Source organism: Streptomyces actuosus (genome assembly GCF_016921115.1).
Lineage (GTDB): Bacteria > Actinomycetota > Actinomycetes > Streptomycetales > Streptomycetaceae > Streptomyces > Streptomyces actuosus_A.
Genome location: NZ_JAFFZS010000010.1, coordinates 1 through 57671, shown reverse-complemented (window position 1 = coordinate 57671; position 57671 = coordinate 1). Strand labels below are relative to the sequence as shown.

Here is a 57671-nt window from a genome sequence, read left to right as displayed (position 1 = left end):
GTTGGCCAGCAGGTTGGCGGTGGCCTCGTAGGCCGCCATGAGCACCAGCCACAGGTGCTTGGTGACCTCGTCGTCGGTGAGCCCGGCGGGGTGGGCGATGAGGTGGCCTGCGAAGTCCTCGTCGGGCTGGTGCCGTCGGCGGGCGGTGAGCTCCTGCAGCTTCGCCAGGACGTAGGCCTGGCTGGCGATGGCGGTCTCGGTGCCCTTGAGCATGTCGCGGGCGGCCTGCACCATGCGGTCGTTGTATTCCTCCGGCAGGCCGAGGATCTCGCACATGACGGCCATCGGGAGGTGGTCGGCGTACTGCGAGACCAGTTCGGCACGGCCCTTCCCGCAGAAGCGGTTGACCAGCCGCTGGGTGTGGCGGTTGATGTACCGACGCAGGCTGCGGGGATCGATGGTGGCCATGGCACCGGTGACGGCGCCGCGCAGCCGCTGGTGCTCGTCCCCCTCGGCATGGGAGCAGATGGGCTCCCAGGCGATGTGCGGCATCAGCGGGTGGTCTGGTTTGACCATGCCCTCCTGCAGAGGGGTCCACAGGCGGCTGTCCCGGCAGAACTCCGCTGCCGAGCGCACCATGTGCAGGTTCTCGGCGTGGCCGAGGACGATCCAGATCGGCACGTCGTCATGGAGGAGGACGGGCGCCACGGGGCCGTGCTCGTCGCGCAGTTGCGCGTACAGTTCGCCCAGGTTCTCCGCACCGGGGCCGTAGAGGCGCTGCAGCCCGCCGGGGCCGCGGCTGTGGGCGGGGCAGCCGGGAGGCGGTGGGAGGGCGGGGTCGTCCGTGGTCGTGGCGTGGTGTTCAGGCGTCACGGGGATCGCTCCGGAACTGTGGTGGTGTCGGGGAGTTGCGGGGGGCGGCGAAAGGGGGTTCAGCCGGGGCTGCCGCTCGTCGTCATGGTGTGCAGGAAGCGCATCAGGGTCATCAGGACGTCGCGGCTGGAGGCCCGGCGGCGCGCGTCGCACTCGGTGATCGGGATCTCCGGTGTGAGGTCGAGGGCCTGTCGGAGGTCCTCGACGGGGTAGCGGGGCCCGTCGGGGAAGGTGTTGACGGCGACCACGAAGGGCACGCCGCGTTCCTCCAGCCGCCCCATGACCTCGTAGCTGACCTCCAGGCGGCGGGTGTCGACGAGGACGACGGCCCCGAGGGCGCCTTCGAACAGGCCGTTCCACAGGAACCAGAAGCGCTCCTGGCCCGGCGTGCCGAAGAGGTACAGCACGACCTGGTCGGAGATGCGGATGCGGCCGAAGTCCATCGCCACGGTGGTGGCGGTCTTCGAGGCGGAGCCGAAGTTGTCGTCGACGCCGATGCCGGCCTGCGTCATGGTCTCCTCGGTGGTCAGCGGTTTGATCTCGCTGACCGCGCCGACCATGGTCGTCTTGCCGACGCCGAAACCGCCCACGACGACGATCTTCGCGGCGGCCTCGGTGGTCTGCGGCAGCTGGTCCTCGGCCCGTGGGCCGGGGACGGTGTCAGAGCCTTTCAAGTGCGGTGCCTTTCACGTGCGGTGTCCTTCACGTGCGTTCGCTTCGCGTGCGGCGCCGGTCACGCCGTCAGAGCCGTTCGAGTCCATGCATCACCGCTTCGAGGAGGGACCGGTCCGGGAGCTGCTGGCGTACGATCGGGGCGCGCGCGTGCACGGTCTCGGCCGCCAGCATGTCGGTGAGGAGCACGGTCATCGCGCTGAACGGCAGCCGCAGGTAGGCCGACAGCTCGGCGACGGACAGCGGGTGGGCGCTCAGCCGCAGCACCGCCGTCTGCTCCGGCGTCGCGGACGACGGCGGATCGACGCACGCCACGATCAGCGTGACCAGGTCCAGCGGGGCGCGGTCCCCGTCCGTGCCGGTGATGGTGTAGAGCCGCTCCGGCTGCTTCTGCTCGCCCTCCTGCCCGTGACCGGCCGGCCGGGGCGGCGGCTCGGGCTCTCGCCGGCGCCTCTGGCGTTGCGGAGGCGTCATACGCTCTGCTCGTTGCGGCGGGGCGGGCTGGTCAGATGGGCGCCGATCCGGACGACGAGGTCGCGCATGTAGTGGCTCATCAGACCGGGCTCGCACACCATGTCGGACAGGACCGCGAGGTAGGCGTTGGCGCCGGCGGCCATCAGGTAGAAGTAGCCGCCGTTGAGTTCGACGAGGACGAGCTTCATCTCACCGTCGGTGGCCGGGATCTCCTCGGCGACCGCACTGACCAGGCTCTGCAGGCCCGCGCAGGCGGCGGCGACGCGGTCGGCGGCGTCGGGGTCGCCGCCGTAGCGGGCGATACGCAGGCCGTCGGCGGACAGCACCACGATCATCTCGATGCCGGGAGCGCTGTTGTAGAGCTCCTTGAGCATCCAGTCGAAGTTCTGTCGCTGCTGGATCACGTGAGATCCCCCTCGTCGTCGGCCTCGGGGTGGGCCGGGTCGTTGATCAGGTAGGTGAACTTCTCGGGGTGACGCGTGAATTCGGTGGGGTCGGCGCCCTCGGGCAGGCCCTTCCTCAGCCCCTGCCAGAACGACTCGACCCACAGGCCGGGCGGGCGGTCGTCCTTCTTGGGCTCGGGCTCGGCCTCGGGCCGGTGCTGGGACCAGATGGTCGGCCGGCCCTCGCGCTCGGCGCGCTCGATGGCGTACTGCTCGCTGATGCGCTGGCTGATGGGCGTCTTGACCTTGCTGCGGCGCTGAGGGAGCCCCTTCTCGGTCCACTCGGTGACCACCGGCACCTCGTCGTCGTCCAGGGACACGTCGGCCGGGACGCGCGGGTTGGTGGGGCGGCGCCGCTTGGGCGGGCGCTCGGGGCCCTCGACGCCGTCGGTGTCGGCCGTGGGCAGGGAGGTCGCGCCGATGCCGTGGGCGTAGCCGGGGGCGGGGTCGGAGGTGACCATCTCCCGCGGGACGACGAGGATCGCCCGGGTGCCGCCGTAGGCGGAGGGACGCAGCGAGATCTGCATGTTGAACGCGGTGCACAGACGTCCGACGACGGCGAGGCCCAGGCGCGGGGCCTCGCTGACGGCCTGCAGGTCCATGGCGCGCTTGGCCTGCTCCAACAGGCCCTCCAGACGCAGCCGGGCCTCCTCGGTGAGGCTGACGCCGGAGTCCTCGATCTCGATGGCGATGCCGGTCTGCACCTCGGTGGCGGTGACGTGCACCTTCGTGTGGGGCGGCGAGTAGCGGGTGGCGTTGTCGAGGAGTTCGGCGCAGGCGTGGATGACCGGCTCGACGGAGATGCCGCGGATGTTGACCTTGGCGATGTTGTCGAGGGAGATGCGCGGGTACTCCAGGATGCGCGACATCGCGCCGCGCAGCACGCTGTACAGCGGCACGGGCAGCGGCCACTGGCGGCCGGGCCGGCCGCCGCCGAGGACGGCCACGGAGTCGGCGAGCCGGCCGATCATCGCGGTGCCGTGGTCGATGCGCAGCAGGTCGTCGAAGACCTCGGGGTTGCGGCCGTGGTCCTCCTCCATCTCCCGGAGTTCCTTGGCCTGCTGGTGGACGATCGCCTGCACACGGCGGGCGACGCTGACGAAGGAGCGCTGCGAGGAGTCACGCAGGGCCTCCTCGTGGTCGACGATGCGCAGCAGCGTCTTGACCACTTCGAGCTGCCCCGGCGAGAGGGCGCGGAAGTGCGCATCCTCGAGCGAGAGTTGGCGCAGCACCTCCCTGGGCGAATTCCCCTTGTGCATCCGGTCCAGGGCCTGGGGCAGGTGCTCCAGGGCGAGGCGTTCGGTCTCCTCCTCCTGCGAGGCCACGCGCTGCTCCAGGTACGCGGTGCGGCGGGCCTGCTCCGCCGCGGCCGCCCGCAGCCGACGGCCGCGGCGCACCGCCTCGGCGGCGGTGGCGATGACCAGCAGCGTGGCGACACCGCCGCACAGGCCGACGGTGGTCCGGACCGGCTGCGCCACCAGGGCAGCGGCAGCTCCGGTCGCCGCGGCCATCGCCATGGCGGGCAGCAACAGCACGCGCGCGTAGGGGAGCTCGCGGCGACCAGGAGGGGATTGGACTCTCACCATGTGGACCCTCTGGAGTCTTCGGAAGATTTGGGAACAAGCGCACGAATACACCTCAACTCGGTGCGCTGCGGGCGAGCTTAGTCCGACCGGATCATCGCCGAGTCACATCCGGGAACCCCCTGAAATACCCCGCGCCACAGGAGTACGCTCGTGCCCATTTGCACGCAGGGGCTCCATGTGAACACGTTCCGTGACGGATCGCGGAGATACGAAAGGCCGGTCACCGGAAAGGGTGACCGGCCTCGCGGGACGAGCGCAGGGACCCGGCGCTCGCACGCCGGCGACGGGCCGTGCGGCCCCGCCCGAACGCCGGAGTGGTGGCGAGGCCCCCTCCCCGGGCGCCGGGCGTGGCGGGTGACGGACCCGTCCGGCCGCCGGAGGCGGGGTCAGCCGACCGACGAGTAGGCGACCACGCCGCGCAGCAGACCGTCGACCGCCTTGCGCGCGGCCTTCGGCACGGTCGACCCCTCGGACGCCGCCGCCTGGATCTGCCCGAGGACGTCGATGACCTGCTTGCACCAGCGCACGAAGTCACCGGCGGGCATCTCCGCCTCGCGCAGTACCTCGTCCAGCCCCTTGTCGGAGGCCCACATGTACGCGGCCCACGCGAATCCGAGGTCGGGCTCACGCTGGCCCACGCCCTCGGTCTGGTTGATGCGGAACTCCTCCTCCAGGGCGTCGAGCCGGCCCCAGATCCGCACCATCTCGCCGAGCGCCGCCTTCGCCTTGCCCGAGGGCAGCTTGGGCGCCATCGCGTCGTCGGCGACCCGCGCCTCGTACACCAGCGCCGAGACGCAGGCGGCGAGTTCGGCCGGGCCGAGCCCCTCCCAGACACCGGCCCGCAGGCACTCGCTGGCCAGCAGATCGAGTTCGCCGTACAGCCGGGCGAGCCGCTTGCCGTGCTCGGTGACCTCGTCGCCGCGCAGGTAGTCGAGCTCGGTCAGCAGCGCCACGATCCGGTCGAAGGTGCGCGCGATGGTGTTCGTACGGCCCTCGATCCGGCGCTCCAGCTGGCCGGTGTCACGCAGCAGCCGGTGGTGGCGCTCGGCCCAGCGGGCGTGGTCCTCACGATCGCTGCATCCGTGGCACGGGTGGGCGCGCAGGGCCTTGCGCAGGCGCGCGATCTCCCGGTCGTCGGCCGCCTCGGCGCGCCGCTTGCGGTGCCGCTCCGGCGCGATGTGGCCGGCCTTGGTGCGCAGCGCGGAGGCGAGGTCGCGGCGGGACTGCGGCGAGCGCGGGTTGAACGACTTGGGGATCCGCATCCGCTCCAGCGGCTCCACCGGAACCGGGAAGTCCATCGAGGCGAGCCGCTTGACCTGGCGTTCGGCGGTCAGGACCAGCGGGCGGGGCCCGTCGTGGTGGTCGAAGCCGCGGTGGCCGTTGGAACGCCCGGCCGGCAGGCCGGGGTCGAGCACCAGGGCGAGGCCGGCGTACTTGCCGGTGGGGACGTGGATGACGTCGCCCGGCTTGAGCCGCTCCAGCGCCACGGCCGCCTCGGCGCGCCGCTGGGCCACACCCTGCCGGGCCAGCTCCGTCTCGCGGTCCTTCAGCTCGCGGCGCAGCCGGGCGTACTCCTCGAAGTCGCCCAGGTGGCAGGTCATGGACTCCTTGTAGCCCGCCAGTCCCTCCTCGTTGCGCTGCACCTGCCGGGAGATGCCGACGACGGACCGGTCCGCCTGGAACTGCGCGAAGGAGGTCTCCAGCAGCTCCCGCGAGCGGTGCCGGCCGAACTGCTCGACCAGGTTGACCGCCATGTTGTACGACGGCTTGAAGCTGGAGCGCAGCGGATACGTCCGCGTGCCGGCGAGGCCCGCGAGGTGCTCGGGGCTCATGCCGCGCTGCCACAGCACCACGGCGTGGCCCTCGACGTCGATGCCGCGCCGGCCCGCGCGGCCGGTGAGCTGCGTGTACTCGCCGGGAGTGATGTCGGCGTGCTGCTCGCCGTTCCACTTGACGAGCTTCTCCAACACCACCGAGCGGGCGGGCATGTTGATGCCGAGGGCGAGGGTCTCGGTGGCGAAGACCGCCTTCACCAGGCCGCGGACGAACAACTCCTCCACGACCTCCTTGAAGGTCGGCAGCATGCCCGCATGGTGGGCGGCGATGCCGCGCTCCAGCCCCTCCAGCCACTCGTAGTAGCCGAGGACGTGCAGGTCCTCGGTGGGGATGCTGGCCGTGCGCTCCTCGACGAGGGCGCGGACCCGGTCCCGGGCCTCCTCGTCGTTCAGCCGGAGGCCCGCGTACAGGCACTGCTCGACGGCGGCCTGGCAGGCGGCGCGGCTGAAGATGAAGGTGATCGCGGGCAGCAGCCCCTCGGCGTCCAGCCGCTCGATGACCTCGGGGCGGCTCGGCGTCCAGATGCGCGAGCGCTGACGGCGCTCCCGCTCCCGGTCGGCCTCGCGCATGGCCCGGCCCCGTCTGCGGTCCTGATAGGAGGGGCGGCTCGCCTCCGTGCGGGCCAGCCGCGTCAGGTCGGGGTTGACGGCCTTGCGGTGGCCCTCGCCCTCCTCGAACAGGTCGTACATCCGCCGCCCGGCGAGCACGTGCTGGAACAGCGGCACCGGCCGGTGCTCGGAGACGATCACCTCGGTGTCGCCGCGGACGGTGTCCAGCCAGTCGCCGAACTCCTCGGCGTTGGAGACGGTCGCGGACAGTGACACGAGCGTGACGGACTCGGGGAGGTGGATGATCACTTCCTCCCAGACGGCGCCCCGGAAGCGGTCGGAGAGGTAGTGCACCTCGTCCATGACCACGTGGCCGAGGCCGAGCAGCGTCTGCGAGCCGGCGTAGAGCATGTTCCGCAGCACCTCGGTGGTCATCACGACCACCGGAGCGCCGGAGTTCACGCTGTTGTCGCCGGTGAGGAGGCCGACCTTCTCGGTGCCGTAGCGGCGGCACAGGTCGGCGTACTTCTGGTTCGACAGCGCCTTGATCGGTGTCGTGTAGAAGCACTTCTTGCCCTGCTGGAGGGCCAGGTGGACGGCGAACTCGCCCACGATCGTCTTGCCGGAGCCGGTGGGGGCCGCCACCAGCACGCCCTTGCCCGCCTCAAGTGCCTGGCAGGCCTCGATCTGGAAGGGGTCGAGGCCGAAGTCGTACATCTCGCGGAAGGACGCGAGCGCGGTGGCCTGCTCGGCAGCACGCCTGCGGGCTGCCGCGTACCGCTCGGCCGGTGAGAGGTCCTCTGTCATCGTGCTTTCGAGCGTACCGGGCTCCACTGACAACAGGACGATCATTATGCGGATCGGCCGCGCGAACGGCGACGGGGCGGGTGGCTGCCCACGCGCCCCGTTCGATCCGGCGGATCCGATCCCTGCGGGGAACGCTATGTGACGTCGTCGTAGCCGTTGACGCGGTCCGTGGTCGTCTGCTCCGGCAGGGCGCGGCTGGCGGTCACCGGCTCCGCCTCGCCGATGGCCTCGGGCGTGAGATCCAGCTCGGAGGCCTCGTCGTCGGCGGGGCCCATCTCCTCGCGCCTGGCCCGGCGCCGGTCGTTCATCAGGGAGAACCCGGTCGCGCAGAAGTACAGCAGCCAGATCGGGCCGGCCAGGGCCAGCATGGTCAACGGGTCGGTGCTCGGGGTGGCGACGGCCGCGAAGACCGTGATCGCCATGATCATCCCGCGCCACCAGCCGAGCATCCGCCGGCCGCTCAGCACCCCGGTCAGGTTCAGCATGACCAGCAGCAGCGGCAGCTCGAAGGAGAGGCCGAAGACCAGCACCATGCGGACGACGAGGTCGAGCAGGTCGTCCAGCGGCAGCAGGTTGTCGAGGTCGGCCGGGGAGAAGTCCAGCAGCACCCGCGACATGGTCGGCAGCGTCTTGTAGGCGAAGAACGCACCGCCGAGGAAGAGCGGCACGCCCGTGCCGACGAAGGCGTAGGCGTACTTGCGCTCGTGCTTGTGCAGCCCCGGGGCGACGAACGCCCACAGCTGGTAGAGCCAGACCGGCGAGGCGAAGACCACGCCGGCCATCAGGGACACCTTGAGGGCGAGCGTGAAGGGGGTGAGCAGACCGTTCAGGACGATGCGGGCGCAGGTCCCGCTGCGCTGCTGCGCCAGTTCGGCGAAGCTGGCCTTGCAGCCCACGGCGTCCAGGATCGGGTTCGTGAAGAACTCGATGATGTCCTTGTAGAAGAAGGCGGCGACGATCGTGACGACGACGATGGCCAGGACGGCCTTCGCGAGCCGGTTGCGGAGCTCACGAAGGTGCTCCGCGAGGGGCATCCGCCCCTCGGGATCCTTCTCCTTCTGGCGGGCAGGCTTCAGCAACCCACGTTCCCATCTCGTGCGGCGGGCCGGAGGTCACCGGCCCTGCGTCAGCGCTTGGTCGTGTCCGTCGGCTCGTTGACCGGGCGCGAGCTCGTCACGTCGCCGGGGGCCGCCTGGATGGTGCGCTGCGCCGGCGGCTGCTCGCCGTCGGCGTTGGACGGGGCGGAGGTGTCGCTGCTGCCGTCGTCCTTCATCGCCTTGGCCTCGCTCTTGAGGATGCGCGCGGACTTGCCGAGCGAGCGGGCCATGTCCGGAAGCTTCTTCGCGCCGAACAGCAGGATGACAACGACGAGGATGAGAATGATCTCGGGGGCTCCGAGCCTTCCGAACATAGGTCTTTACCTTCTCACCGAGGCGGCTGGATGGGTTGCTGTCCGACCGGCCGGACGCATGTCCGATCAATCGTGCTCACAGCGATCGTAACGCCCAGGGGTAAACGAGAGGCAATCCCCGTGCGTACTCCCGGTCAGCGAGGCGGGCCTCGTTCTCCGCACCGCGCTCAGCAGCGTACCCGCCGTGATGTGTCACACGGCAGGGCGAACCGACCCAAAGCGTCCGGGGCGAGCGGCGCGCCGGCTCCGGCACGCGGGCTCACAGCGAGTCGGCGGCCCGGGCCGCGCTGACCGTCGCCCGCTCCAGATCCTCGGCCGCCCTGCTGATGCGCCGTGCGGAGTCGGTGACCTGCTTCCCGAGGCGCTGGGCCTCCAGGAAGACCTGCACGGCGAGCACGCCCAGAACGGCAAGACCCACGAAACCCACGGCAACGGCGAACATCGGCCAGAACATGCCGTCGAGCCTAGACCCTCTCAGAGCGTGGAATGCAGGCGCAGGGTGCTGACTCCGCCGCCGGTGAGCAGTTCCACGATCCGTTCCCCGGCCGGCTTGCGCACCGTCACGCCGCACTCGGGACAGGTGAAGGAGTAGAACGTGGTCCGGCTGCTGGCGCCGATGGCCAGGCGCAACGCACCGGCGGAGAGTTCGAAGCGCCCCCGGCAGTCGGGGCAGCCGGCTCTGAACACCACCGGGGCCACGCTGCGCATGCCCGCGAAAGCGGAGGCCACCGACATGGTCCGTCCACCCTGCATCGCCGAGTCGCTCACAGCCTCTGCTCCTCCGTCCCAGGGCGCTCCTCGCCCCGACCGTCCGCCCGCCCCGGGTGGGACACCTCCGTCCCGGCCGACCGGTCCGCCTCCAGCCCGTCGTACGCGGCCAGCGCGCCGCGGGCGGCCTGCCGGGCGCTGTCGGCCAGCTCCGGCGGCGACACGATCCTCCCGTCCCGGCCCAGGCGCAGCGCCAGTCGTCTGAGCGAGGCCGGATCGGGCGTACGCAGAGTGATACGCAGTCCGCCGTCGGAAAGCTCATCCGCGCTGTCGTGCGGGTAGTACTCCGCAACCCACCGGCCGCCCGGGCCGACCTCGACGACGACCTCCGGGTCCTCGGCGGCGGGCTGCACCAGCGCCTGGGACAGGTCGCGCGGCTCGATCTCGGGCGGGGCGGACGGCTCGTCGAGGATCTCGATCTCGGCGACCCGGTCGAGCCGGAAGGTGCGGCGCGCCTCGGAGCGGCGGCACCAGGCCTCCACGTAGGTGTGGCCCACGCTGACCAGGCGGATGGGGTCGATCTCGCGCTCGGTGACCTCGTCGCGGGCCGGGGAGTAGTAGCGGATCCACAGCCGGCGCCGCTCGGAGATCGCTCGGTCGACGTCGGCGAAGACCCCGCCCTCGGACTCGAAGGTCACCGACAGCCGGGAGCTGGCCCCGGCCGCCTCGCCCGCGGCGGCCTCCACCTTGGCCGTCGCCCGCAGCAGCGCCTGCCGGTCGCCCTCGCGCAGCCCGGGAAGGGTCGCCACCGCGCGGGCCGCCACCAGCAGCGCGGTGGCCTCGTCGGCCGCGAGCCGCAGCGGCTCGGCCGCCTCCGCCCCGAGCGCGGCGGGGTTGTGCCACCAGATGCGCTCGCCGTCGGTGTCGATGTCGAGCAGATCACCGCCCCGGAAGCTGGTACCGCACATGGGCAGCACGTCGAGGTCGGAGACCAGCTCGTCCTCGCTGATCCCGAAGGCGCGTGCCACGTCCTCGATGCGGGCCCCGGGCCGCTCCCTGAGATAGGTCACCAGGGAGAGCATCCGACGGGTCTGGTCGATGGCGCTCGCGGGCCTGACCGGTTTGCCTGCCACTGTCCTGTCCGCTCCCCCTCAGCCCTTCGCCACGGCCCGCAACCGGTCCACGACGTCCGCCCGCAGCTCGGCGGGCCCCATCACCACCACGTCCGGCCCGAACTCCACCAGCCAGGCGTCCAGTCCGTGCCCGTACGGAATCTCCAACTCGTCCCAGCCGTCACCGAGTTCCCGGACGGCGGTGGCCTTCGCCCGCAGGGGGTACCCCGCGCCCGAGCGCAACCGGATCAGCGCGGAGCGGTCGGCGGTCTCCCCCGCCCAGCCCGCCACGGTCTCGCGCACGGTGACCACGTCGGGCACCGGAGCGCCGAACCGGCCGCCGCGGGAGCGGACCCGGCCGGTGATCCTGGACAGCCGGAACACCCGCTCGGCTCCCCGGTCGCGGTCGAAGCCGGCCAGGTACCAGTGGCCGCGCCAGCACTCCAGCGCCCACGGTTCGACGTGCCGCTGCTCGGGCTGGGCGGCATTGGCCTTGCGGTAGTCGAAGGCGACCGGGCGGCGGTCCCGGCAGGCCAGCATCAGCGGTTCGAAGGCCGCCTCGTGCACCGGGATGTGCGGCTCCAGTGCCCCGTGCGCCTCGTAGGGGTCGACGCCCTCGGGCAGCCCCGCCGCGCGCAGCTTCTGCAGCGCGCCGCTGGCCGCGCCTGCCAGCCGGGCCTGCTGCCACACCTTGGCGGCCAGCCCCAGGGCGGCGGCCTCCTCGGCATCGAGCGTGATCGGGGGCAGCCGGTTGCTGTCGCGGCGGGCCAGGTAGCCGATCTCACCGTCGAGGCTCTCGACCGTCTCGATGACGAGACCCAGCTCGCGCAGATCGTCCTTGTCCCGCTCGAACATGCGGTTGAAGGAGTCGTCCGAGCCCGTCGCTCCCCGCTCCGGACCGGATGCCGCGCCGCCGCGGGCGGGCCCGAAGGCCTCGACGTAGGCCTCGATGGACTCGCGCAGCTCGTGCTTGCTGAGCGGACGCCGTGTCCCGAGCAGACACAGTGCCAGGTTCATCAGCCGCTCGGCCTTGGCAATGGCCATCGACGCCCTTCGTCATTCCCCGTGGGTTCCCTCTGGTACGTGTGCACGACGACCGTACCGTCCCGCGTCGACGTGGCAAAAGCCGAGGACCCACGCCCGGACAGGCGTGGGCCCCGGGCGATCGGGTCCGGTCCGCGGCGGTCAGACGCCGAGCAGGTCCACGACGAAGATCAGCGTCTCGCCCGGCTTGATCGCGGGGGTCGGGCTCTGGTCGCCGTAGGCGAGGTGGGCCGGGATGGTCAGCTGACGGCGGCCGCCGACCTTCATGCCCTGCACGCCCTGGTCCCAGCCCTTGATGACACGGCCCCCGCCGAGCGGGAAGCGGAAGGGAGTACCGCGGTTCCAGCTGGCGTCGAACTCCTCGCCCGTGCTGAAGGCGACACCCACGTAGTGGACGGTGACGGTCCGACCCGCCTGCGCCACCTCGCCGTCGCCCTCCCAGATGTCCTTGATCTCGAGGTTCGCCGGGGGCTCGCCGCCGGGGAAGTCGATCTCGGGCTTGTCGATGCTCACGTCTCTAGCTCCTGCTTGTCTGCGTCAAGGCAACGATCACAGTCTTACACCTCGGCGGGTCACATGGTCGCCAGGATGTCCACCGAGAAGACCATCGTGGAGTCCTTCTGGATGCCGCTGTTCGCCGGCGGATTGTCGCCGTAGCCCAGGTCCGGCGGGATGACGATCATCACGCGGCTGCCGACCTTCTTGCCCGTCAGCCCCTGCGACCAGCCCTTGACGACCTGCTGCAGCGAGAAGGAGGCCAGCGCCTTGCGGCTGTACGTCGAGTCGAACTCCTTGCCGGTGTCCCACACCACGCCCTTGTACTGCACGAGCACCGAGGCGTCCGCCTTGACCTCGGGGCCGTCGCCCTCCAGGACGTAGGTCGACACGAGCTTCTTCGGCGGGTCGGCCTTGGGGATCTCGATGGAGGGGGCCGAGCCGTCGGTGTTCGTGCCCACCTTGGGCAGGGCGGCGTCGTCCTGTGCCACCTCGGTGCCGTCGGCCGAGCTCTTGGCGTTGAACGTGTCCTCCAGGTCGACGACGAACACCAGCGTGTCGGTGCCCTTGATACCGGCCTGGGCATTGCCCTGGGAGCCGTATCCCCAGGTGGGCGGCACGGAGAACTCGACGCGGCTGCCGGTCTTCCTGCCGGTGAGGGCATAGCGCCAGCCGTCGATGACGGTGCCCTCGGCGAGCTGGATGACCAGCGGTGTCTTGCGGTCGTAGGAGTTGTCGAAGACCTTCGCCGTGGCCCAGATCTGACCCAGGTAGTTCGCCTGGACGTAGTCGCCCTCGGCGACCGTGCGCCCGTTGCCCGCGATCACCGTCCTGACCGCCAGCTGGTCCGAGGGTTCGCCCGGGCCCTTGGCCACCGTCGGCTTCTCGCCGAACTCCTCGCCCGCGGTGATCGCCGGCAGCGGTCCGTCGACGATCTTCGGCGGCGGCGCGGAGGACTCCGACGACGGGGACGGTGCCGCGCTGTCGCTGGCCTTGCCCGAGTCGGACTTGTCGTCGCCGCACCCGGCGAGCGTGACCAGGGACGCCGGCACGGCGGCAAGGATGAGGGAGCGTCGGCGCACGGTGAGGCCTCGTAATCGGTCGATCGATCTTGCTGATGGCGTGCGCGCAACTCTACGGCGTGAGAAGGGCGCCGTACGAGAAACGTACGGCGCCCGTGTGGCGTTCCGGCGACGCGCCGGAACAAACGGTCGTGGATCCGGCTTCGCTCACATTCCGGCGATCAACTTCTCCACCCGGTCGTCCACCGAGCGGAACGGGTCCTTGCACAACACGGTCCGCTGTGCCTGGTCGTTGAGCTTCAGATGCACCCAGTCGACCGTGAAGTCGCGGCGCTGCTCCTGTGCCCGGCGGATGAAGTCGCCGCGCAACCGCGCCCGAGTGGTCTGCGGGGGGACCGACTTGCCCTCGAAGATCTTCAAGTCGTTGCAGATCCGGGCGGCTTGCCCTTTCTTCTCCAGCAGGTAGTACAGGCCACGACGACGGTGGATGTCGTGGTAGGCGAGGTCTATCTGCGCCACGCGCGGATGCGACATCGTCATGTTGTGCTTGGCCCGGTACCGCTCGATGAGCTGGTACTTCATCACCCAGTCGATCTCGGTGCCGATACGGTCGAGGTCCTCGCTCTCGATCGCGTCCAGCGTGCGGCCCCACAGCTCCAGGACCTGCTCGACGGTGCCGGTGCGGATGCCGCGCCGCTCGCAGAAGTCCACGGCCTTCTCGTAGTACTCCCGCTGCACCTCCAGCGCCGAGGCCTCCCGCCCGCTGGCCAGGCGGACCTTGCGGCGGCCGGTGGTGTCGTGGCTGACCTCGCGGATCGCCCGGATCGGGTTCTCCAGGGTGAGGTCGCGCATCACCGTGCCCGCCTCGATCATCCGCAGCACCAGGTCGGTCGCGCCGACCTTCAGGAGCATCGTCGTCTCCGACATGTTCGAGTCGCCCACGATGACGTGCAGCCGGCGGTAGCGCTCGGCATCGGCGTGCGGCTCGTCGCGCGTGTTGATGATGGGCCGCGAGCGGGTCGTCGCCGAGGAGACGCCCTCCCAGATGTGCTCGGCCCGCTGGCTGACGCAGTAGACGGCGCCGCGCGGGGTCTGCAGGACCTTGCCCGCACCGCACAGCAGCTGCCGCGTCACCAGGAACGGGATGAGGATGTCCGCCAGCCGGGAGAACTCCCCGTGCCGGGCCACCAGGTAGTTCTCGTGGCAGCCGTAGGAGTTTCCAGCCGAGTCGGTGTTGTTCTTGAAGAGGTAGACGTCGCCCGCGATTCCCTCCTCGTGCAGGCGTCGCTCCGCGTCCACCAGCAGGCCTTCGAGAATGCGCTCGCCTGCCTTGTCGTGGGTGACGAGTTCGATCACATTGTCACATTCGGGTGTCGCGTATTCCGGATGAGAGCCCACGTCGAGATAGAGGCGGGCGCCGTTCCGCAGAAACACATTGCTGCTGCGGCCCCATGACACGACACGGCGGAAGAGGTACCGCGCCACCTCGTCAGGCGACAGACGGCGCTGTCCCCTGAACGTGCACGTGACGCCGTACTCGTTCTCCAGCCCGAAAATGCGGCGGTCCATGAGTGAACATTACGCCCGATCCCCTGAACTGAAACGGGGTTCGGCAGCACGATTTGGATCATTTTCCGATGAAGCCGCAACCACCGCGCCCCGCGCGGGAGCTGCGAGGACCCCTCCGGTGGCCGCCAGCACAAGCAGCGACACCGCGCCCGCCGCGCCCGGAACGGCGAAACCCCACAGGGCACCACCCGTCTGGACGACCGGCCCGGCCAGCCCCGTTCCGACCGACGCCCCGACCGTGAACGTCGTCACCAGCCAGGAGAACGCCTCGGTGACCGTGCCGCTCGGCGCGTGCCGGTCGACGATGACGAACGCGCACGCGATCGCCGGCGCCAGGAACACCCCCGCCAGCGCGGTCAGCGCCACCATGGCGACGACGCCCGGCATCAGCATCAGCGGCAGGTAACACACCGCCAGGAACGCCACCAGCAACCGCAGTCGCCGCTCCGGCGCCCCGGCCCACCGCCGCGCGCCGTACACGCCGCCGCCCGCCAGCGCGCCCAGGCCGAGGGCCGCCATCAGCCAGCCGTACACCGCGTCGCCGCCGTGCGCGTCGGCATAGGACACGGCGGCGACCGTGATGGACCCGAGCGCGACGCCGACGAACAGGAACGCCGCCAGCAGCGCCAGCAGGCCGGGCGAGCGCAGGGCACCCAGCCAGTGCGCCTCGCGCGGGGCCGACCGCCAGGCCCGCGAGGGCGGCGAGAGCACCACGCAGAGCGCGCCGAGGACACCGACCCCGTTCAGGACGATCAGAGCGGCCCGTGCCGACCACAGCGAGACGCACAGGGTCACCAGCAGCGGCCCGACCGTGAACATGACCTCCTGCGCCACCGCGTCCATCGCGTACGCCGTGTGCACCTGCTCCTCGCGGCGCAGCACCGACGGCCACAGCGCCCGCAGGCCGCCCTCGAGGGGCGGCGCGAACAGGCCCGCCGCGGCCACGGAGGCGTGGGCGAGCGGCAGCGGGTCCGGGCCGGACAGCGCGAAGACCGTCGTCGCCAGGGCCGCGGCCACCGCGGCGGGCAGCTGCACGCGCGGCTGGCCGTACACGTCCACCAAGCGGCCCAGCAGCGGCTGCCCGACGGCGTTCGCGACGCCGTACACGGCCGCCAGGGCTCCCGCGAGGCTGTACGTACCGCCCTCGGCCCGCACGAAGAGGACGACGGCGATGGCGGCGGTGGCGTTGGGCAGCCGGCCCACGAGCGTACCCACCAGCAGCCGGGTGGCGTGTCTCGCCCGGAGGATCTCCAGGTATCCCGCGGCCATGCGCCCCTCCCGGCCCGAGTGTTACGTATAACGTCCGCTCGTCATACGTACCATGTGCGCTGTTCACGCGTCCAGGCGCCGGACCACCGGACGGCCGGGACGGCCCGGCGGGACCAGGACGGCAACCGTGACACCGGACGGCCCGCGAGCCGGACGACCCGAACGACGCCCGGACGGCGGCCGCACCGCGGCCGGACCACGACCAGCAGAGGAGCACGCGGACGGTGGCACGAGGCAGCACCCGCCCCACGAGCCGGGACGTCGCCCGGGCGGCCGACGTCTCCCAGGCCGCCGTCTCGCTCGTCCTCGGCGACAAATGGCGCGGCCGGGTCTCCGAGGCCACGGCGCAGCGCGTCCGTGACGCCGCCCGACGGCTCGGCTACCGGCCCAACCTCGCCGCCCGGAACCTGCGACTGGGCCGCACCCGCACCGTCCTCCTCGTCGTCCCCGCCCTGACCACCGAGTTCTACGGCGGCGTCTACACCGGCGCCGCCCGCGTCGCCGCCGAGCACGGCTTCGGTGTGGTCCTGTACCCCTCCCCCGAAGGCATCGGCCCCGCCCGCGACCCGTTCGCCTCCGCCCAGGCCGCCCTGGACGGCGTCATCGCCTCCTCCATGGCCGCCGACGCCCTCACCGCCATCCGCGGCGACCAGCTCCCTCTCGTCATGCTCGACAGCGACCCCCGGGGCAGCCTCGGTGCCGCCACCGTCAACCTCGACATCGTCGACGGGGCCCGCCGGATCGCCGAGCACCTGCTCGGCCTCGGTCACCGGCACTTCCTGCACGTCGCCGCCGACATCCCCTCCTGGACCTTCGAGGCCCGGGCACGCGAGCTCGCCGCACGTGTGGGGGCGGTGGACGGCACCTCGCTCCGCACCGCCCGCACCCCCATGACCATCGACGGCGCCCTGACGGCGGCCGACACCGCCCTGGACGCACCCGGCCCCCGGCCCACGGCCCTGGTCTGCGACGACGACAAACTGGCGGCCGGCGTCTACAAGGCGCTGCGGCGGCGGGGCCTGCGCATCCCCGACGACGTCTCGGTCACGGGCGTGGACGACATCTCGCTCGCCGGGGCCCTGGATCCCGAGCTCACCACCGTCCGTCTGGACGCCGAGCTCTTCGGTGAACGCGGCATGCACGCCCTCCTGGCCGTTCTGGAGGGCCGCCCGCCCGAGTCGGGGGACATTCCCGTCGAACTCGTCGTACGGGGCTCCACGGCCCCGCCCAAGCCCTCCTGAAACGCCTGGCGCCCCGGCCCTCACCGGGACCGGGGCGCCGACAGGGCCGAGCGGGTCCTACGCGTCGTCGTCCGTGCCGTCGTCGGCGCTCTCCGCCTCCGTCGCGGTGCTCCCCGCCTCCAGCAGGCGCGAGAGCTGGGAGCCGACGATCCGCTTGAACTTGCGCTGCTGCGGACGGGTGCGGTCCAGCACCGCCACCTCCAGACGCTCCGCGGGGATCTCCCGCTGGGTGCCGTTGGTGTCCCGCGACAGCGCCCGCACCGCCAGCTGCAACGCCTCGGCCAGGCTCATGCCGTCCCGGTGCTCGCGGTCCAGGTACGTGCTGATCTGCTCCGCGTTGCCGCCGACGGCGACCGAGCCGTGCTCGTCGACGATCGAACCGTCGTGCGGCAGCCGGTAGATCTGGTCCCCCTCCGGGGTCTCGCCGACCTCGGCGACCACCAGTTCCACCTCGTACGGCTTCTCCGCCGCCGACGAGAAGATCGTGCCCAACGTCTGGGCGTACACGTTGGCCAGGCCGCGCGCGGTCACGTCGTCGCGGTCGTAGGTGTAACCGCGCAGGTCGGCGTAGCGGACCCCGCCGATCCGCAGGTTCTCGTACTCGTTGTACTTGCCGGCTGCGGCGAACCCGATCCGGTCGTAGATCTCGCTGAACTTGTGCAGCGCCCGGGACGGGTTCTCACCGACGAACACGATGCCGTCGGCGTACTGCATGACGACCAGGCTGCGACCGCGCGCGATGCCCTTGCGGGCGTACTCCGCGCGGTCCGCCATCGCCTGCTGGGGTGAGACATAGAACGGCGTCGACACCGGTTATCCGTCCCTTTCTGTGGAAGTCACTGGATCACCTCGGACACGATCCCGGCGGCCGTCAGAGCAGCGCGGCCCGCGGGCCGTCGGGCTGCTCCAGCCGCCGCTGCAGCACCGCGCGGGCGATCTCGGAGGACTCCTCCTCCGTGAGCCGGCGGAAACCATCCTCGGTGATCACGGTGACGATCGGGTAGATCCGGCGGGCGACATCGGGACCACCGGTCGCCGAGTCGTCGTCTGCCGCGTCGTACAGCGCCTGCACCACCAGTGTCGTGGCGTCGGACTCGGTCAGGTCCTCCCGGAAGAGCTTCTTCATCGCGCCGCGCGCGAAGACCGAACCGGAACCCGTCGCCGCGAAGCCCCGCTCCTCGGTGCGGCCGCCCGTCACGTCGTACGAGAAGATGCGGCCCTTGTCGCGGTCGACGTCGTACCCGGCGAACAGGGGCACCACGGCCAGGCCCTGCATCGCCATGCCCAGGTTGGAGCGGATCATCGTCGACAGCCGGTTCGCCTTGCCCTCCAGCGACAGCTGGGCGCCCTCGACCTTCTCGAAGTGCTCCAGCTCCAGCTGGAAGAGCTTGACCATCTCCACGGCCAGACCGGCGGTGCCGGCGATGCCCACGGCCGAGTACTCGTCGGCCGGAAACACCTTCTCGATGTCCCGCTGCGCGATGACGTTGCCCATCGTGGCCCGGCGGTCACCGGCGAGAACCACGCCGCCCGGGAACGTCGCGGACACGATCGTCGTGCCGTGCGGCGCCTCCAGCACCCCCTGGGTGGGGGGCAGCTGCCGCTTGCCGGGCAGCAGCCCGGGCTGGTGCTCGGACAGGAAGTCCATGAAGGAGGAGGATCCTGGCGTCAGGAAGGCAGCTGGTAGACGCCCGGTGCCACGAGTGTTGGCTTCCACGAGTTTCCTTCCAGATAGGCTGCGGCCCGCCGTACGGCGCCGGGGTCGTCCCCCAACTTGCCGATGGCCGAATTGCAGTTGAAGCACAGTACGCCTCGGACCCTACCCGTCTTGCGGCAGTGATCCACATGTTCGGGCGGAGCGTTCGGACAGATCTCGCAGAGTCCGCGCCGAGCGGCGGCCATCGCGTCGCACCCGGCCTCGGGCACGCCGTGGTGGCGCCGCAGGTGGTGGGCTCGGCCCTTCTCCGCCCCGCAGGAGGTCGCCGAACCCGTCCGAGGCACTCCGGTTCCGTTCCACTCGCCATGGGGCTCGACCTCGCCGCACGTGCGGCAGTGCTCGGACCCGGGGGCCTCTCCCCTCCCCGTCGAACGTCCGGCCCCTCGGCGACCTGCCGTTGCCGGCGGTGGAGAGCCGCGCACTCTTGGCGACAGGCCCGCAGGCCGTCACGCGTTGCGTCGTCTCGCGCGAACGCCGCTCGCGGCTTGTGCTGCCTGCACCGCGAACAGCGCCTCGCGCTGTTCGACTCTTCCAGCACCCGACCCTCCGCCACCTTCAATTCGAAGGGGAAATCTACTCTCCACCCTTCTGAACGAAGGAGCGCACGAAGTCCTCCGCGTTCTCCTCGAGTACGTCGTCGATCTCGTCGAGGACGGAGTCCACGTCGTCACTCAGCTTCTCGTGGCGCTCCTTGAGGTCTTCCGAGGCCTGCGCGTCCTGCGCCTGCTCCGTGGCCTCCTCGGTGGAGCGCGTGGCCTTCTGCTGGCCGCCGCCGGTGTCCTTGGTCGCCATAACCCTCACCCCGCTCTTTCGCCCGACATGGGTCGGCAGGTCGGCATTCCTGCCGATCGGTGATGATCAGACCCTACTCGCCCGGTCCGACATCGGCCCCGCAGTTTGCTCAACGTGCGGGGACCACCTCGATGATTCCCGGCCTGGGGCATTTCCACCCGCCCGGCCGGGCGGGTGGCCGTGTACCCCTCAGCCGCCGGACAGCACCCTGACCAGGTCTTCGGCCGTGCGGCAGCGGTCGAGGAGCTCCTTGACGTGATTTCGCGTTCCGCGTAGCGGTTCCAGGGTTGGGACCCGCTGCAGGGAGTCCCGGCCCGGGAGATCGAAGATGACCGAGTCCCAGGAGGCCGCGGCGACGTCGTCGGCGTACTGCTCCAGGCAGCGGCCGCGGAAGTAGGCGCGGGTGTCCTCCGGGGGGCTGGCCTTGGCCCGCTCGACCTCGGCCTCGTCCAGCAGGCGCTTCATCCGGCCGCGGGCCGCGAGGCGGTTGTAGAGCCCCTTCTCGGGGCGTACGTCGGCGTACTGGAGGTCGACCAGGTGCAGGCGGGCGGCGTCCCAGTCGAGGCTGTCGCGGCGCCGGTAGCCCTCCATGAGTTCGCGCTTGGCGACCCAGTCCAGTTCGCCGGCCAGGCTCATCGGGTCGTTCTCCAGCCGGGTGAGGGTGTCCTCCCAGCGGCTGAGCACGTCCGTGGTCTGGTCGTCGGCGTCGGCTCCGTAGCGTTCCTCCACGTACTTGCGGGCCAGCTCGTAGTACTCCATCTGGAGCTGGACCGCGGTGAGTGTGCGTCCGCTGCGGAGCGTGACCAGGCGCTTGAGGGACGGGTCGTGGGAGACCTGGTGGAGGGTGCGGACCGGCTGGTCGACCGCCAGGTCGACGGCGATGAACGCGTCCTCGATCATGGAGAGGACCAGGGCCGTCGTGCCCAGTTTGAGGTACGTGGAGATCTCGGAGAGGTTGGCGTCGCCGATGATCACATGGAGGCGGCGGTACTTCTCGGCGTCGGCGTGCGGTTCGTCGCGGGTGTTGATGATGGGCCGCTTGAGCGTGGTCTCCAGGCCGACCTCGACCTCGAAGTAGTCGGCGCGCTGGCTGAGCTGGAATCCGTGCTCGTGGCCGTCCTGGCCGATGCCGACGCGGCCCGCGCCGGCGAAGACCTGGCGGGAGACGAAGAAGGGCGTCAGGTGGCGCACGATGTCCGAGAAGGCGGTCTCCCGCTTCATCAGGTAGTTCTCGTGCGTGCCGTAGGAGGCGCCCTTGTTGTCGGTGTTGTTCTTGTAGAGGTGGATCGGCTGGGCGCCGGGGAGCTGGGCGGCCCGTTCCGCGGCCTCGGCCATGATCCTCTCGCCGGCCTTGTCCCACAGGACGGCGTCCCGGGGGTTGGTGACCTCGGGGGCGCTGTACTCGGGGTGGGCGTGGTCGACGTAGAGGCGAGCGCCGTTGGTGAGGATGACGTTGGCCAGGCCGATGTCCTCGTCGGTGAGCTGGCTGGCGTCGGCGGCCTCGCGGGCGAGGTCGAATCCTCGGGCGTCCCGCAGCGGGTTCTCCTCCTCGAAGTCCCAGCGGGCCCGGCGGGCCCGGTGCATCGCCGCGGCGTAGGCGTTGACGATCTGGGATGAGGTGAGCATGGCATTGGCGTTGGGGTGCCCGGGGACGGAGATGCCGTACTCCGTCTCGATGCCCATTACTCGCCGTACGGTCATGCGGCCCTCCTTGCCCCGCGGCTCCCTCGGTCGTGGGCGCCGCTCACGTACCGCTCGTGCTCGAGTGGCCGTGCGGTGCCCGTCCCCGCACTGCGCAACCCGGCGGTAGGGAAGAGCCTAGAACGCCTTTGCACTGGTGGGGAGATCATTTGCATCATTGGCTTGCCCGCCTTGTTCCGGGTGTCGCCGGAAAAGCAGTCGGCTGCGGGTACCCCGGTGAGGGCACCCGCAGCCGCCCTTTCTTCTACAGGTACTGTCCGGTATTGGCCACCGTGTCGATGGAGCGGCCGGTGTCCGCGCCCTGCTTTCCGGTGATGAGGGTGCGGATGTAGACGATCCGCTCGCCCTTCTTTCCGGAGATACGGGCCCAGTCGTCCGGGTTGGTGGTGTTGGGCAGGTCCTCGTTCTCCTTGAACTCGTCCACGCAGGCCTGGAGGAGATGGGAGACGCGAAGGCCCTTCTGGTTCTTTTCCAGGAAGTCCTTGATCGCCATTTTCTTGGCGCGTCCGACGATGTTCTCGATCATGGCGCCGGAGTTGAAGTCCTTGAAGTAGAGGACTTCCTTGTCGCCGTTGGCGTAGGTGACTTCCAGGAAGCGGTTCTCCTCGGATTCGGCGTACATGTGCTCGACCGCGGTCTGGATCATGGCCTGGACCGTTGCCGCCTTGTCCTGGCCGTGCTCCGAGAGGTCCTCGGTGTGGAGCGGGAGGCGCTCGGTGAGGTACTTGCCGAAGATGTCCTTGGCGGCCTCGGCGTCCGGGCGCTCGATCTTGATCTTCACGTCGAGGCGGCCGGGGCGCAGGATGGCCGGGTCGATCATGTCCTCGCGGTTGGAGGCGCCGATCACGACCACGTTCTGCAGGCCTTCCACGCCGTCGATCTCGGCGAGCAGCTGCGGGACGATGGTGTTCTCCACGTCCGAGCTGACACCGGAGCCGCGGGTGCGGAAGAGGGACTCCATCTCGTCGAAGAAGACGATCACGGGGGTGCCCTCGCCGGCCTTCTCCCTGGCCCGCTGGAAGACGAGGCGGATCTGCCGCTCCGTCTCACCGACGTACTTGTTCAGCAGCTCGGGACCCTTGATGTTGAGGAAGAAGCTCTTGCCGGCGGCCTGGCCGGTGACCTGGGCGACCTTCTTGGCCAGCGAGTTGGCGACGGCCTTGGCGATCAGCGTCTTGCCGCATCCGGGTGGTCCGTAGAGCAGGACGCCCTTGGGCGGACGGAGTTCGTGCTCCTTGAACAGGTCGGGATACAGGTAGGGGAGCTCGACCGCGTCGCGAATGGCCTCGATCTGGTTGCCGAGGCCGCCGATGGCCTCGTAGCCGATGTCGGGGACCTCTTCGAGGACGAGTTCCTCGACCTCGCTCTTGGGCACGACCTCGTAGACGTAGCCGGAGCGGGGTTCGAGCAGCAGGGCGTCGCCGGGGCGGATGGTGACGTCCAGCAGCGGCTCGGCGAGCCGCACCACCCGCTCCTCGTCGGTGTGCCCGAGCACCAGGGCGCGCTCGCCGTCCTCGAGGATCTCCTTGAGGGTGACGATGTCCCCGACGCGCTCGAACTCCATGGCCTCGACCACGTTGAGCGCTTCGTTGAGCATGACTTCCTGGCCGCGCCTGAGGTCGTCGAGATCGACCCCGGGGCTGACGTTCACGCGGAGCTTCCGGCCGCCGGTGAAGATGTCGGCGGTGCCGTCCTCGTCGGACTGCAGGAAGACTCCGAAGCCGGCCGGCGGCTGGGCGAGCCGGTCGACTTCCTCCTTGAGGGCCACGATCTGGTCCCGGGCCTCGCGGAGTGTGTTGGCGAGTCGCTCGTTCTGGGCGGACACGCCGGCCAGGTTGGTCTGCAGCTCGACGATCCGCTCTTCGAGAATCCTCGTGTGTCGCGGAGAGTCGGCGAGCTTACGTCGCAGGACGGCGATCTCCTGCTCAAGGTAGGCGATCTGCCCGGCCGGGTCGTCGGACCCGCGTCCCGGGCGGATGCCGCGGTCAATGTCGTCGTCGTGGGCTGCCACGGTCCTCACCTCCTCCAAGGGGAGCTGGACGCTTCCAGACCCTACCTGGGTGGGTGTCGATTGAAACCCCTAGATCACAAAGACTGTCGGGGTGTGTCCGATCTTCACCCTTGCGCTCTCCCTCACGCCAGGGGAATACCCACCGAACATGATTGGGAAGCGGGCGGAGGTAGGGTCGAAGTGTTCAACACCCGTCAGAGCCTGCTTCGTTCCCGAGCGGCTCGACATCGAACAGCAGCAGGAGAGATGAGCGTGCAGCAGGAGGCCGGGACCGGCGGCGAGGCGCTGGAGGTCTGGATCGATCAGGACCTGTGTACCGGCGACGGCATCTGCGCGCAGTACGCGCCCGAGGTGTTCGAGCTGGACATCGACGGTCTGGCGTATGTGAAGAGCACCGCCGAGGAACTGCAGCAGGCACCGGGTGCCACGGTCCCGGTGCCGCTGCCGCTGCTGACGGACGTGGTGGACTCGGCACGGGAGTGCCCGGGCGAGTGCATCCACGTCAGGCGAGTTTCGGACAGGGTCGAGGTGTACGGGCCGGACGCCGGGTGACCACTCCCCCACCTGACGTCACGGCTGTCTGATATCTCACATCGCGGGTGGCGCGGTTCAGACGCTGCGGGCGCCCGCGGGGGTGGAGCGCAGGAACGCGCCGTTCCTCCACCGCCATGTCGCACGGTTCTTCAGGTCGGGGCAGCAGGCGGGCACGTCGTCGGAGGAGTAGCCGAGCAGGGTGGCGAGGACGTCCCCGTCGTGCACGGCGAGTTCGGTGACCGTGTTGCGGCTCTTGGGGTCGACCAGGGTGGCGACGACGCGGGGCCGCGCGGCGCCGGGGGCCTGGGTGAGGACGTAGACCCCGTCGGGCGGGGTGCCCATGGGCGCGTCGCAGTGCACCACGGCGACCGTCTCGGGCCGGTCGTCGCCGTCGAGGTCGCCGGTGGCCGTCTTCTGCACGACGGCCTGCACGGGGCCGCAGTCGAGCGGGAAGTCGACGCCCGCGGTGGTGGGCGCCGTGGCGGGGGCGGCGGTCCTGTCCGCGGCGCCGGGCGTCTGGGCCGCTCTGGCCGGGTGCGGCTGCAGGAGGCCGGACAGCGCCATGACGCCGGCGAGCGCGGTCGCGGTGGCGACCCAGTGGATCGGCCGGGTGTGGGTGTGTGCCAGTTCCGGGACGGCGGATTGCTGCACTAGGAGTGTCTCCCGTGAGGGCTGTGCCGGTGGGGGTGGCCTGCATGGTGCCACACGTCACAGTCCGGGGGAACGGCGGGGTCGCAGCCGGTGGGCGGAGCGGCGGTCGCCGCGCGGGCGGTGCGGGCGGTCGGGCCGGGGGTGCGGGCGGTCCGGTCGGGGGTGAGATGCGGTCAGAACGACGGCGCCGTGGCCGCGTTCCCGGTGTGCTGCGGGAACTCGGCCACGGCGTTCGTGCGTTGATGCGGCAGGGGCCGCCGCGACGCGCGCGTCGCCGGCTGCGCGGCGCCGCGTACGGAAGGCGCCTCAGCGCCCCGTTCCTCCGTCGGCGTTGGGACCGGTGTAGTCCTCGCCGTAGGCGCCCTTGGCGGGGCGGCGGCGGCGCATGGGCGGCTCCACGCCGTCGGCGAGGCGGCGGGCGGTGAGGAGGAAGCCGGTGTGCCCGATCATGCGGTGGTCGGGGCGGACGGCCAAGCCCTCGATGTGCCAGTTGCGGATCATGGTCTCCCAGGCGGTCGGCTCGTTGAAGCAGCCGATCTCCCTGATGGACTCCACGGTCCGGGCGAGCTGGGTGGTGGTGGCCACGTAGCAGCACAGGATGCCGCCGGGCACCAGCGCCTTGGAGACCGCCTCCAGGCACTCCCACGGAGCGAGCATGTCGAGGATGACGCGGTCGACGTCGGTGTCGGACAGGTTGTCCTGCAGGTCGCCGACGGTGAGCTGCCAGGCGGGATGCGGGCCGCCGAAGTAGCGTTCGACGTTCCCCCGGGCGATCTCGGCGAAGTCCTCGCGGCGCTCGTAGGAGTGGAGCATGCCCTGGTCGCCGATGGCGCGCAGCAGGAAGCTGCTGAGCGAGCCGGAGCCGACGCCGGCCTCGACGACGCGCGCGCCGGGGAAGATGTCGGCGAAGGCGAGGATCTGCCCCGCGTCCTTCGGGTAGACGACGGCTGCCCCGCGGGGCATGGACAGGACGTAGTCGGGGAGCAGGGGGCGCAGCGCGAGGTAGGCGACGTTCCCGGTGGTGCGGACAACGCTGCCCTCGGGAGCGCCGATCAGTTCGTCGTGGGGGAAGGAACCCTTGTGGGTGTGGAAGTTCTTCCCGGCCTCGAGCGTGAACGTGTAGTGGCGGCCCTTGGGGTCGGTCAGCTGTACCTGGTCCCCGACCTTGAAGGGCCCGCGCCTGCGGGCGGCACCGGTCGGTTCGGACATGTGAACAGCCTACCGGCCTTTGCCGGGGCCGCGGACCACGGGCGTGGCCCGGCGGTCCTCAGGCGGGCCGGGCCATCGCCTTGACGAAGGCACGCTCCACGTCGGCGGCGGACAGGACGCCGTAGATCTCGCCGGTCTCCTCCACCACCAGGTATTCGGTGGCGGGGGTGGCGCGCAGGACCTCCAGGAGGTCCTCGCCGGCCAGTTCGGCGGAGACGCGCATGCCGTCGGTGATCTCCTGGGCGAGGCCGCTGACCGCGACCCAGGGGCGGCGGTGCTCGGGGACGCCGACGATGGCGGCCTCGCGCACCAGGGAGAGGGGTTCGCCGTCGGTGTCGACGACGACCAGGGCGCGGGCCCCGGAGTCGTTGGCGCGCCGCAGGGCCTCCGAGAGCGGGGTGTCGGTGTGGACGGGAACGGCCCGGCGGGTGAGGGTGCGGGCGCGCAGTTCGGGCAGGTGCTCGCGCAGGCGGGCGACGCGCAGGCTGTTTCCGGCGCCGGTCCAGATGATCGCGGCGAGGATGGCGGCGAGCAGGGCGTCGGTGACGGTGTCCATGCCGATGCTGTCCTCGGCGGTGGAGCCGAGGGCGCCGGACTGGGTGAGCAGGGGCAGGCCGATCAGGACGGAGACGGCCAGGGCGCGGCCGACCCAGGCGGCGGCGACGGTGCCGCTCATGGGCCTGCCGGTGATCTTCCAGACGACCGCGCGGAGCATCCGGCCGCCGTCGAGGGGCAGGCCGGGCAGGAGGTTGAAGACGGCGACGATGAGGTTGGAGATCATCAGGCCGGCGAGCAGGACGCCGGGGACGGTTCCGGGCTCGACGGGCTGCAGGGCGAGGTAGAACAGGCCGGCCAGGACGAGGGAGAGCAGGGGGCCGACGAAGGCCAGCACGAATTCCCGGCCCGGGGTCTCGGCCTCCTTCTCGATCTCGGAGACACCGCCGAAGAACTGGAGCTGGATGCGGCGGACGGGCAGCTTGAAGCGCAGGGCCGCGACCGTGTGGGCCAGCTCGTGCACGAGGACGGAGGCGTAGAAGGCGACGGCGAAGAAGAGGGAGACCAGATAGCGGGCGGCGCCGAGCTCGGGCAGCACCCGGTCCAGCTGTCCGCCGAACACCCAGGTGATCAGTGCCGCGACCAGGAACCAGCTGGGCGCCACGTACACGGGCACACCGAAGGGCCGGCCCATGAGCAGCCCGCCCCGCGGCTCGGGCGGCGGCTGCGGGGGGCGGGTGTGGGACGCGCCGGAGTCCGCACGCGTGCGGTCGTGGCCGGCGGACGGGTGCGCGTCGCCGTGGTCGCGGAGGGGGAGGGCGGTGCGGTGATCGGGCGCGGGGGCGTCGTGGCGGGGGGTGGCGCCCGGGGTGTGCCGTTCCGGTGCGGGAGGGGTGCCGTGGGCCGCCGGCCGGTCGGTCGGGGCGGGGTCGCCGGCGTCGTTCCTCCCGTACCCGGGGACGTCGGGCGCGCCGGACCCGTCGCCGTCGCGGGGGCCGTCCGCCGGGTCCGGGCCCGGGGCGGCGGGGTCCGTCCGGGCCGGTCCCGGGCGGGGGGCCTCGCCGGGTGGGGGCGTCGTCGGTGTTGCGTGGCGGTCGGCCGTCTCGTCGTCGTTCGACGGCGGCTGCGCGCTCCGGCCGCTCTCGTCCACGGTGTCCCCTCGTTCGCAGCGTCTTCCGCGTCCTGGCGGGGCGGAAGGGTCTCGTGTCGATGGTATGCGGCGTTCGTGAGGCGTTTCGCCCCGGCACCCCTGAGTTTTCCCCGGTGTCCCAGCCGCCGTGCACGGCGGCTGGGTGACTGTCGGTGGCGGGCCGTAAGGTCTGTGGGCATGGAGACGAGCAACGACGGGCCGGCCGGGGAGGGCCGCGGCGGGCCGGTGGCCCCGGTACCGCTGCCGGGACCGGCACCGGCCCGGGAAGCGGAAGGGGCCGGGTCGGAGGGGGCCGTGGCTCCTGCGGCTGTGGTCGTGCCGCCGGCCGGGCTGTCGCCCTCGCGGGCCGGCGACTTCATGCAGTGCCCGCTGCTGTACCGGTTCCGGGTGATCGACCGGCTGCCGGAGAAGCCGAGCGAGGCGGCGACGCGCGGCACCCTGGTCCATGCCGTGCTGGAACGCCTCTTCGACGCGCCCGCCGCGGAGCGCACGGCGCCGCGGGCGAAGTCGCTCGTCCCGGGGCAGTGGGACCGGCTGCGGGAGGCGCGGCCGGAGCTCGTGGAGCTGTTCGCGGACGACGCGGACGGCGAGCGGCTGACGCGCTGGCTGTCGGAGGCCGAGCAGCTGGTGGAGCGCTGGTTCACGCTGGAGGACCCGACACGGCTGGAGCCGGCGGAGCGTGAGCTGTTCGTCGAGGCGGAGCTGGACTCGGGGCTGAGGCTGCGCGGGATCATCGACCGGGTGGACGTGGCGCCGACCGGCGAGGTGCGGATCGTCGACTACAAGACGGGCAGGGCGCCGCGGCCGGAGTACGCCGAGAGCGCGCTGTTCCAGATGAAGTTCTACGCGCTGGTGGTCTGGCGGCTGAAGCGGGTCGTGCCGCGGCGCCTGCAGCTGGTGTACCTCGGCAGCGGGGACGTGCTGACGTACGACCCGGTCCTCGCCGACCTGGAGCGGGTGGAACGCAAGCTGCTCGCGCTGTGGGAGGCGATCCGGCGGGCCACGGAGACCGGGGACTGGCGTCCTCGGCCGACGAAGCTGTGCGGCTGGTGCGATCACCGGGCGCACTGCCCGGAGTTCGGTGGCACTCCCCCGCCCTATCCGCTGCCGGTGAGGGCGGCCGAGCCGGACGGGGACCCGCAGGGCAGAATAGGGCCGGACTAGCGAAGGAGACTCACGTGGCCATCCGCGTCCTACTCGTCGACGACCAGCCGCTGTTGCGTACGGGCTTCCGGATGATCCTCGAGGCGGAGCAGGATCTCGCGGTGGTCGGCGAGGCCGGGGACGGCCTCCAGGCGCTGGACCAGGTGCGCGCCCTGCAGCCCGATGTCGTCCTGATGGACATCCGGATGCCGCGCATGGACGGTGTGGAGGCGACCCGGCAGATCACCGGGCCGGAGCGGGACGGCCCGGCCAAGGTGCTGGTGCTGACCACCTTCGACCTCGACGAGTACGTGGTGGAGGCGTTGCGGGCGGGCGCCAGCGGGTTCCTGCTCAAGGACGCCCCGGCGAACGAGCTGGTGCAGGCGATCCGGGTCGTGGCGGCCGGTGAGGCGATGCTCGCCCCCAGCATCACGCGCCGGCTGCTCGACAAGTACGCCACCCATCTGCCCTCCGGCGAGGAGCCCGTCCCGGACACCCTGCACACGCTGACCGACCGCGAGGTGGAGGTCCTGAAGCTGGTGGCGCGGGGGCTGTCGAACGCCGAGATCGCTGCCGATCTGTTCGTCAGCGAGACCACCGTCAAGACGCACGTGGGGCATGTCCTGACGAAGCTGGGCCTGCGCGACCGGGTGCAGGCGGCCGTGTACGCGTACGAGAGCGGGTTGGTGCGTCCCGGCGCCCAGTAGGCGCCGTACGCGACGGGCAGGGGTGAGGGGCGGTCCCGCCGGGGCCGCCCCTCGCCTGTGTGCCGCTCGGTTCGTCCGTGCGCCGCCGCTCAGTCCTTCGTCAGTTCCCAGAACCGGAAGACGGTGGAGGCGTCGAGGCAGTTCTCCAGGCCGTAGACGTTCTCGCGGGTGACGGCGTACTGCTTGGCCTGCCACACGGGCAGGACGGGCAGGTCGTCGGCGACGATGTCCTGGAGGCGGGCGAACTCCCCGTCCGTGGCGGCGCGGTTGCTCTGCGCGGCCGTGCGCGGCAGCAGGCTGCCGGTGATGGTGGCGTTGGTGTAGTGGTTGCCGAGCACGTTGCCCGGCCCGAAGAACGGGGCGGTGAAGTTGTCGGCGTCGGGGTAGTCGGGGACCCAGCCCTTGACGTAGACGCCGTACTTGCCGGCCTCGATGTCCTTCTCGTACCGGTCGAAGGGGACCGACCTGACGTCGGCCCGGAACAGGCCGCTGGCGTTGAGCTGGCCGGCGATGGCCTTCAACTCGGCGTCGGTGGCGGGACCGTAGCGGGACGGTGTCGACCAGAGCGTGAGGCGCACCCGGCCGGTCACGCCCTCCTCGCTGAGCGCGTCGGCCGCCTTCTGCCGGGAGGGGCGGGCGCCGTAGGTGTCGAAGAAGGACGTGCTGTGACCGGCGATGCCGGCGGGCACGATCGAGTACAGCGGGGTCGCGGTGCCCTGGTAGACGTCCCTGACGAGGGCGTCGCGGTCGAGCAGATAGGCGATGGCCTTGCGCACTCCGAGCTTTCCGGCGACCGGGTCCTTCATGTTGAAGACCAGGTGCTGGACCTCGGCGCTGCTGCCCTCGACGACCTCGGCTCCGGTACCACCGGTGCTCTGGTCGAGGCCGGCGATGTCGCTCGCGGCGAGGCCGCGGTAGGCGATGTCGACCTCACCGTCGAGCAGGGCCTTCTTCAGGGCGGCCTGGTCACCGTGGAAGAACTTCAGGGTGACACCGGAGTTCTTCGGTTCGGCGGCGGTGCCGCTGTAGTGCTCGTTGACGGAGAAGACGGCCTCGTCCTCGTCGACGGAGTCGAGCCGGTAGGGGCCGGAGCCCACGGCCTTGCCGTCCTTGCGCAGACCGTCGGCGTCGTACTGGCGGTGGTCGACGATGGAGCCGGCACCGGAGGCGATCTTGCTGGGGAAGGTGGCGTCGGGGACCTTCAGCCGGAAGACGACGGTCCTGGCGTCCGGTGTCTCGACGGCGTCCAGCGTGGGGAACATGACCGCCGGGCCGTCCGGGTCGTCGATCTTCAGCATGCGGTCGAAGGAGAACTTCACGTCCTCGGACGTGAGGTCGTCACCGTTGCTGAACTTCAGGCCGTCGGCCAGCGTGCAGGTGTAGATGGTGGTCGTCGCGTCGAAGGCGCAGGTCTTGGCCGCCTCCGGCTGGGGCTCGGTACCGCCCTTGGGGAAGCTGAGCAGCGACTGGAAGACGTTGTTGAACAACAGCCAGGAGCCGGGGTCGTAGCCGGAGGCGGGGTCGGTGGCCAGGACGTCGTCCGACATCCCCATCACCACGGTGGAGCCGTTGCTCCCGGACTTCCCGGTTTCCGTGCCGCATCCGGTCAGAAGGCCGAAGGCCAGCCCAGCCGTGAGGGGCAGGACCGGCCACGGGTTGCGCATGTTCACGTAGAGGTGCCTTGTCGTCGTTCTCGTGCCTCCGGGGCACAGTTCGGCCCCGGACTACGGCCGCGGGGCGCGGTCGGCGGCCCCGGGCGTGCGGTCCCGGGGGGGCTGTCCGCCTCCCCGGGACCCGTGGGCGTCAGCCGCCCACACCTCGGCCGAGCTCCCAGAGTTGGAGCGTCGAGGTGGAGTTGAGGGCGTACGAGGTGCCCGTGATGGTGTCGCGCGCGGCGATGTACTGCTTGCCCTGCCACAGCGGCAGCATGGGCACGTCCTCGGCGACGATGTCCTGGATCTCCGTCAGGCTGCCGGCGGCGGAGAGCCGGTCGGCCTCGCGACGGGACTGTGGGATGAGGTGGTTGATGATGTCGCTGTTGGAGTAGGGCGACTTCAGGAAGTTGCCCTTGTCGAGGAACGGCGCGAGGAAGTTGTCGGCGTCCGGGAAGTCGGGGAACCAGCCCATGCCCCAGACGTCGTACTCGCCCTTGCGCTCGGCCGGGACGAAGGTCTCCCAGGAGTGGCCCTTGACGTTCACGTCGAACAGCCCGCTGCCGTTGAGCTGCTTCTTGAGCTGCTCGAACTCCTTCTTCGTGGCGGCACCGTAGTGGTCGGTGGTGTAGTGCAGGGTCAGCTTCACCGGCGTGGTGATGCCGGCCTTGTCCAGCAGCTTCTTGGCCTTGGCGGTGCTGGGGTCGCCGTACTTGTTGAAGAAGGCGTTGGAGTGGCCCGTGACGGCGGCCGGAACCAGTGAGTACAGGGGCTGGGCCTGGGAGCCGTAGACCTGGGCCACCAGCTCGCTGCGGTTGACGATCTGGGCCATCGCCTGGCGTACGGCCTTGTCCTTGACCGACGCGGCGTCGGTGTTGAAGGCCAGGTAGCGGATCTCGAGTCCGGGCATGTCGACCAGTTCGACGTCGCCACCCGTGGACGCGGACAGTTTCTGGACCTGCTCCGGCGTCATGGTGCGCGACATGACGTCGATGTCGTTCTTCTCGAGCGCGGCGTCCATGGCCTCGGCGTCCGGGAAGGAGACCAGTTCGGCCTTGGAGTTGTTCACCGTCAGAGTCCCCTTGTAATTGGGGTTCTTGGTGAACACGGCCCGCGTCATCTCCCCGTCCTTGGTCTCGGCCCTGAGGCTGTAGGGGCCGGAGCCGTCGACCGAGAAGCCGTCGCGCAGCTTGTCCTTGTCGTAGTGGTCGGGGCTGACGATGCCGGCGACGGGGGTGGACAGCTTGAACGGGAAGGTGGCGTCGGCGGTCTTCAGGTGGAAGACGACGTCGCGGTCGCCCTGCGTCTCGACGGTGTCGACGGTCGACAGCAGCGAGGCGACGCCGGAGTCGGCATCGATGTCGAGGGCCCGGTCGATGGAGAACTTGACGTCGTTCGCGGTGACGGGTTTGCCGTCGGCGAACTTCAGGCCGGCGCGGAGCTTGCAGGCGTAGCGCTCGTTGCCGCTGTCGGTGAAGCCGCAGCTCTCGGCGGCCTCGGGCACCGGGGCGCCCTCGCCCTTGGGCAGGATCATCAGGGTCTGCACGGTCTGGCGCAGGACGTTCCAGGTGCCGACGTCGTAGGCGTAGGCGGGGTCGAGGGGTGCGGGAGCGTCCTTCGTAGCGGTGAACCGGTCCGTGGTGCCGACGACGATCGCGTCGCCTCCGCTGCTGCCGCTGCTGGACCCGCCGCAGCCTGCGAGCACGGGTGCGAGCAGACCGGCCATGGCCGGAAGCACCAAAGTCTTGCGGTTCATGCTCGAGTTTCTCCAGAGCTGATCGATTCCGTGTATCCGGCATGCAGGGGTGTCGCAGCGGATCACGGGGTGGGGTGCCGATGTTCTCGCGACGAGATTAGTGCGCGCCCGCATGAGGTCCGGCAGCCAGTGGAGTTGAGGCCTCATCACACAGCGAAACCGGGTATGGACAGACCGAAAACCCGACACGGGAAGGATTCGTGCAGCACTCCACCAATCAGGACACAAGGACCCTGCGGGGTCCGGTGGACAGGGGTGCCGGGCACAGCAGACCCCACCTGTCGACCCCTCAGGGCGTGGGGAACGTCACATCCGCAGCAGGGCGTACGGGGGCCGGAATTCAGCCACGTGATGTCCCGGAAATTGCGCGGTGGCCGTTCCGTGATGGATGCGAGGCCATGGACTGCTGAATTCCCCGGCAATCGGCGGACCACGCTGGGTGAACGGCTAACGCGGGTGTGTCATCGAACGGTTTCGGTCAGCAGCTCCCGCAGAAATGTCAGGTCGACTTCTTCCAGGGAGGTCACCACAGTGCGCCGGGTGGCGGGCGCGATGGGGGCGACCGAGGGCACGACCACCACGTGGCAGCCGGCGGCCTCGGCGGCGGCGACCCCGGTGGCGGTGTCCTCGATGACGGCGCATCTGACCGGATCCGCTCCGAGGCCGGTGGCGGCCAGCAGGTAGGGATCGGGGTGCGGCTTGGTGCGGGCGACCTCGTCGCCGGCGACGGTGAGGTGGAATCGGTGCGGACCGAGGGAGGTGAGGACGCGGTCGATGATGCGCCGGTGCGAGGCGGAGACCAGGGCCGTGGGAATGCCGTGGTCGCTCAGTTCGGCCAGCAGCCGGGCGGCGCCGGGCATCAGCGGCAAGGTGCGGTCGATGCGGTCCTCGAAGCCCTCGTTGAGCAGGACGGTGAGCTCGGCGAGGGTGACGTCGGCGCCCGTCGCCTCGATGAGGAACCCGGCACTGCGGGTCATCGGGCCGCCGACCACGACATGGCGCCAGGCGTCCTCCAGCGTGTGGCCGAGGGCGGCGAACACCTCGACCTCGACGTCCCACCAGAAGCCCTCGGTGTCCACCAGGGTTCCGTCCATGTCGAGCAGCACGGCCTGCAGGGTGGAGCCCTTGGCCGTGGCGGTTCCGAGCGCGGGGACCGTACGGGTCATCCGGGCGCACCTCCTTGAGGGACGGTCAGGCCGGTTCCCTTCCGGGGAACCGGCCTGCGGTGGACCGACCAGTGTACGTCGCGCGCGAACGAAATGCTTCGTTTGAAAGACGAGGTCGGGGGCACTCTCCCAAACCCGGCCCCGCGCGCCGGGAGGGCCTTCGGTGTGCCCCCGGACGGGCGCGCGGGCATTGCCCGGCGGGCCTCAGCGGGCGTTGAAGTACTTGGCCTCGGGGTGGTGGATCACGATCGCGTCGGTGGACTGCTCGGGGTGGAGCTGGAACTCCTCCGACAGGTGGACGCCGATACGCTCCGGCTGGAGCAGGTCCGCGATCTTGGCGCGGTCCTCCAGGTCGGGGCAGGCGCCGTAGCCGAGGGAGAAGCGGGCTCCGCGGTACTTCAGGGCGAACATGTCCTCGACGTCCGCCGGGTCCTCGCCGGCGAAGCCGAGCTCGGCGCGCACGCGGGCGTGCCAGTACTCGGCGAGGGCCTCGGCCAGCTGGACGGACAGGCCGTGCAGCTCCAGGTAGTCGCGATAGGCGTCAGCCTCGAACAGACGTGCGGTCTCCTCGCCGATGCGGGAGCCCACGGTGACCACCTGGAGGCCGACGACGTCCGTCTCACCGGACTCCTCGGGGCGGAAGAAGTCCGCCAGGCAGAGCCGCCGGCCGCGTCGCTGGCGCGGGAAGGTGAAGCGGGTGCGCTCATGGCCCGACTCGTCCAGGATGATCAGGTCGTCGTCCTTGGACACGCACGGGAAGTAGCCGTGGACGACGGCCGCCTCCAGCAGGTTCTCCGTCTGCAGCCGGTCCAGCAGTCCACGCAGCCGCGGGCGGCCCTCGGTCTCGACCAGCTCCTCGTACGTCGGCCCCTCGCCGGTGCGCGCCTGCTTCAGCCCCCACTGGCCCTTGAACAGGGCACCCTCGTCGATCCAGGAGGCGTACTCCTTGAGCTGGATGCCCTTGATCACGCGGGTGCCGAAGAACGGCGGGGTGGGGATCGGGTTGTCCGTGGAGACGTCGGAGCGGACGTGCCCCTCCTCCGGCCGCTCCTGCACCTCGGCGGTGGCCGCTCGCACCCGCCGCTGCCTGAGTTCCGGCAGCCCGACTCCGGGCACGCCGCGCTTGACGCCGATCAGGGCGTCCATCAGCCGCAGGCCCTCGAAGGCGTCGCGGGCGTAGCGGACCTCGCCCTCGTAGATCTCGTACAGGTCCTGCTCGACGTAGGCGCGGGTCAGCGCGGCGCCGCCGAGGATGACGGGGTAGCTGGCGGCCAGGCCGCGGGCATTGAGCTCCTCCAGGTTCTCCTTCATGATCACCGTGGACTTCACCAGGAGCCCGGACATGCCGATCACGTCGGCGTTGTGCTCCTGGGCCGCCTCCAGGATCGCGGAGACCGGCTGCTTGATGCCGAGGTTGACGACGTTGTAGCCGTTGTTGGACAGGATGATGTCGACGAGGTTCTTGCCGATGTCGTGCACGTCGCCGCGCACGGTCGCCAGCACGATGGTGCCCTTGCCGGCCTCGTCGGTCTTCTCCATGTGCGGTTCGAGGTGCGCGACGGCGGTCTTCATCACCTCGGCGGACTGGAGCACGAACGGCAGCTGCATCTGGCCGGAGCCGAACAGCTCGCCGACCACCTTCATGCCGTCGAGCAGGGTGTCGTTGACGATCTCCAGCGCCGGGCGGGTCTGCAGCGCCTCGTCCAGGTCGGCCTCCAGGCCGGTCCGCTCGCCGTCGATGATGCGCCGCTTGAGGCGCTCCTGGAGGGGCAGCGCGGCCAGCTCCTCGGCCTTGGACGCCTTGAGCGACTTGGCCGTGGCGCCCTCGAAGAGGGCCATCAGCTTCTGCAGGGGGTCGTAGCCCTCGCTGCGGCGGTCGTGGATCAGGTCGAGGGCGGTCTGCACCTGCTCCTCGTCGAAGCGGGCGATCGGCAGGATCTTGCTCGCGTGGACGATCGCGGAGTCCAGGCCCGCCTTGACGCACTCGTCCAGGAAGACGGAGTTCAGCAGGATCCGGGCGGCCGGGTTGAGGCCGAAGGAGATGTTCGACAGGCCCAGCGTGGTCTGCACGTCCGGGTGCCGCTTCTTCAGCTCGCGGATGGCCTCGACGGTGGCGACGCCGTCCTTGCGGGACTCCTCCTGACCGGTGCAGATGGTGAAGGTCAGGCAGTCGATGAGGATGTCCTCCTCGTGGATGCCCCAGGAGCCGGTCAGATCGGCGATCAGCCGTTCGGCGATCTCGACCTTCTTCTCGACGGTACGGGCCTGGCCCTCCTCGTCGATGGTCAGCGCGATGAGCGCGGCACCGTGCTCCTGCGCCAGCCGGGTGACCTTGGCGAACCGGGATTCGGGGCCGTCGCCGTCCTCGTAGTTGACCGAGTTGATCACCGCCCGCCCGCCGAGCTTCTCCAGGCCCGCCCGGATCACCTCGACCTCGGTGGAGTCCAGCACGATCGGCAGGGTGGAGGCGGTGGCGAAGCGGCCGGCGAGTTCCTCCATGTCGGCGACGCCGTCGCGGCCGACGTAGTCCACGCAGAGGTCGAGCAGGTGCGCGCCCTCGCGGATCTGCTCGCGGGCCATCTCCACGCAGTCGTCCCAGCGGCCGTCCAGCATGGCCTCGCGGAACTTCTTGGAGCCGTTGGCGTTGGTGCGCTCGCCGATGGCCAGGTAGGAGGTGTCCTGGCGGAACGGGACCGACTGGTAGAGGGAGGCGGCGCCGGGCTCGGGCCGGGGGCTGCGCTCGACGGGGGCCAGCCCGCTCACCCGCTCCACCACCTGCCGCAGGTGCTCGGGCGTGGTGCCGCAGCAGCCGCCGACCAGGGACAGGCCGTAGTCCCGGACGAAGTTCTCCTGCGCGTCCGCCAGCTCGGGCGCGGTCAGCGGGTAGTGCGCCCCGTCCGCGGTGAGCACCGGCAGGCCCGCGTTCGGCATGCACGACAGCTGGACGCGGGAGTGGCGGGCGAGGTAGCGCAGGTGCTCGCTCATCTCGGCGGGGCCGGTGGCGCAGTTCAGGCCGATCATGTCGATGCCCAGCGGTTCCAGCGCGGTCAGGGCCGCGCCGATCTCCGAGCCGAGCAGCATGGTGCCGGTGGTCTCGACGGTGACCGACACGATGAGCGGGACCTCGTAGCCGGCGGTCTCCATGGCGCTGCGGGCGGCGATGACCGAGGCCTTCGTCTGGAGCAGGTCCTGCGTGGTCTCCACCAGGAGCGCGTCGGCGCCCCCGGCGAGCAGACCCTCGGCGTTGCTCCGGTAGGCGTCGCGGATCGCGGCGAAGGTGGTGTGGCCGAGGGTGGGCAGCTTGGTGCCGGGACCCATCGAACCGAGCACCCAGCGCTGGCGCCCGTCCCGGGCCGTGAACTCGTCCGCCGTCTCGCGGGCGATGCGGGCGCCGGCCTCGGACAGTTCGTGGACCCGCTCGGCGATGTCGTACTCGCCGAGGGCGGAGAGGTTGGCGCCGAAGGTGTTGGTCTCCACGCAGTCGACGCCCGCGTCGAAGTACGCCGAGTGGACCGAACGGACGATGTCGGGCCGCGTGACGTTGAGGACCTCGTTGCAGCCCTCGAGGTTCTGGAAGTCCTGCAGCGTGGGTTCCTGGGCCTGGAGCATGGTGCCCATCGCTCCGTCGGCGACCACCACACGGGTGGCGAACGCCTGGCGGAGCGCGGACGCACGGGCCCGGCTGTCGGCGGAAGGGGTCGGCGGCTGCGCGGCCATGAAGGGGCTCCCTTTGGGGTGCGACGGCTGTCGGCTATGCGGCGTCCCGGACAATGCCCCGGGAGGCGCACGGCGCCAGCGTAACCGGGAGTGGGCTTGGATGGGCAGCGCGTCCACGGGGCGGGACGCGCGCCCGTGTCGGGAGGCCGTCCGCGGCGCCGCGGAAGCACCCCGGCGCGACCGGGGGGCCACGCGAACGGCGACGGATGTCCGCCGACCATTAGCGGTGGGTCGCCAGGAAACGGTAGTGTTCGACAATGCCGAACGACGGCAGCGAGGGCCGCACCTGGTCGGCCGAAGGGGACGGAGGCAGAACGGCGATGTCACGGAACATCCAGTCGCTCGAACGCGCGGCAGCGATGCTGCGCCTGCTCGCGGGCGGCGAACGGCGGCTGGGTCTGTCGGACATCGCATCGTCCCTGAGTCTGGCCAAGGGCACCGCCCACGGCATCCTGCGCACCCTGCAGCAGGAGGGCTTCGTCGAACAGGACGAGGCCTCCGGCCGCTACCAGCTGGGCGCGGAGCTGCTGCGCCTGGGCACCACCTATCTCGACGTGCACGAGTTGCGGGCGCGCGCCCTGGTGTGGACGGACGACCTGGCCCGCGCCAGCGGGGAGAGCGTGTACCTCGGAGTCCTGCACCAGCAGGGCGTGCTGATCGTGCACCACGTCTTCCGCCCCGACGACAGCCGGCAGGTGCTGGAGATCGGGGCCATGCAACCGCTGCACTCCACCGCCCTGGGCAAGGTGCTGTCGGCCTACGACCCCGTCGCGCACAGCGAGGCCATGGAGGCCGACCGCAAGGCCTTCACCGACCGCACGGTGTGCGACCTGGACGCCTTCGAGCACGTCCTCGACATCACCCGTGCGCGCGGCTACGCCGCCGATGTGGAGGAGACCTGGGAGGGCGTCGCGTCCCTCGCCGCACCCATCCACGACCGCCGGCGCATGCCGGTGGGCGCCGTGGGCATCACCGGCGCGGTGGAGCGGGTGCGGCCCGACGAGGAACTGCGGCCCGAGCTGATCGCGGCCGTTCGCGACTGCGCCCGCGCGGTGTCGCGCGATCTGGGCGCCGGGCGGTTCTGACCCGCGCGGGTCCACCGAGGAAGCGACCGGGGCCCCGGACGGGGTCCCGGCTTTCGGCATACCCTGAAATCGGTCGAAAATTGACATGTAGGGCGAAGGTGCACACCTCGCCCTTGATTGCGGCCCGCAATCGATAGCTCGCCGCGATCAATAACGATCGCGCTTTCGATAACAGAACCCTTGACGCATGCGTGACGCCGGAGCAAGACTCCCGTCCATCGGTCGGCATTGTCGAACACCTACCGGCAATACGCGCTAGAGTGTGACAACGCCAAGGGCCGGTATCGCTCTCACCCCCGAGGGCGCCGGAAGCCCGGTGGGACCCGGGATCCGGCTTCCCTGGCACGCAAGGACAAAGGAGTCGCGGGTGTCCAGCTCCGACATCTTCATCGGCGAGACCATCGGTACCGCCATACTCATCCTGCTCGGCGGCGGCGTCTGCGCCGCCGTGACGCTCAAGGCCTCCAAGGCCCGTAACGCCGGCTGGGTCGCCATCGCCTTCGGGTGGGGCTTCGCCGTCATGACGGCCGTGTACGTCTCCGGCCCCCTCTCCGGCGCACATCTCAACCCGGCCGTCACCGTGGCCCTCGCCATCAAGGACGGCGACTGGACGAACGTGCCGACCTACATCGGCGGCCAGCTGCTCGGCGCCATGATCGGTGCGACGCTCGTCTGGATCGCCTACTACGGCCAGTTCCAGGCCCACCTGACCGACAAGGAGATCGTCGGCGGTCCGGGTGCGCAGGCCACGACGGCCAAGGCCGTCGAGGCGCAGGAGCAGGGCGCCGGCCCGGTTCTGGGCGTCTTCTCCACCGGTCCCGAGATCCGGAACGCGGTGCAGAACCTCGCCACCGAGATCATCGGCACCGTGGTGCTGGTCATCGCGGTCCTCACGCAGGGCCTGAACGACAAGGGCAACGGCCTGGGCGTCCTCGGCGGTCTGATCGTCGCGCTCGTGGTGGTCTCGATCGGTTTCTCGCTGGGCGGCCCCACCGGCTACGCGATCAACCCGGCCCGTGACCTCGGTCCGCGCATCGTGCACGCCCTCCTGCCCCTGCCCAACAAGGGCGGCTCCGACTGGGGCTACGCCTGGGTCCCGGTGGTCGGTCCGCTGATCGGCGCCGCCATCGGAGCAGGCATCTACAACGTCGCGTTTGCCTGAGAGCACCTCACTCACAGCACGTGCCGTACGTCATGCCCCATCCATACGGAACCTCCAGGAGAACACAGTGACCGACGCCCACGCCGGCCCGTTCATCGCCGCCATCGACCAGGGCACCACCTCCAGCCGCTGCATCGTCTTCGACCGGGACGGCCGGATCGTCTCCGTCGACCAGAAGGAGCACGAGCAGATCTTCCCGAAGCCGGGCTGGGTCGAGCACGACGCCAACGAGATCTGGACCAACGTCCAGGAGGTCGTCGCCGGAGCCGTCTCCAAGGCCGGCATCACCCGCGACGACATCAAGGCCATCGGCATCACCAACCAGCGCGAGACCACCGTTCTGTGGGACAAGAACACCGGTCGGCCCGTGCACAACGCCATCGTCTGGCAGGACACCCGCACCGACGCCCTGTGCCGGGAACTCGGCCGCAACGTCGGCCAGGACCGCTTCCGCCGCGAGACCGGCCTGCCGCTGGCCTCCTACTTCGCCGGTCCCAAGGCCCGCTGGCTGCTCGACAACGTCGAGGGCCTGAAGGAGCGCGCCGAGGCCGGGGACATCCTCTTCGGCACCATGGACACCTGGGTCATCTGGAACCTCACCGGCGGTGTCGACGGCGGCAAGCACGTCACCGACGTCACCAACGCCTCCCGCACCATGCTGATGAACCTCCACACCATGGAGTGGGACGACAAGATCTGCGAGTCCATCGGCGTGCCGATGGAGATCCTGCCGGAGATCCGGTCCTCCGCCGAGGTGTACGGCGAGATCACCGGTGGCAAGCTCGGCGATCTGCTCGGCGGCATCCCGGTCGCCAGCGCGCTCGGCGACCAGCAGGCGGCCCTGTTCGGCCAGACCTGCTTCTCCGAGGGCGAGACCAAGTCGACGTACGGCACCGGCACCTTCATGGTGATGAACACCGGCGACAAGATCATCAACTCGTACGCCGGCCTGCTGACCACCGTCGGCTACAAGATCGGCGAGCAGCCGACGGTCTACGCCCTGGAGGGCTCGATCGCCGTCACCGGCTCGCTGGTGCAGTGGATGCGGGACCAGATGGGCCTGATCTCCACCGCCGCGGAGATCGAGACGCTCGCGCTCTCGGTCGAGGACAACGGCGGCGCCTACTTCGTGCCGGCCTTCTCCGGCCTGTTCGCCCCGCACTGGCGCTCCGACGCCCGCGGTGTGATCGCCGGCCTGACCCGGTACGTCACCAAGGCGCACCTCGCGCGTGCCGTCCTGGAGGCCACCGCCTGGCAGACCCGGGAGATCGCCGACGCCATGACGAAGGACTCCGGCGTCGAGCTTGCCACCCTCAAGGTCGACGGTGGCATGACCGCCAACAACCTGCTGATGCAGACCCTGTCCGACGTCCTGGACGCACCGGTGGTGCGCCCGATGGTCGCCGAGACGACCTGCCTCGGCGCCGCCTACGCCGCCGGCCTCGCCGTCGGCTTCTGGAACAGCACCGACGACCTGCGCGCCAACTGGCGGCGGGCCGCCGAGTGGACCCCCCGCATGGACGCGGAGACCCGCGACCGTGAGTACAAGAGCTGGCTCAAGGCCGTCGACCGGACCATGGGCTGGATCGCCGAGGAAGACTGACGAGGAGTTAGAACCCGACATGACCACTCAGTCCACCCTGCAGTCCGTACCTGCCCTGGGGACGCGACCGGCCTCCGGCTCCCACCCGAGCCGCGCCGAGACCAGGGAGCAGCTCTCCAAGGCGTCGTACGACCTTCTCGTCATCGGCGGCGGCATCCTGGGCATCTCCACCGCCTGGCACGCCGCGCAGTCCGGCCTCAGGGTGGCACTGGTCGACGCCGGCGACTTCGCCGGCGCCACCTCGTCCGCCTCCTCCAAGCTGCTCCACGGCGGTCTGCGCTACCTGCAGACCGGCGCGGTGAAGCTGGTGGCGGAGAACCACTTCGAGCGCCGTGCGGTCTCCCGCCAGGTGGCCCCCCACCTGGCGAACCCGCTCACCTTCTACCTCCCCGTGTACAAGGGCGGGCCGCACGGCGCGGCGAAGCTCGGGGCGGGCGTCTTCGCCTACTCCGCGCTCTCCGCGTTCGGTGACGGCGTGGGCCACCTGCTCTCCCCCGCCAAGGCCGCGCAGGACGTGCCCGAGCTGCGTACCGAGAACCTGAAGGCCGTCGCCGTGTACGGCGACGACCAGATGAACGACGCGCGCATGGCGCTGATGACGGTCCGCGCGACCGTCGAGGCGGGCGCCGTCGTGCTCAACCACGCCGAAGTCACGGGGCTGCGCTTCACCAAGGGCCGGGTGACCGGCGCGGAGCTGCGCGACCGTCTCTCCGGCGAGGAGTTCGGCGTCACGGCCCGCCTGGTGCTGAACGCGACCGGCCCGTGGGTCGACCACCTGCGCCGGATGGAGGACCCCGGCGCGGCGCCGTCCATCCGGCTGTCGAAGGGGGCGCACCTGGTGCTGAAGCGGACCTCTCCGTGGAAGGCCGCGCTCGCCACCCCGATCGACAAGTACCGCATCACCTTCGCCCTCCCCTGGGAGGACATGCTGCTGCTGGGCACCACGGACGAGGAGTTCGAGGGCGACCCGGCGGACGTCGCGGTCAACGACAAGGACATATCCCAGATCCTGGACGAGGCCGCGTTCTCCGTGCGCGACCAGCAGCTCGACCGCGATCTGATCACCTACGCCTTCGCCGGCCTGCGGGTGCTGCCGGGTGGCCCCGGCGACACCGCCAAGGCCAAGCGCGAGACGGTCGTCACCGAGGGCAAGGGCGGCATGCTCTCCGTCGCCGGCGGCAAGTGGACCACCTTCCGGCACATCGGCCGCACGGTGATGCAGAAGCTGGAGTCGCTGCCGGGACACCCCCTGGGCGACGACTTCGAGCCGATCTCCTCGCTGCCGAGGAAGCTTCCCCTGCCGGGTGTCGCCAACCCGCGCGCGGTCGCCCACCGCCTGCTGGTGGACCGCCCGGCGCCCGGGCCGCGGATGTCCGCGGACACCGCCCGGCACCTGGCCACGCACTACGGTTCGCTGGCCTTCGACATCGCCCGCCTGGCCAACGAGAACCCGCAGCTGGGCGAGCGCATCCACCCGGACGCACCCGAGATCTGGGCCCAGGTCGTCTACGCCCGGGACAACGAGTGGGCCGAGACGGCGGACGACGTGCTGCGCCGCCGCACGACGCTGACGATCCGGGGTCTGGCCACGGACGAGGTCCGGACGAAGGTCCAGGGCCTGCTCGACGAGAAGTAGACCGCCACGGACCGGAAGGGGCGGCTCCAGCGCCGACGGAGCCGCCCCTTCCGCCTGCCCCGCCGTTCGCGCCCTCCCGGCCCGCAACCCGGGGCGGGACCCCAACGACCTGCGCGGACCTGTGCGGCCGCAGCGCCCCCGCCGGCTCCGTGCGCCGTGCGGGGGCGCTGCCGGCCGGGACGTCCGACGGGGTGTTCCGGAGTGGCGAACGGGGCAGTGATCCGTTCACTCCCCCGTGCACGGGGGATGCGGGCCCGCCCGGCGCACGCCGTAAGGTTGGGTGGTCAAGCGAGGGCACGTCGGAAGGAGGCACTGGGTGATCGAGCTCGAGGGGGTTCCCGAGCTGATCGACCCGGTCATGGTGGCCGCGTTCGAGGGCTGGAACGATGCCGGCGACGCCGCCTCCACCGCGGTCGCGCATCTGGAACGTGAGTGGAAGGGCGAGGTGTTCGCGGCGCTGGACGCCGAGGACTACTACGACTTCCAGGTGAACCGCCCCACGGTGTGGATGGACGGCGGCGTCCGCAAGATCACCTGGCCGACCACCCGCCTGTCGGTGGTCCGGGTCGGCGGCGACAAACCGCGCGACCTGGTGCTGGTCCGGGGTATCGAACCCTCCATGCGCTGGCGTTCGTTCTGCAACGAGCTGCTGGGCTTCGCACACGAGCTGGGGGTGGAACTCGTGGTCGTCCTGGGCGCCCTGCTCGGCGACACCCCGCACACGCGCCCGGTCCCGATCAGCGGGACCACCTCCGACCCGGACCTGGCCCGGCGCATGGATCTGGAGGAGACCAAGTACGAGGGCCCCACGGGCATCGTCGGCGTCCTCCAGGAGGCGTGCACGCACGCGGGCGTCCCGGCGGTGTCGCTGTGGGCGGCCGTTCCGCACTACGTGTCGCAGCCGCCGAACCCGAAGGCCACCCTGGCCCTGCTCAACCGGCTGGAGGACCTGATCGGCGTGCGCATCCCGCTGGGCGAGCTGCCCGAGGACGCGCGCGCCTGGCAGGTGGGCGTGGACCAGCTGGCGGCGGAGGACAGCGAGGTCGCCGAGTACGTCCAGACGCTGGAGGAGGCCCGCGACACCGCGGAGCTGCCGGAGGCCTCGGGCGAGGCGATCGCCCGCGAGTTCGAGCGCTACCTGCGCCGCCGGGACGGCGGCGGCCCGCCCGGCGGGCACGCCACGGCGGACGGCGAGGGCCCGTCGTACCTGCGGGACAGCTCCAGCGAGCGGACCCGGCCGCCGAAGCCGCCGAGGGCGGATCCGGAGCCGGACAAGGGCGACGAGGACTCGACGGAGGACTGAGCCCCGGGGCGAACGGCCTGTGGGCCGGCGCCGGGGCGAGCGAGGGGCGGTGCGACGCACCGCCCCTCAGCCGTTCCCTGGTGGCGCCGTACCGCCGTGCCCCGCTGTACCGCTCGCCCCTCCGTGCACCGTTGCGGCGTTCCGTCGCGCCCTCCACGGACCGTGCCGCGGTGCCGCGGTGCCGTCGGGGTTCGGCCGGTTACCGGCGTGACATCTGTTTCCGGCCGGATTGCACCCGTTACCCAATTCAACTTGTTCCAAACAAAGTTGGTGCGAAGACGGTCTGGACGGACCGCCGCGCGCGTGCTTGGTTGTCCCACGAAGGCGCGCCGCACGACCCCTCATGGCACCGGTACGGACCGAAGGGAGCGGCACAGATGACCGACCAGGCAGAGCCGGCACACGGCCCCGGGGCGTTGGGGCCGGGGCCCGACGGAGCGGGATTCACCTATCGAGGAGCCGAGCAGGAGCTGATCGTCGTCGCCCGCCCTGAGGCCCGGCTGCGTGCACGGGCCGACGGTGTCCGTTCCGCGTCGGGCGCCGACGTGACCTCTCTCACGATGTTCCTCAGCGACGAACAGCTCACGCTGGAGCCGCTGTTCGGCAGCGAGGAACGCCTGGCCCAGGCCACAGCTCCGGCGCCGGACGTGCCCGACCTCGCCCTGTTCTACCGGGTGCGCGGCGGGGAGACCCGCGCCCGCGAGCTGCGCGCCCGCATCGCCGCGCTGCCGGGCATCGACACCGCCTACGTCAAGCCGGGCGCCGTGCCGGCCGCCCTGGGGCAGAGCGAGTGGCACGCGGAGAAGGCGGAGAAGGCGCCGCCGACTCCCGACTTCAGCGGCCGTCAGGGCTATCTGCGCGCCGCCCCGGAGGGTGTCGGCGCCCTGTGGGCCCGGCAGCGGCAGGGTGGAGCGGGCCAGGACGTGACGGTGATCGTCGTGGAGGGTGCCTGGCAGCTCGGGCACGAGGACCTCGCCGCCAAGCTGGCGGGCGTGGTCGTCGGGACTCCGCTGGACGACCTGGCCTGGCGCAATCACGGCACGTCGGTCCTGGGCGTGGTGGGCGGCGACCGGGGCGAGTCGGGCGTGACCGGCATCGCGCCGGACGCGGTGACCGCCGCGGCCTCGGTCCGGGGCATCGGCTCCGCCGCGGCGATCCACGCGGCGGCCGAGCGGCTCGGCCCCGGCGACATCGTCCTCGTCGAACTGCACCGGCCCGGGCCGCGGTTCGAGTACGCCGAGCGGGACGACCAGCGCGGCTACCTGCCGCTCGAGTGGTGGCCGGACGACTTCGCGGCCGTGCGGTACGCCGCCGCCAGGGGCGTCCTGGTCGTGGCCGCCGCCGGCAACGGCGCCGAGTCGCTCGACGACGCGCTCTACGAGCGCCGCCCCGACGACTTCCCCGGCTGGTGGCGCAACCCGTTCAACCCGTCCAACGCCTCCTCCGGTGCCGTGCTGGTCGGCGCGGGCGCACCGCCGCCCGGCACGCACGGCCGCGACCACGGCCCCGACCGCTCGAGGCTGGCGTTCTCCAACCACGGCGCCCGCGTGGACGCGCAGGGCTGGGGGCACGAAGTGACGACCACCGGCGGCTTCTGGGACCGGCCCGGCGATCTGCAGGGCGGGCCCGAGGAGATCGCCTGGTACACGGACGCCTTCTCCGGGACCTCCGCCGCCGCTCCGGTGGTGGCGGGCGCGCTCGCCGGCCTTCAGGGCGTGCTCCGGGCCGCCGGCCGCCCGGTCATGTCCCCTGAGGACGCGCGCAGGGTGCTGCGGGCCACGGGTTCCCCGCAGCAGGACGCGCCGGACCGGCCCGCCTCCCAGCGGATCGGCAACCGGCCGGACATCAGGGCGGCGGTCACCCACCTGCTGCCGCAGGCGGTCGGCTCCGGCCAGGCCGAGCGGTACTGGGACGAGCTGCTGCCCTACCCGCCCGAACTCCCGCCCCGGCTCCGGTTGTTCGTCGCCGGCGCCTGGCGCACCCTCGACCATCCGTCCCCCGAGGTCCGCCAGGCGGTCCACACCGCCTTCGCGGGGGGACGGCCCGACGTCCGCGTCTGGTTCGCGGACGAAGAGATCGTCGGCCTCGTCGTCGTGGGCTGACGCACCATCGCACGGACCCATCACGTCAACGGAAGGTGGCATCGGCATGAGCACCACCCCGCAGATGAGTCACATGGGCCAGCAGCAGGGCCAGCAGTACCCCAGCACGTCGCCGTTCCTGCAACAGCCCTACCAGCAGCAGCCCTCTGTGCAGCAGCAGCCGTCCCAGCCGGCCTACCAGCAGCAGCCCTACCAGCAGCAGCCGTACGGCATGGGCGGCACGATGGAGCAGCTGCAGCAGCTCGGCCAGCAGCAGCCGTTCCAGCAGCTGCTGCAGCAGCTCGGCCGGCCCGACCAGCAGGCGCAGCAGAGCGAGCAGCAGGCGCAGCAGCAGATCCAGCAGATCGTCCAGGCCGCGGTGCAGCAGGTGATGCAGCAGGCCCAGGCCCAGGCCCTGGCCTCCGGCATCGCCGAGGGCTTCGTCGACATCGTCCACCCGCTCCAGGGCCACCCGCAGCAGGTGTTCCTGCGCATCCACGGTCAGTTCCGGGTGCTGAACAGCCCGACCCCGCAGCTGCACCAGCAGATCCAGGAGGCGTTCGCCTTCGGTCACCAGGTGATCGGCGTGTGGGACGCCCAGTCGCCCAGCGTGCTCCGCAGCGTCCGGATCCAGCGGATCTGACCGTCGCCCGCACAGCGGAAAGGGGCGCTTCCTCTGCGGAGGAAGCGCCCCGTTCGTGTGCGGTGAGGACCTACAGGGCCACGCCCAGCAGCGCGTCCACGGCGCGCGAGACGATGCCCGGGGCGCCGGTGTCCGTCCCTCCCGCGTCCTGCTGGAGGGCGACCCAGCGGTCGACGGCGGCGAGGGCCGCCGGGGCGTCGAGGTCGTCGGCGAGGGCGTCGCGGATCTCCTCGACCAGTGCCTCGGCGGACGGGCCGTCCGGCCGGGACACGGCGGCGCGCCAGCGGCCGAGACGGGCGAGCGCCTCCTGGAGCACCTGGTCGGTCCACTCCCAGTCGGACCGGTAGTGGTGGGCGAGGAGGGAGAGCCGGACGGCGGCCGGATCGACGCCGTCGCGCCGCAGCTGCGAGACGAAGACGAGGTTGCCCTTGGACTTGGACATCTTCGCGCCGTGCAGGGCGACCATGCCGGCGTGGACGTAGGCCTTGGCCATGGGGAACTCGCCGGTCAGCACCTGGGCGTGGGAAGCGCCCATCTCGTGGTGCGGGAAGGCGAGGTCGGAGCCTCCGCCCTGCACGTCGAAGCCCATGCCGAGGTGGTCCAGGGCGATGGCCACGCACTCGATGTGCCAGCCGGGCCGGCCAGGGCCGAGCGAACCCCCCTCCCAGCTGGGTTCACCGGGACGGGCGGCCATCCACAGCATCGGGTCGAGCGGGTTCTTCTTGCCCGGGCGGTCGGGGTCGCCGCCCCGTTCGGCGGACAGCAGCCGCATCGCGGCGGCATCCAGGTTGGACACCTCGCCGAAGTGCGGGTCGGCCTCGACGGAGAAGTAGATGTCGCCGTCGAGCTCGTAGGCGGCGCCGAGCTCGCGCAGCCGCTCCACGAGCGGGACGATCCCGGGTATGGCCTCGACGGCGCCGATGTAGTGCTGCGGCGGGAGCATCCGCAGCGCGGTCATGTCCTCACGGAAGAGGGCGGTCTCCTGCTCGGCGAGGGCGGCCCAGTCGACGTCGTCGCGCTGCGCCCGCTCCAGCAGTGGATCGTCGATGTCGGTGACGTTCTGGACGTAGTGGACCTGCCGCTTGGTGTCGAGCCACACGCGCTGCACGAGGTCGAACGCGTTGTAGGTCGCCGCGTGTCCCAGGTGGGTGGCGTCGTAGGGGGTGATGCCGCAGACGTAGAGACGGGCGACGGGACCGGGGCGGAGGGTCACCGGACCCCCGGTCGCGGTGTCGTGAATCCTGAGGTCGCGGCCCTGACCGGGCAGGGCGGGGACCTCGGAAGCGGGCCAGGCATGCATGTCATGAGCCTAACCGGACTGATGTTCCGTATACGAACCGGTGGGGTCCGGATGGCCGGGAAGGCGCTCTTGTGCGATCCCGGCCAGTGTGCAAGGGCCGACGGGCCGGGCCCGGGGCTGGTGCTGCGAACCGGGAACGTTCACCGGCTCGCGACGCCCTGCACGGCACCCGGCGGCGCTGTCACAGCACTAGACGGGGGGCCACGGTATCGCCGGCCACTCGCCGCTGGGCTCCGGGTGCTTCCGGGAGGCGAGGAGCGCGCCGACACGCGCGCGCGTGGCGTCGATCTCGGCGGGGGTGATGAGTCCGGCCAGCCGGGCCGCCAGCGCACCGCCGTCGGCGAGTGCCGTACCGAGGGCACCCAGCACCTCGACCGCCTCGGCGGTGAGGGGCTCCCCCGCCCAGCCCCACAGCAGCGTCCTCAGCTTGTCGTCGACGTTGAAGGTGACCCCGTGGTCGATGCCGTACAGCCGGCCCTCGGCGGCGGGCAGCAGGTGGCCGCCCTTGCGGTCGGCGTTGTTGATCACCGCGTCGAGCACGGCGAGCCGCCGCAGCCGCTCGTCGTCGGCGTGCACCAGCAGCGCCGTTCGGCCCTCACCGACCTCGGCGAACCCGACGGCCTTCCAGCCGGGCGCGGGCTCCTCGTCGTCGACGAGGGCGAGCAGCTCGGCGTCCGGCACGACGTCGATCCACAGCTGGCACATGCCCTCGCCGTAGGGCCCCTCCCGCAGCACGGTCGGCGGGACGAGCCGCCAGCCGGTGGCCTCGGAGACCTCGTAGGCGGCCACCTCGCGCCCGGCGAGGGTGCCGTCGGGAAAGTCCCACAGCGGCCGCTCCCCGGCGACCGGCTTGTACACGCAGGACGCCTCGCGACCCTCGTGCGCGACCGTGCAGAACAGCGCCGCGTTGGAGGCGTCCCGGAGGCGTCCGCGCACCCTGAGCTCACCGTGCGCGAGCAACTCGGCGGCGGTCACGCTCCGCGGCGGTATCCGTTCTGGCGCGGACATACGTGTCCTTCCGGGTCGAGCGGCAGGCTGCACAGCGGGCAGGGCGGCCGGCCGGCGTTGACGACGTCGAGGGCCCGCTTGGCGAAGGCTCTGGCCTGTGCGCCGCTGAGCCGGACCCTCAGCATCGGGGGCCCGTTCTCCTCGTCCTGGAGGAGCCGTTCCTCGGCCTCGGCGAGATCCTCCTCGGAGTCGGCGTCGAGCTCGACGAGGGCCTGGGCCTCGACGATCATGCGCTGCTCCTCGCCGTCCCAGGCCAGGGCCATGGTGCCGACCCGGAACTCCTCCTCGATCGGGGTGTCGAGGGGGGCGGTGTCGGCGACCTCCGAGGGTGCCACGGCGGGCACCGAGGCGCTGCCGCCGCTCCGGCGCACGACCTCGTCCAGCAGCTCGTCCATGCGCTCGGCGAGTGCGGCGACCTGGGTCTTCTCCAGGGCCACGCTGGTCACCCGGGAGCCGGCGGTGGCCTGGAGGAAGAACGTACGGCGCCCGGGCAGTCCGACCGTGCCGGCGACGAAGCGGTCCGGCGGGTCGTAGAGGAACACCTGACGGGACACGTCCAGTCTCCATGGGAATCGTTCGTGGATGGGTTCGCGGGGGATCCGCTGGGAGTGCTGCGAATCGGGAGTGCGGGCAGGTCCTGCGGGAATGCGTGGGTGCGGACGCTTCACCCTACTGCGGCCGACGATCACGGTGCGCCCGTGCCGCCCCCTACGGGTGCGTCCCCGGCCGGTGCCTCCCCGGCCGCGGGTTCCCCGCGGGGCGCGAGGGAGGCGAAGTCACCGGTGTCGCCGAGCCGCAGGAGGAACGGCCGCAGCCGGGTGTACCGGATCGCGGTGACGGAGCACGGTTCGACGGAGATCCGCTGGAAGAGGTCGAGATGAAGTCCGAGTGCGTCGGCCACGAGCGACTTGATGATGTCGCCGTGCGAGCACATGAGGTAGACGGCGTCGGCGCCGTGGTCGCGCTCCACGCGCGCGTTCCACTCGCGTACCGCCTCGGCTGCGCGGGTCTGCATGGCGCGCATGGACTCGCCGCCGGGGAAGGCGGCGGCGGACGGATGGGCCTGCACGACCTCCATCAGGGGCTCGTCCTTGAGCTCCGCGAGCTTGCGGCCCGACCAGTCGCCGTAGTGGCACTCGCCGATCCGCTCGTCGGTGTGGGCGGTCAGCCCGGGCCGGGCGTCGAGCAGCGGCCGTACGGTCTCCTGGCAGCGCTGGAGCGGGCTGACGACGGCCTCGGCGAGCGGCAGGCCGGCGAGCCGGTCGGGCAGGGCGGCCGCCTGCGCGGCGCCGCGGTCGTCCAGACCGACGCCGGGTGTCCATCCGGCGAGCAGTCCCTCGGTGTTGGCGGTGGAGCGTCCGTGCCGGACGAGGATCAGCGTGGGCATGCGGCCCAGCGTAGGCGTACGCCCGGGTGCGCCGGGGCGCCGCAGGCGGGACAATACGCTCCGTGATCGTCGACTGCGCCATCTACCGCGACGGGCACCGCACGGAGGGTCCGCCGGAGTTCGCGGACGCCCTCGACGTGGCGCGCGCGGCCGGCGGTTTCGTGTGGATCGGGCTGCACGAGCCGACCGAGGAGGAGTTCGACACGGTCACCGAGGAGTTCGCGCTGCATCCGCTGGCCGTGGAGGACGCGCTCAACGCGCACCAGCGGCCGAAGCTGGAGGTGTACGACGACTCGCTGTTCCTGGTGCTGAAGCCGGTGGTCTACGAACCGCGCAGCGGGACGGTCTCGGCCGGTGAGGTCATGGTGTTCCTGGGCGACTGCTTCGCGGTGACGGTGCGGCACGGCGTCGGTTCGCCGCTGAGCGCGGTGCGGCGGCGGCTGGAGTGCGAGCCGGAGATCCTCGGCAAGGGCCCGACGGCGGTGCTGTACGCGATCGCCGACGCGGTCGTCGACCACTACGTCGAGGTCGCCAGTGAGCTGCAGACCGATCTGGAGGAGCTGGAGGCGGAGGTGTTCTCGCCGGACGGCGGCGGCTCGCGCCACACCGCGTCGCGGATCTACGGCTTCAAGCGGCAGATCCTGGAGTTCCGGCGGGCGACGGGGCCGCTGGCCCTTCCGCTGCACCGGCTGGCGGGCACCGGCCCGTTCGGCACGGCGGTGCCGTACGTCAGCGACAAGGCCCGCCCGTTCTTCCGGGACGTGCACGACCACCTCACGCGCGTGAACGAGTCCGTGGACGGCCTCGACCGCCTGGTGTCGGACATCCTGGCGGCCCATCTGGCGCAGATGAGCGTCCGGCAGAACGACGACATGCGGAAGATCTCGGCGTGGGCGGCGATGGCCGCGGTCCCCACGATGATCGCGGGGATCTACGGCATGAATTTCCGGCACATGCCGGAGGTGCGCTGGGTGTGGTCCTACCCGGTGGTGATCGCGGCCATGGCGGCCCTGGAGGTGCTGCTGTACCGGCTGTTCAAGCGGCGGGGCTGGCTGTAGTGCGTACGGGGGGCGGGCTCGCCCGGGTCAGGCGAACTCGGGGTGGGCGGGGGCCGCGGGGCCGCCGAGCGCGTTGCGGTGTTCGGGCATGGTCAGCGAGACCATGCGCCGCCAGCCCGCGACCCGCTCCCAGGCGTACACCGCGTGGATGCCGGCCGCCAGGACGGCCGACTTGGCCCTGGACCAGTGCAGGATGCGTCCCATCTCGGCCATGACGGCGAGGCTGACGTCGCGGTAGATGCGGATCTCGGCGAGCGCGCACTCGCGCAGGGTGCGCTGGATGGCGCGGCCGTGGCCCGCGCGGGCGAAGCGCAGGAGTTCCTCGTGGCAGTAGGCGAGGTGGTTGTCCTCGTCGTGGGAGATCTGGCGGACCGCGCGGCCGATGTCGGGATGGTCGCCGAAGTACCGGCGCAGCAGGTCCATCTGCTCCGAGGCGCGCTGCTCGGTGACGCGGCTGTGCGCGAGGTAGGTGACGATGTCCTGGACGGTCAGCGGCCGGTCGCTCCTGAGCTTCTCGTGGGCGAGCCCGATGCCGTTCCGCTCCAGGAGCATCGTGTAGTCGGTGCCGGCCGGGACCGGGACGGGCTGCAGGCCCCGCTTCTTCATCAGGGCCTTGAAGATGCGGCCGTGCTTGTCCTCGTCGGCTCCGTGCCGGGTGATCTTGGGGGCCATGTCGCGCTCGCCCTCCGGTACGAGCGCGGCGATCCGTGCGTTCTCCCAGCCGCCCTGCGACTCACCGCTGGCGGCGATGGAGCAGAACAGGGCGAAGGACTCGTCGTCGTCGAGGATCTCCTGGAACAGACTCTTGGCCGAAAGCATCGTGGGCACCTCTCTGCAGGATCCGCGAAGAACGAGTCAAATGCCACAAGAAGGACACCGCAACAGCTGTGTCGGGCCAGTCCGCCGAAAGGAGGAGGACAGGGTCGCGACCGGGGCGTAACCGCGCCCGCCCGGGCGCGTTGTTCCCCGTGACGGCCGTGGCGGGGAAGACCCCCGAGCCCCCACCACGGCCGCAGAAAGTCTCCTCGCCACGCCCCTCTGGTTACGCGAGCCCGGCGCGCTCCATGGCGTCCACACCGGCGCGCAGGGAGGCGAGCCGCTCGTCCAGGGTGAAGCCGGCCGGAGCGAGCGTGAGGGTGGTGACACCGGCCGCCGCGTAGGCCTTCATCCGGTCGGCGATGCGCTCCACCGAGCCGAGCAGGGTGGTCCGGTCGATCAGGTCGTGCGGAACGGCCGCGGCGGCACCCTCCTTGTCGCCGGAGAGGTACTTCTCCTGGACCTCGGCGGCGGCCTGCTCGTAGCCCATGCGCCGGGCGAGCTGGTTGTAGAAGTTCTGCTTGAAGCTGCCCATGCCGCCGACGTACAGCGCGGTGTACGGCCGGAAGGTGTCCGCCAGCCGGGTCACGTCCTTGTCGTCGCCGACGGCGAGCGGGAGGGTCGGGCAGACGTCGAAGCCGTCCATGGTCTTTCCGGCCTTCTCGCGCCCGGCGCGCAGGTACGTGACCGCGGTCTCCTCCAGGTGGTCGGCGGAGGGGAAGATCAGCAGGGCGCCGTCGGCGATCTCGCCGGTCTGCTCCAGGTTCTTCGGCCCGATCGCGGCGATGTAGAGCGGGATGTGCTCGCGCTGCGGGTGGACGGTCAGCTTGATCGGCTTGCCCGGGCCCCCGGGCAGCGGCAGCGTCCAGTGCTCGCCGTCGTAGGACAGCCTCTCGCGGCTCATCGCCCTGCGGACGATCTCGACGTACTCACGCGTGCGTGCCAGCGGCTTGTCGAACTTCACGCCGTACCAGCCCTCGGAGACCTGCGGGCCGGACACGCCGAGGCCGAGGCGGAACCGGCCGCCGGAGAGGGAGTCGAGGGTCGCCGCCGTCATGGCGGTCATGGCGGGCTGGCGGGCCGGGATCTGCATGATCGCGGAGCCGACGTCGATGCGCTCGGTCCGCGCCGCCACGTAGGAGAGCACCGTCGGCGCGTCGGAGCCGTAGGCCTCGGCGGCCCAGCAGACGGCGTACCCGAGCCGGTCGGCCTCCTGGGCCACCGCCAGATTGTCGGCGTCCATGCCGGCGCCCCAGTAGCCGAGGTTGATCCCGAGTTGCATACCCGATCCCCTTACCCATCGGTAATGTCCCTTGTGCGGCCGACCTTAGCGTGCGGAAATCGGTTGTCCACAGGCAACCCACGGCCCACCTCTGGCCAGTAATCTCGGCGTTCATGGAACAGAGGCATCTCGGCCGCACCGGCCTGCGCGTGTCCCGGATCGGGCTCGGCACCCTGACCTGGGGCCGGGACACCGACGAGCACGACGCCGCGGACCTGATGAAGACGTTCTGGGAGGCGGGCGGCACCCTCGTCGACACCGCGGACGTGTATGGCGACGGCGATGCCGAGTACCTGCTCGGGCGCCTCATGGAGGGCCTCGTCCCGCGGCGGGATCTGGTGATCTCGACGAAGGCGGGCAGCGTGCCCGACCCCGACCGCCGCTTCGACGGTTCGCGCGGGCATCTGCTCGCCGCGCTGGACGCCTCCCTCGCGCGGCTCGGCACGGACCACGTCGACCTGTGGCACGTCCACGCCTTCGACCCCGAGACCCCTCTGGAGGAGACCCTGCACGCCCTCGACCTGGCCGTCAGCAGCGGCCGGGCGCGCTACGCGGGCGTCTCCAACTTCTGCGGCTGGCAGCTCGCCAAGGCGGCGACCTGGCAACTGGCGGCCGCGGGCGCACGGACCCGGCTGGCCAGTACGCAGATGGAGTACTCACTGCTGCAACGCGGTGTGGAGCGCGAGGTGCTGCCGGCCGCCCTGGACCTGGGCATCGGCCTGCTGCCGTCGTCGCCGCTGGGCCGCGGTGTCCTGACCGGCAAGTACCGGGGCGATTCCCTGCCGCCCGACTCGCGCGGCGCCTCCGAGCACCTCGCCCCGTTCGTCGCTCCCTACCTGGACGACACCGCGAGCCGCATCGTCGACGCCGTGTCGACTGCGGCGGACGGTCTCGCGGTGTCCCCGCTCCAGGTGGCCCTCGCCTGGGTCCGGGACCGGCCCGGTGTCGCCGCGCCGATCGTCGGCGCGCGCACGGCACAGCAGCTCACGGCGGCATTGTCGGTGGAGGCGCTTAATCTTCCTGACGAGATCTGCCGGGCGCTCGACGACGTGTCGGCGCCCGTGCACCGCTATCCCGATCACGACTGGAGCACGCTGTGAGCACGGAGCCGGAGGCCACGGACAACACCGGGCCGGGGACGCCGGACATCGGGGCGGAGGGGGCCACGCACGGGACCGGGTCGGCCGGCGCGGAGACGGCCCCGCAGGAGGACGCCGCCGCCACGGACGAGGGAACCGGGTCGACCGGCGGCGACGGCCGGGCCGCGGGCGGGGAGGACGGCGGCGCTCCCGCGGATGACGAGGGGGGCGAGGCTGCCGCGGCCGGCCACGAGGACGACGAGGACGAGGAAGGGGCCGGGAAGGTCTCCGAGGCCCAGGCGGAGCTGGCGGCCCAGCGGGTCGAGCGGGAGCGGATCGAGCGGCGCAGGGCCGAGCGCAGGGGGCCCGTCGAGAGCGGGGCCAAGCTGAGCGGCACGGCCGCCGACCTGCTCGCGGCGGTACGGGCAGTGGAGAGCGGGCAGAAGCCGGCGGAGACGGTGTTCCACGAGCCGCCCGCACCCCGCCGCCCCGCCCCGGAGCCCGTGCACCGGCCCCGGCCCGCGCAGCCCGCGTCCGCCGCCGCGCCCGCGCTGCCCTCGGACGCGTCCGTCGCGGCGGCGCGCGAGGTACTGGCCGCCGGTGGCGCTCCCGAGGGGCTGGCGGGGCAGGTGGCCGCCGTCCTCGGCGACGGCGCCGCGGAGGCGCTTCGCGCTGACCCCTGGCAGCTGCTGCGGGTCGCCGGGGTCCGGCCCGAGCACGCCGACTCGTTCGCCCGGGCGCTGCTCGGCGCCGAGTGCGCCCCGGACGACGAGCGGCGCGGCCGGGCGGTCACCGTCTGGCTGCTGGAGCAGGCGGCCCTCGCCGGGCACACCGCCCTGGAGCTGCCCGCGCTGACCGCCGCGCTGGCGCAGCGGGGTGTGCCGGAGGCGGAGGACGCCGTCCAGAACGCGATCGCCGAGGGTGACGCCCTCGTGTTCCAGGACGCCCTGGAGGAGCCCGCCGGCCGGCCGGCCGGACCGGGTACGGGGGCCGAGGGGGCCGACGTCGGCGACGGGGGCCAGGGGGAGGAAGAGGAGGCGGAGCGCCCGGTTCGCGTCCTGGTCGGCCTGGAACGGTACGCGCTCGCGGAGGAGAGCCTCGCCGACGCCCTGGCCCGGTTGGTCAACTCCCTCGCCGAGGAGGAGGTCCCGGCGGACTGGGAGTCGGCCGCCGCGTCGGTCTCGGGGAGCGCGGCCGAGCTGATCCGCGCCGTCGCCGGGCACGGCCTGGTGCTGCACACCGGCGGGGAGGCGTCCCGCGCGGAACCGGCGGCGCTCCTCGCCGCCGCCCGCGCGCTGGGCCTGCGGGCCGTCGGTGCCTGCCACACGTCCGGCGGCAGCCGCCGTCTCGCCGGACCGCCGCAGGCGGCCGGGGCCCGCCGCCCCTCGGGCGGCGACTCGGCCGGTGCGGGAGCATCGCCCGGGACGGAGGAGGTCGCCACGGTCGCCGGGCTGCTCTCGGGCACCGAGGGTCCCGGCCGGGACGCCGAGGGCGCGCTCGCCCTGGATCTTCTGGTCGTGCTCGACGCGCCGCAGCTGGACGTGGAGAGCGCGGCGATGCTGGCCGAGTCCCTGCCGGACGGGGCCCGGCTGGTGCTGAGCGGGGATCCGGCGGTGCTGTGGTCGGCCGGACCCGGGCGGGTCTTCGCCGATCTGCTCGCCGCCCGCGTCTGCCCGCAGGTCGCCTCCCGCACCCCGGACCCGGGGCCCCTCGGCGAACTGGTCTCCGGTGTCGGGATCGGTGAGCTGAACCAGGTCGAGGCGCCGGGCAAGGAGCTGGTGATCGTACCCGTGCGGGACGCGGGCGAGGCCGTGCACCGGACGGTGCAGCTGGTCGCGGACTCGGTGCCGCGAGCCCTGGGCATCCCGGCGGAGCAGACCGTCGTGATCACCCCGGGGCACGGGGGCGCGGCCGGCACCCGCGCCCTCAACACCGCGCTCAAGGAGCGGCTCAATCCCGGCCCGGGCCGGTTCGGCGGCTTCGATCCCGGCGACCGGATCGCCTACTCCCCCGCTCCGGGACGCACGCTGCCCGGGCAGGTGGTGAAGGCCGACGCCGACGGGCTGCACCTGTCGTGCGCGGGCACCCCGGTGGTCGTACCGCGGGAGCGGGTGGAGCAGTCGGTGCGGCACGGGTGGGCGCTGACCGCGCACCAGGCGGTGGGCGACCGGTGGCCGGCGGCCGTCGTCGTGCTGCCCGGGGACGCCGCGCAGACGCTGAGCCGGCCGTGGGTGTACACGGCCTTCGGGCGTGCCGACCGACATCTGTCGGTGGTCCACGGTGTGGAGCAGGCACTGCCCCACGCCGTCCGTGAGGTCGGGCCGAAGCCGCGGACGACCCGGCTGCCGCTTCTGCTGCGCGCCCAGGTCCCGGCCCCGGCCTGACGGCGGCCGGAGGGCGGCGGGCGGAGGAATGCGGCGCATCGGCCAAGGCGGTTTGCGGGACGGACGTGCCTCCCGGGGCCGCCGTGCCGGCCGGTGCCGTCGGCGGTACGGTGCCACGACCGAAGGAGGGGCGGCTCGGCGCCGGTCACGGCGCCTCGCCGGGGCGAGCCACACCCCGGCCGCGTCCGGTGCACGGGGACCGCTCCGGCCGGGGACGTACGGTGCCGGGCGCCCCTGCCGCCCGGCGGAGCGCTCCGGTCACAGCACTAGTAGATTGTTGCGGCTAAGTATTGTTCTGGTTGGTGGAGTTGAGGGTCGGGCAGGCTCCCCTTGTCGTTTCCGTTCGGCCGGGCAGGGGTGTCGTGTCCTCGCAGAAGAAGTATCCGGTTGCGT

Annotated in this window: 49 protein-coding genes (1 of these 49 running past the window's edge); 14 read left to right on the top strand and 35 right to left on the bottom strand. The window is 71.5% G+C overall.

Annotated features, from left to right (window positions below; translation table 11 throughout):
- The 16 genes from JS756_RS15160 to JS756_RS15085 all read right to left on the bottom strand — a co-directional run.
- Positions 1 to 813, bottom strand: the 5' portion of a protein-coding gene (locus JS756_RS15160; RefSeq protein WP_205383634.1) for a cytochrome P450. 771 nt of this gene lie to the left of the window's left edge; 813 of the gene's 1584 nt are visible here — the first part of the coding sequence; the start codon lies at positions 811 to 813; the stop codon falls past the left edge of the window.
- A gap of 59 nt (positions 814 to 872) precedes the next feature.
- A complete protein-coding gene (locus JS756_RS15155) occupies positions 873 to 1487 on the bottom strand; it encodes a GTP-binding protein (protein ID WP_205383633.1) in 615 nt (204 codons plus the stop codon).
- A gap of 67 nt (positions 1488 to 1554) precedes the next feature.
- Complete coding sequence (locus tag JS756_RS15150) at positions 1555 to 1959, bottom strand: DUF742 domain-containing protein (RefSeq protein WP_205383632.1); 405 nt, start codon at positions 1957 to 1959, stop codon at positions 1555 to 1557.
- The gene (locus tag JS756_RS15145; protein ID WP_205383631.1) at positions 1956 to 2363 is read right to left on the bottom strand and encodes a roadblock/LC7 domain-containing protein; all 408 of its coding nucleotides are present in this window, start codon (positions 2361 to 2363) and stop codon (positions 1956 to 1958) included. The genes JS756_RS15150 and JS756_RS15145 overlap by 4 nt, the downstream gene beginning before the upstream one ends.
- Positions 2360 to 3988, bottom strand: a complete 1629-nt coding sequence (locus JS756_RS15140; protein WP_205383630.1) for a sensor histidine kinase — start codon at positions 3986 to 3988, stop codon at positions 2360 to 2362. The genes JS756_RS15145 and JS756_RS15140 overlap by 4 nt, the downstream gene beginning before the upstream one ends.
- Positions 3989 to 4374: 386 nt before the next feature.
- Complete coding sequence (locus JS756_RS15135) at positions 4375 to 7224, bottom strand: DEAD/DEAH box helicase (RefSeq protein WP_205383629.1); 2850 nt, start codon at positions 7222 to 7224, stop codon at positions 4375 to 4377.
- Between the two features lie 89 nt (positions 7225 to 7313).
- Positions 7314 to 8258, bottom strand: coding sequence for a twin-arginine translocase subunit TatC (gene tatC, locus JS756_RS15130; RefSeq protein ID WP_205383628.1), 945 nt, complete (start codon positions 8256 to 8258; stop codon positions 7314 to 7316).
- A gap of 47 nt (positions 8259 to 8305) precedes the next feature.
- The gene (tatA, locus tag JS756_RS15125) at positions 8306 to 8590 is read right to left on the bottom strand and encodes a Sec-independent protein translocase subunit TatA (RefSeq protein ID WP_205383627.1); all 285 of its coding nucleotides are present in this window, start codon (positions 8588 to 8590) and stop codon (positions 8306 to 8308) included.
- Positions 8591 to 8849: 259 nt separating this feature from the next.
- A complete protein-coding gene (locus tag JS756_RS15120) occupies positions 8850 to 9044 on the bottom strand; it encodes a hypothetical protein (RefSeq protein ID WP_205383626.1) in 195 nt (64 codons plus the stop codon).
- 20 nt (positions 9045 to 9064) lie between these two features.
- Positions 9065 to 9343: a phage terminase large subunit family protein gene (locus JS756_RS15115; RefSeq protein WP_240203819.1), complete on the bottom strand. Its 279-nt coding sequence runs from the start codon at positions 9341 to 9343 to the stop codon at positions 9065 to 9067.
- Between the two features lie 11 nt (positions 9344 to 9354).
- Positions 9355 to 10431: a helix-turn-helix transcriptional regulator gene (locus tag JS756_RS15110; RefSeq protein WP_205383624.1), complete on the bottom strand. Its 1077-nt coding sequence runs from the start codon at positions 10429 to 10431 to the stop codon at positions 9355 to 9357.
- An 18-nt stretch (positions 10432 to 10449) separates the two neighbouring features.
- Positions 10450 to 11454: a helix-turn-helix transcriptional regulator gene (locus JS756_RS15105; RefSeq protein WP_205383623.1), complete on the bottom strand. Its 1005-nt coding sequence runs from the start codon at positions 11452 to 11454 to the stop codon at positions 10450 to 10452.
- A gap of 141 nt (positions 11455 to 11595) precedes the next feature.
- Positions 11596 to 11967, bottom strand: a complete 372-nt coding sequence (locus JS756_RS15100; RefSeq protein ID WP_205383622.1) for an FKBP-type peptidyl-prolyl cis-trans isomerase — start codon at positions 11965 to 11967, stop codon at positions 11596 to 11598.
- 59 nt (positions 11968 to 12026) lie between these two features.
- A complete protein-coding gene (locus JS756_RS15095) occupies positions 12027 to 13031 on the bottom strand; it encodes an FKBP-type peptidyl-prolyl cis-trans isomerase (protein WP_205383621.1) in 1005 nt (334 codons plus the stop codon).
- A gap of 147 nt (positions 13032 to 13178) precedes the next feature.
- Complete coding sequence (gene pafA, locus JS756_RS15090) at positions 13179 to 14540, bottom strand: Pup--protein ligase (protein ID WP_205383620.1); 1362 nt, start codon at positions 14538 to 14540, stop codon at positions 13179 to 13181.
- Between the two features lie 9 nt (positions 14541 to 14549).
- A complete protein-coding gene (locus tag JS756_RS15085) occupies positions 14550 to 15809 on the bottom strand; it encodes an MFS transporter (protein WP_205383619.1) in 1260 nt (419 codons plus the stop codon).
- Between the two features lie 224 nt (positions 15810 to 16033).
- Between JS756_RS15085 and JS756_RS15080 the strand changes: the two genes are divergently transcribed.
- Positions 16034 to 17050 (top strand): LacI family DNA-binding transcriptional regulator, encoded by a 1017-nt coding sequence (locus tag JS756_RS15080; protein ID WP_205383618.1) that lies wholly within the window; start codon positions 16034 to 16036, stop codon positions 17048 to 17050.
- Between the two features lie 57 nt (positions 17051 to 17107).
- Here the strand turns inward: JS756_RS15080 and prcA are convergent, their stop codons facing one another.
- The 6 genes from prcA to arc all read right to left on the bottom strand — a co-directional run bounded on the left by prcA (position 17108) and on the right by arc (position 23271).
- Positions 17108 to 17860 (bottom strand): proteasome subunit alpha, encoded by a 753-nt coding sequence (prcA, locus tag JS756_RS15075; protein WP_205383617.1) that lies wholly within the window; start codon positions 17858 to 17860, stop codon positions 17108 to 17110.
- Between the two features lie 61 nt (positions 17861 to 17921).
- On the bottom strand, positions 17922 to 18767 hold the full coding sequence (prcB, locus tag JS756_RS15070; protein ID WP_205383616.1) for a proteasome subunit beta: 846 nt from the start codon (positions 18765 to 18767) through the stop codon (positions 17922 to 17924).
- Positions 18719 to 18952: an endonuclease VII domain-containing protein gene (locus tag JS756_RS36780; RefSeq protein ID WP_240203814.1), complete on the bottom strand. Its 234-nt coding sequence runs from the start codon at positions 18950 to 18952 to the stop codon at positions 18719 to 18721. Before JS756_RS36780 ends, prcB begins: the two co-directional genes overlap by 49 nt.
- Before the next feature lie 388 nt (positions 18953 to 19340).
- Positions 19341 to 19559 (bottom strand): ubiquitin-like protein Pup, encoded by a 219-nt coding sequence (locus JS756_RS15060; RefSeq protein ID WP_205383615.1) that lies wholly within the window; start codon positions 19557 to 19559, stop codon positions 19341 to 19343.
- Between the two features lie 189 nt (positions 19560 to 19748).
- Positions 19749 to 21260: a depupylase/deamidase Dop gene (gene dop, locus JS756_RS15055; RefSeq protein ID WP_368861099.1), complete on the bottom strand. Its 1512-nt coding sequence runs from the start codon at positions 21258 to 21260 to the stop codon at positions 19749 to 19751.
- A gap of 244 nt (positions 21261 to 21504) precedes the next feature.
- Complete coding sequence (arc, locus tag JS756_RS15050) at positions 21505 to 23271, bottom strand: proteasome ATPase (protein WP_205383614.1); 1767 nt, start codon at positions 23269 to 23271, stop codon at positions 21505 to 21507.
- Positions 23272 to 23517: 246 nt separating this feature from the next.
- Here arc and JS756_RS15045 point away from each other — a divergent pair, with 246 nt between their 5' ends.
- Entirely contained in the window at positions 23518 to 23823 is a 306-nt protein-coding gene (locus JS756_RS15045) for a ferredoxin (RefSeq protein ID WP_205383613.1), read from the top strand.
- Between the two features lie 57 nt (positions 23824 to 23880).
- Here the strand turns inward: JS756_RS15045 and JS756_RS15040 are convergent, their stop codons facing one another.
- From JS756_RS15040 to JS756_RS15030, 3 genes are all read right to left on the bottom strand, one after another.
- The gene (locus JS756_RS15040; protein WP_205383612.1) at positions 23881 to 24456 is read right to left on the bottom strand and encodes a hypothetical protein; all 576 of its coding nucleotides are present in this window, start codon (positions 24454 to 24456) and stop codon (positions 23881 to 23883) included.
- A 306-nt stretch (positions 24457 to 24762) separates the two neighbouring features.
- Complete coding sequence (locus JS756_RS15035; RefSeq protein WP_205383611.1) at positions 24763 to 25665, bottom strand: tRNA (adenine-N1)-methyltransferase; 903 nt, start codon at positions 25663 to 25665, stop codon at positions 24763 to 24765.
- Positions 25666 to 25723: 58 nt separating this feature from the next.
- On the bottom strand, positions 25724 to 27310 hold the full coding sequence (locus JS756_RS15030; RefSeq protein WP_205383610.1) for a site-2 protease family protein: 1587 nt from the start codon (positions 27308 to 27310) through the stop codon (positions 25724 to 25726).
- 177 nt (positions 27311 to 27487) lie between these two features.
- Here JS756_RS15030 and JS756_RS15025 point away from each other — a divergent pair, with 177 nt between their 5' ends.
- Together JS756_RS15025 and JS756_RS15020 are read left to right on the top strand one after the other, a co-directional pair.
- Positions 27488 to 28474: a RecB family exonuclease gene (locus JS756_RS15025; RefSeq protein ID WP_205383609.1), complete on the top strand. Its 987-nt coding sequence runs from the start codon at positions 27488 to 27490 to the stop codon at positions 28472 to 28474.
- A gap of 14 nt (positions 28475 to 28488) precedes the next feature.
- Positions 28489 to 29160, top strand: coding sequence for a response regulator (locus JS756_RS15020; RefSeq protein ID WP_205383608.1), 672 nt, complete (start codon positions 28489 to 28491; stop codon positions 29158 to 29160).
- A gap of 89 nt (positions 29161 to 29249) precedes the next feature.
- Here JS756_RS15020 and JS756_RS15015 read toward each other — a convergent pair whose 3' ends face one another.
- The 4 genes from JS756_RS15015 to metH all read right to left on the bottom strand — a co-directional run bounded on the left by JS756_RS15015 (position 29250) and on the right by metH (position 37451).
- The gene (locus JS756_RS15015) at positions 29250 to 30830 is read right to left on the bottom strand and encodes an ABC transporter substrate-binding protein (protein WP_205383607.1); all 1581 of its coding nucleotides are present in this window, start codon (positions 30828 to 30830) and stop codon (positions 29250 to 29252) included.
- Between the two features lie 133 nt (positions 30831 to 30963).
- Positions 30964 to 32568 carry an ABC transporter substrate-binding protein gene (locus JS756_RS15010; protein ID WP_205383606.1) on the bottom strand — a complete coding sequence of 535 codons (1605 nt, stop codon included), beginning with the start codon at positions 32566 to 32568 and terminating at the stop codon, positions 30964 to 30966.
- 461 nt (positions 32569 to 33029) lie between these two features.
- The gene (locus tag JS756_RS15005) at positions 33030 to 33734 is read right to left on the bottom strand and encodes an HAD family hydrolase (RefSeq protein ID WP_205383605.1); all 705 of its coding nucleotides are present in this window, start codon (positions 33732 to 33734) and stop codon (positions 33030 to 33032) included.
- Positions 33735 to 33938: 204 nt separating this feature from the next.
- Positions 33939 to 37451, bottom strand: coding sequence for a methionine synthase (metH, locus tag JS756_RS15000; RefSeq protein ID WP_205383604.1), 3513 nt, complete (start codon positions 37449 to 37451; stop codon positions 33939 to 33941).
- A gap of 320 nt (positions 37452 to 37771) precedes the next feature.
- Between metH and JS756_RS14995 the strand changes: the two genes are divergently transcribed.
- From JS756_RS14995 to JS756_RS14965, 7 genes are all read left to right on the top strand, one after another.
- Positions 37772 to 38536 (top strand): IclR family transcriptional regulator, encoded by a 765-nt coding sequence (locus JS756_RS14995; protein WP_205383764.1) that lies wholly within the window; start codon positions 37772 to 37774, stop codon positions 38534 to 38536.
- Between the two features lie 367 nt (positions 38537 to 38903).
- On the top strand, positions 38904 to 39698 hold the full coding sequence (locus JS756_RS14990) for an MIP/aquaporin family protein (RefSeq protein WP_205383603.1): 795 nt from the start codon (positions 38904 to 38906) through the stop codon (positions 39696 to 39698).
- A gap of 67 nt (positions 39699 to 39765) precedes the next feature.
- Positions 39766 to 41301: a glycerol kinase GlpK gene (glpK, locus tag JS756_RS14985; protein ID WP_205383602.1), complete on the top strand. Its 1536-nt coding sequence runs from the start codon at positions 39766 to 39768 to the stop codon at positions 41299 to 41301.
- A 19-nt stretch (positions 41302 to 41320) separates the two neighbouring features.
- A complete protein-coding gene (locus JS756_RS14980) occupies positions 41321 to 42937 on the top strand; it encodes a glycerol-3-phosphate dehydrogenase/oxidase (RefSeq protein WP_205383601.1) in 1617 nt (538 codons plus the stop codon).
- 316 nt (positions 42938 to 43253) lie between these two features.
- Positions 43254 to 44240, top strand: a complete 987-nt coding sequence (locus tag JS756_RS14975; RefSeq protein WP_205383600.1) for a PAC2 family protein — start codon at positions 43254 to 43256, stop codon at positions 44238 to 44240.
- 377 nt (positions 44241 to 44617) lie between these two features.
- Complete coding sequence (locus tag JS756_RS14970; protein WP_205383599.1) at positions 44618 to 46342, top strand: S8 family serine peptidase; 1725 nt, start codon at positions 44618 to 44620, stop codon at positions 46340 to 46342.
- 46 nt (positions 46343 to 46388) lie between these two features.
- Positions 46389 to 46964: a hypothetical protein gene (locus JS756_RS14965; RefSeq protein WP_205383598.1), complete on the top strand. Its 576-nt coding sequence runs from the start codon at positions 46389 to 46391 to the stop codon at positions 46962 to 46964.
- A gap of 70 nt (positions 46965 to 47034) precedes the next feature.
- Here JS756_RS14965 and mshC read toward each other — a convergent pair whose 3' ends face one another.
- The 4 genes from mshC to JS756_RS14945 form a co-directional block, all read right to left on the bottom strand.
- Positions 47035 to 48264 (bottom strand): cysteine--1-D-myo-inosityl 2-amino-2-deoxy-alpha-D-glucopyranoside ligase, encoded by a 1230-nt coding sequence (gene mshC, locus JS756_RS14960; RefSeq protein WP_205383597.1) that lies wholly within the window; start codon positions 48262 to 48264, stop codon positions 47035 to 47037.
- Between the two features lie 189 nt (positions 48265 to 48453).
- Complete coding sequence (locus JS756_RS14955; protein WP_205383596.1) at positions 48454 to 49272, bottom strand: SCO1664 family protein; 819 nt, start codon at positions 49270 to 49272, stop codon at positions 48454 to 48456.
- The gene (locus tag JS756_RS14950) at positions 49236 to 49826 is read right to left on the bottom strand and encodes a DUF3090 domain-containing protein (RefSeq protein WP_205383595.1); all 591 of its coding nucleotides are present in this window, start codon (positions 49824 to 49826) and stop codon (positions 49236 to 49238) included. The genes JS756_RS14955 and JS756_RS14950 overlap by 37 nt, the downstream gene beginning before the upstream one ends.
- A gap of 131 nt (positions 49827 to 49957) precedes the next feature.
- Complete coding sequence (locus tag JS756_RS14945; protein WP_205383594.1) at positions 49958 to 50659, bottom strand: histidine phosphatase family protein; 702 nt, start codon at positions 50657 to 50659, stop codon at positions 49958 to 49960.
- Positions 50660 to 50721: 62 nt separating this feature from the next.
- On the opposite strand from JS756_RS14945, the gene JS756_RS14940 reads away from it, so the two are divergent.
- Entirely contained in the window at positions 50722 to 51717 is a 996-nt protein-coding gene (locus JS756_RS14940; protein WP_205383593.1) for a magnesium and cobalt transport protein CorA, read from the top strand.
- A 27-nt stretch (positions 51718 to 51744) separates the two neighbouring features.
- Here the strand turns inward: JS756_RS14940 and JS756_RS14935 are convergent, their stop codons facing one another.
- Entirely contained in the window at positions 51745 to 52536 is a 792-nt protein-coding gene (locus JS756_RS14935) for a ferritin-like domain-containing protein (RefSeq protein ID WP_205383592.1), read from the bottom strand.
- 223 nt (positions 52537 to 52759) lie between these two features.
- Entirely contained in the window at positions 52760 to 53815 is a 1056-nt protein-coding gene (locus tag JS756_RS14930; RefSeq protein ID WP_205383591.1) for an LLM class F420-dependent oxidoreductase, read from the bottom strand.
- Between the two features lie 113 nt (positions 53816 to 53928).
- Here JS756_RS14930 and JS756_RS14925 point away from each other — a divergent pair, with 113 nt between their 5' ends.
- Together JS756_RS14925 and JS756_RS14920 are read left to right on the top strand one after the other, a co-directional pair.
- A complete protein-coding gene (locus JS756_RS14925) occupies positions 53929 to 54915 on the top strand; it encodes an aldo/keto reductase (protein ID WP_205383590.1) in 987 nt (328 codons plus the stop codon).
- Positions 54912 to 57278: a helix-hairpin-helix domain-containing protein gene (locus JS756_RS14920; protein ID WP_205383589.1), complete on the top strand. Its 2367-nt coding sequence runs from the start codon at positions 54912 to 54914 to the stop codon at positions 57276 to 57278. The genes JS756_RS14925 and JS756_RS14920 overlap by 4 nt, the downstream gene beginning before the upstream one ends.
- The last annotated feature ends 393 nt before the right edge of the window (positions 57279 to 57671 follow it).

Coding starts and splice junctions, on each gene's coding strand:
- JS756_RS15150 (WP_205383632.1), bottom strand. CDS start 1,959: ATGACGCCTCCGCAACGCCAGAGGCGCCGGCGAGAGCCCGAGCCGCCG.
- JS756_RS15140 (WP_205383630.1), bottom strand. CDS start 3,988: ATGGTGAGAGTCCAATCCCCTCCTGGTCGCCGCGAGCTCCCCTACGCG.
- JS756_RS15135 (WP_205383629.1), bottom strand. CDS start 7,224: ATGATCGTCCTGTTGTCAGTGGAGCCCGGTACGCTCGAAAGCACGATG.
- tatA (WP_205383627.1), bottom strand. CDS start 8,590: ATGTTCGGAAGGCTCGGAGCCCCCGAGATCATTCTCATCCTCGTCGTT.
- JS756_RS15120 (WP_205383626.1), bottom strand. CDS start 9,044: ATGTTCTGGCCGATGTTCGCCGTTGCCGTGGGTTTCGTGGGTCTTGCC.
- JS756_RS15115 (WP_240203819.1), bottom strand. CDS start 9,343: ATGCAGGGTGGACGGACCATGTCGGTGGCCTCCGCTTTCGCGGGCATG.
- JS756_RS15105 (WP_205383623.1), bottom strand. CDS start 11,454: ATGGCCATTGCCAAGGCCGAGCGGCTGATGAACCTGGCACTGTGTCTG.
- pafA (WP_205383620.1), bottom strand. CDS start 14,540: ATGGACCGCCGCATTTTCGGGCTGGAGAACGAGTACGGCGTCACGTGC.
- JS756_RS15085 (WP_205383619.1), bottom strand. CDS start 15,809: ATGGCCGCGGGATACCTGGAGATCCTCCGGGCGAGACACGCCACCCGG.
- JS756_RS36780 (WP_240203814.1), bottom strand. CDS start 18,952: ATGGCCGCCGCTCGGCGCGGACTCTGCGAGATCTGTCCGAACGCTCCG.
- JS756_RS15060 (WP_205383615.1), bottom strand. CDS start 19,559: ATGGCGACCAAGGACACCGGCGGCGGCCAGCAGAAGGCCACGCGCTCC.
- dop (WP_368861099.1), bottom strand. CDS start 21,260: ATGACCGTACGGCGAGTAATGGGCATCGAGACGGAGTACGGCATCTCC.
- JS756_RS15045 (WP_205383613.1), top strand. CDS start 23,518: ATGAGCGTGCAGCAGGAGGCCGGGACCGGCGGCGAGGCGCTGGAGGTC.
- JS756_RS15035 (WP_205383611.1), bottom strand. CDS start 25,665: ATGTCCGAACCGACCGGTGCCGCCCGCAGGCGCGGGCCCTTCAAGGTC.
- JS756_RS15025 (WP_205383609.1), top strand. CDS start 27,488: ATGGAGACGAGCAACGACGGGCCGGCCGGGGAGGGCCGCGGCGGGCCG.
- JS756_RS15010 (WP_205383606.1), bottom strand. CDS start 32,568: ATGAACCGCAAGACTTTGGTGCTTCCGGCCATGGCCGGTCTGCTCGCA.
- JS756_RS15005 (WP_205383605.1), bottom strand. CDS start 33,734: ATGACCCGTACGGTCCCCGCGCTCGGAACCGCCACGGCCAAGGGCTCC.
- metH (WP_205383604.1), bottom strand. CDS start 37,451: ATGGCCGCGCAGCCGCCGACCCCTTCCGCCGACAGCCGGGCCCGTGCG.
- JS756_RS14995 (WP_205383764.1), top strand. CDS start 37,772: ATGTCACGGAACATCCAGTCGCTCGAACGCGCGGCAGCGATGCTGCGC.
- JS756_RS14980 (WP_205383601.1), top strand. CDS start 41,321: ATGACCACTCAGTCCACCCTGCAGTCCGTACCTGCCCTGGGGACGCGA.
- JS756_RS14970 (WP_205383599.1), top strand. CDS start 44,618: ATGACCGACCAGGCAGAGCCGGCACACGGCCCCGGGGCGTTGGGGCCG.
- JS756_RS14965 (WP_205383598.1), top strand. CDS start 46,389: ATGAGCACCACCCCGCAGATGAGTCACATGGGCCAGCAGCAGGGCCAG.
- mshC (WP_205383597.1), bottom strand. CDS start 48,264: ATGCATGCCTGGCCCGCTTCCGAGGTCCCCGCCCTGCCCGGTCAGGGC.
- JS756_RS14955 (WP_205383596.1), bottom strand. CDS start 49,272: ATGTCCGCGCCAGAACGGATACCGCCGCGGAGCGTGACCGCCGCCGAG.
- JS756_RS14945 (WP_205383594.1), bottom strand. CDS start 50,659: ATGCCCACGCTGATCCTCGTCCGGCACGGACGCTCCACCGCCAACACC.
- JS756_RS14935 (WP_205383592.1), bottom strand. CDS start 52,536: ATGCTTTCGGCCAAGAGTCTGTTCCAGGAGATCCTCGACGACGACGAG.
- JS756_RS14930 (WP_205383591.1), bottom strand. CDS start 53,815: ATGCAACTCGGGATCAACCTCGGCTACTGGGGCGCCGGCATGGACGCC.
- JS756_RS14925 (WP_205383590.1), top strand. CDS start 53,929: ATGGAACAGAGGCATCTCGGCCGCACCGGCCTGCGCGTGTCCCGGATC.